The 57671-nt window shown below is 38.7% G+C and carries 58 protein-coding genes and 4 pseudogenes (1 of these 62 running past the window's edge); 39 read left to right on the plus strand and 23 right to left on the minus strand.

Going from position 1 to position 57671, the window contains the following annotated elements; all coding sequences use genetic code 11:
- The first annotated feature begins 50 nt into the window (after window positions 1–50).
- The 14 genes and pseudogenes from BIV60_RS14900 (at window position 51) to BIV60_RS30470 (ending at window position 17045) form a co-directional block, all read left to right on the plus strand.
- Window positions 51–416 carry a RidA family protein gene (locus tag BIV60_RS14900; RefSeq protein WP_071356516.1) on the plus strand — a complete coding sequence of 122 codons (366 nt, stop codon included), beginning with the start codon at window positions 51–53 and terminating at the stop codon, window positions 414–416.
- A 170-nt stretch (window positions 417–586) separates the two neighbouring features.
- Window positions 587–1567, plus strand: coding sequence for a 1-aminocyclopropane-1-carboxylate deaminase/D-cysteine desulfhydrase (locus tag BIV60_RS14905; protein WP_083402265.1), 981 nt, complete (start codon window positions 587–589; stop codon window positions 1565–1567).
- A gap of 133 nt (window positions 1568–1700) precedes the next feature.
- On the plus strand, window positions 1701–2876 hold the full coding sequence (locus tag BIV60_RS14910; protein WP_071356518.1) for a MalY/PatB family protein: 1176 nt from the start codon (window positions 1701–1703) through the stop codon (window positions 2874–2876).
- Window positions 2877–2904: 28 nt separating this feature from the next.
- Window positions 2905–4377, plus strand: coding sequence for a Na+/H+ antiporter NhaC (gene nhaC / locus BIV60_RS14915; protein WP_071356519.1), 1473 nt, complete (start codon window positions 2905–2907; stop codon window positions 4375–4377).
- 237 nt (window positions 4378–4614) lie between these two features.
- Entirely contained in the window at window positions 4615–5580 is a 966-nt protein-coding gene (gene trxB, locus BIV60_RS14920; RefSeq protein ID WP_071356520.1) for a thioredoxin-disulfide reductase, read from the plus strand.
- A 14-nt stretch (window positions 5581–5594) separates the two neighbouring features.
- Window positions 5595–5936 carry a thioredoxin family protein gene (locus tag BIV60_RS14925; RefSeq protein WP_071356521.1) on the plus strand — a complete coding sequence of 114 codons (342 nt, stop codon included), beginning with the start codon at window positions 5595–5597 and terminating at the stop codon, window positions 5934–5936.
- Window positions 5937–6397: 461 nt separating this feature from the next.
- Window positions 6398–7597 carry an FAD/NAD(P)-binding oxidoreductase gene (locus tag BIV60_RS14930; protein ID WP_071356522.1) on the plus strand — a complete coding sequence of 400 codons (1200 nt, stop codon included), beginning with the start codon at window positions 6398–6400 and terminating at the stop codon, window positions 7595–7597.
- A 25-nt stretch (window positions 7598–7622) separates the two neighbouring features.
- On the plus strand, window positions 7623–8195 hold the full coding sequence (locus BIV60_RS14935; protein ID WP_071356523.1) for a hypothetical protein: 573 nt from the start codon (window positions 7623–7625) through the stop codon (window positions 8193–8195).
- Window positions 8196–8381: 186 nt separating this feature from the next.
- Window positions 8382–9185: pseudogene (locus tag BIV60_RS14940) on the plus strand (sulfite exporter TauE/SafE family protein).
- A 455-nt stretch (window positions 9186–9640) separates the two neighbouring features.
- On the plus strand, window positions 9641–11122 hold the full coding sequence (locus BIV60_RS14945; protein WP_071356524.1) for an amino acid permease: 1482 nt from the start codon (window positions 9641–9643) through the stop codon (window positions 11120–11122).
- A 267-nt stretch (window positions 11123–11389) separates the two neighbouring features.
- Window positions 11390–12577, plus strand: a complete 1188-nt coding sequence (locus tag BIV60_RS14950; protein WP_071356525.1) for a MalY/PatB family protein — start codon at window positions 11390–11392, stop codon at window positions 12575–12577.
- 28 nt (window positions 12578–12605) lie between these two features.
- Window positions 12606–13187, plus strand: coding sequence for a cysteine dioxygenase family protein (locus BIV60_RS14955; protein ID WP_071356526.1), 582 nt, complete (start codon window positions 12606–12608; stop codon window positions 13185–13187).
- Between the two features lie 129 nt (window positions 13188–13316).
- Window positions 13317–16766, plus strand: coding sequence for a pyruvate carboxylase (gene pyc / locus BIV60_RS14960; RefSeq protein ID WP_071356527.1), 3450 nt, complete (start codon window positions 13317–13319; stop codon window positions 16764–16766).
- Between the two features lie 150 nt (window positions 16767–16916).
- Entirely contained in the window at window positions 16917–17045 is a 129-nt protein-coding gene (locus tag BIV60_RS30470; RefSeq protein ID WP_256218424.1) for a hypothetical protein, read from the plus strand.
- 2 nt (window positions 17046–17047) lie between these two features.
- On the opposite strand, the gene BIV60_RS30985 is transcribed toward BIV60_RS30470, so the two are convergent.
- Both BIV60_RS30985 and BIV60_RS14970 read right to left on the minus strand, forming a co-directional pair.
- The gene (locus BIV60_RS30985; RefSeq protein ID WP_371261541.1) at window positions 17048–17248 is read right to left on the minus strand and encodes a YvrJ family protein; all 201 of its coding nucleotides are present in this window, start codon (window positions 17246–17248) and stop codon (window positions 17048–17050) included.
- A 68-nt stretch (window positions 17249–17316) separates the two neighbouring features.
- A complete protein-coding gene (locus BIV60_RS14970; RefSeq protein WP_071356528.1) occupies window positions 17317–17535 on the minus strand; it encodes a DUF2922 domain-containing protein in 219 nt (72 codons plus the stop codon).
- 265 nt (window positions 17536–17800) lie between these two features.
- Here BIV60_RS14970 and BIV60_RS14975 point away from each other — a divergent pair, with 265 nt between their 5' ends.
- Together BIV60_RS14975 and BIV60_RS14980 are read left to right on the plus strand one after the other, a co-directional pair.
- Entirely contained in the window at window positions 17801–18550 is a 750-nt protein-coding gene (locus tag BIV60_RS14975) for a hypothetical protein (RefSeq protein ID WP_256218425.1), read from the plus strand.
- A gap of 222 nt (window positions 18551–18772) precedes the next feature.
- Complete coding sequence (locus BIV60_RS14980) at window positions 18773–19399, plus strand: metal-dependent hydrolase (RefSeq protein WP_071356530.1); 627 nt, start codon at window positions 18773–18775, stop codon at window positions 19397–19399.
- Window positions 19400–19629: 230 nt separating this feature from the next.
- Here the strand turns inward: BIV60_RS14980 and BIV60_RS14985 are convergent, their stop codons facing one another.
- Window positions 19630–20235, minus strand: coding sequence for an EAL domain-containing protein (locus tag BIV60_RS14985; RefSeq protein ID WP_083402266.1), 606 nt, complete (start codon window positions 20233–20235; stop codon window positions 19630–19632).
- A gap of 1044 nt (window positions 20236–21279) precedes the next feature.
- On the opposite strand from BIV60_RS14985, the gene BIV60_RS30475 reads away from it, so the two are divergent.
- Window positions 21280–21489, plus strand: coding sequence for a hypothetical protein (locus BIV60_RS30475; RefSeq protein WP_256218426.1), 210 nt, complete (start codon window positions 21280–21282; stop codon window positions 21487–21489).
- Window positions 21476–21835 (plus strand): annotated as a pseudogene (locus BIV60_RS28510) (translocation protein TolB); the annotation flags it as partial. The gene BIV60_RS30475 and the pseudogene BIV60_RS28510, both read left to right, overlap by 14 nt.
- 265 nt (window positions 21836–22100) lie before the next feature.
- Here the strand turns inward: BIV60_RS28510 and BIV60_RS15000 are convergent.
- Window positions 22101–22292: an aspartyl-phosphate phosphatase Spo0E family protein gene (locus tag BIV60_RS15000; protein WP_071356533.1), complete on the minus strand. Its 192-nt coding sequence runs from the start codon at window positions 22290–22292 to the stop codon at window positions 22101–22103.
- 248 nt (window positions 22293–22540) lie between these two features.
- On the opposite strand from BIV60_RS15000, the pseudogene BIV60_RS30990 reads away from it, so the two are divergent.
- From BIV60_RS30990 to BIV60_RS15010, 3 genes and pseudogenes are all read left to right on the plus strand, one after another.
- Window positions 22541–23071: pseudogene (locus tag BIV60_RS30990) on the plus strand (protoglobin domain-containing protein); the annotation flags it as partial.
- 180 nt (window positions 23072–23251) lie between these two features.
- The gene (locus tag BIV60_RS30995; protein ID WP_256218432.1) at window positions 23252–23833 is read left to right on the plus strand and encodes a methyl-accepting chemotaxis protein; all 582 of its coding nucleotides are present in this window, start codon (window positions 23252–23254) and stop codon (window positions 23831–23833) included.
- 431 nt (window positions 23834–24264) lie between these two features.
- A complete protein-coding gene (locus BIV60_RS15010) occupies window positions 24265–25221 on the plus strand; it encodes an LCP family protein (RefSeq protein ID WP_071356535.1) in 957 nt (318 codons plus the stop codon).
- Between the two features lie 49 nt (window positions 25222–25270).
- On the opposite strand, the gene BIV60_RS29740 is transcribed toward BIV60_RS15010, so the two are convergent.
- The 3 genes from BIV60_RS29740 to BIV60_RS15020 all read right to left on the minus strand — a co-directional run bounded on the left by BIV60_RS29740 (window position 25271) and on the right by BIV60_RS15020 (window position 26688).
- Window positions 25271–25414, minus strand: coding sequence for a hypothetical protein (locus tag BIV60_RS29740; protein WP_177177313.1), 144 nt, complete (start codon window positions 25412–25414; stop codon window positions 25271–25273).
- Between the two features lie 117 nt (window positions 25415–25531).
- On the minus strand, window positions 25532–26158 hold the full coding sequence (locus BIV60_RS15015; protein ID WP_071356536.1) for an FMN-dependent NADH-azoreductase: 627 nt from the start codon (window positions 26156–26158) through the stop codon (window positions 25532–25534).
- Window positions 26159–26250: 92 nt separating this feature from the next.
- On the minus strand, window positions 26251–26688 hold the full coding sequence (locus BIV60_RS15020) for a MarR family winged helix-turn-helix transcriptional regulator (protein WP_071356537.1): 438 nt from the start codon (window positions 26686–26688) through the stop codon (window positions 26251–26253).
- 473 nt (window positions 26689–27161) lie between these two features.
- Between BIV60_RS15020 and BIV60_RS15025 the strand changes: the two genes are divergently transcribed.
- Window positions 27162–27551: a hypothetical protein gene (locus BIV60_RS15025; protein ID WP_071356538.1), complete on the plus strand. Its 390-nt coding sequence runs from the start codon at window positions 27162–27164 to the stop codon at window positions 27549–27551.
- A gap of 31 nt (window positions 27552–27582) precedes the next feature.
- Here the strand turns inward: BIV60_RS15025 and BIV60_RS15030 are convergent, their stop codons facing one another.
- Entirely contained in the window at window positions 27583–27957 is a 375-nt protein-coding gene (locus tag BIV60_RS15030) for a CotD family spore coat protein (RefSeq protein ID WP_371261543.1), read from the minus strand.
- Between the two features lie 279 nt (window positions 27958–28236).
- Between BIV60_RS15030 and BIV60_RS29745 the strand changes: the two genes are divergently transcribed.
- Entirely contained in the window at window positions 28237–28380 is a 144-nt protein-coding gene (locus tag BIV60_RS29745; RefSeq protein ID WP_177177314.1) for a hypothetical protein, read from the plus strand.
- Between the two features lie 281 nt (window positions 28381–28661).
- Here the strand turns inward: BIV60_RS29745 and BIV60_RS29750 are convergent, their stop codons facing one another.
- The gene (locus tag BIV60_RS29750; protein WP_177177315.1) at window positions 28662–28838 is read right to left on the minus strand and encodes a hypothetical protein; all 177 of its coding nucleotides are present in this window, start codon (window positions 28836–28838) and stop codon (window positions 28662–28664) included.
- 574 nt (window positions 28839–29412) lie between these two features.
- Between BIV60_RS29750 and BIV60_RS15035 the strand changes: the two genes are divergently transcribed.
- The gene (locus BIV60_RS15035; RefSeq protein WP_071356539.1) at window positions 29413–30189 is read left to right on the plus strand and encodes a putative protein N(5)-glutamine methyltransferase; all 777 of its coding nucleotides are present in this window, start codon (window positions 29413–29415) and stop codon (window positions 30187–30189) included.
- Between the two features lie 224 nt (window positions 30190–30413).
- Here the strand turns inward: BIV60_RS15035 and BIV60_RS15040 are convergent, their stop codons facing one another.
- Window positions 30414–30860 carry a GNAT family N-acetyltransferase gene (locus BIV60_RS15040; RefSeq protein ID WP_083402272.1) on the minus strand — a complete coding sequence of 149 codons (447 nt, stop codon included), beginning with the start codon at window positions 30858–30860 and terminating at the stop codon, window positions 30414–30416.
- A 157-nt stretch (window positions 30861–31017) separates the two neighbouring features.
- On the opposite strand from BIV60_RS15040, the pseudogene BIV60_RS15045 reads away from it, so the two are divergent.
- Together BIV60_RS15045 and BIV60_RS15050 are read left to right on the plus strand one after the other, a co-directional pair.
- Window positions 31018–31803 (plus strand): annotated as a pseudogene (locus BIV60_RS15045) (GNAT family N-acetyltransferase).
- Between the two features lie 14 nt (window positions 31804–31817).
- Window positions 31818–32696 (plus strand): alpha/beta fold hydrolase, encoded by an 879-nt coding sequence (locus tag BIV60_RS15050; RefSeq protein WP_071356541.1) that lies wholly within the window; start codon window positions 31818–31820, stop codon window positions 32694–32696.
- Window positions 32697–32783: 87 nt separating this feature from the next.
- Here BIV60_RS15050 and BIV60_RS15055 read toward each other — a convergent pair whose 3' ends face one another.
- The 4 genes from BIV60_RS15055 to BIV60_RS15070 form a co-directional block, all read right to left on the minus strand.
- On the minus strand, window positions 32784–33029 hold the full coding sequence (locus BIV60_RS15055) for a DUF2164 domain-containing protein (protein ID WP_071356542.1): 246 nt from the start codon (window positions 33027–33029) through the stop codon (window positions 32784–32786).
- A 137-nt stretch (window positions 33030–33166) separates the two neighbouring features.
- Window positions 33167–33967, minus strand: coding sequence for a carbon-nitrogen hydrolase family protein (locus BIV60_RS15060; protein WP_071356543.1), 801 nt, complete (start codon window positions 33965–33967; stop codon window positions 33167–33169).
- A gap of 111 nt (window positions 33968–34078) precedes the next feature.
- The gene (locus tag BIV60_RS15065) at window positions 34079–34768 is read right to left on the minus strand and encodes a response regulator (protein WP_071356544.1); all 690 of its coding nucleotides are present in this window, start codon (window positions 34766–34768) and stop codon (window positions 34079–34081) included.
- Between the two features lies 1 nt (window position 34769).
- Window positions 34770–36359, minus strand: coding sequence for an ATP-binding protein (locus BIV60_RS15070; protein ID WP_177177316.1), 1590 nt, complete (start codon window positions 36357–36359; stop codon window positions 34770–34772).
- A 243-nt stretch (window positions 36360–36602) separates the two neighbouring features.
- Here BIV60_RS15070 and BIV60_RS15075 point away from each other — a divergent pair, with 243 nt between their 5' ends.
- From BIV60_RS15075 to BIV60_RS15110, 8 genes are all read left to right on the plus strand, one after another.
- Window positions 36603–37463: an ABC transporter ATP-binding protein gene (locus BIV60_RS15075; RefSeq protein ID WP_218145944.1), complete on the plus strand. Its 861-nt coding sequence runs from the start codon at window positions 36603–36605 to the stop codon at window positions 37461–37463.
- Window positions 37426–38283 carry an ABC transporter permease gene (locus BIV60_RS15080; RefSeq protein ID WP_071356546.1) on the plus strand — a complete coding sequence of 286 codons (858 nt, stop codon included), beginning with the start codon at window positions 37426–37428 and terminating at the stop codon, window positions 38281–38283. Before BIV60_RS15075 ends, BIV60_RS15080 begins: the two co-directional genes overlap by 38 nt.
- 175 nt (window positions 38284–38458) lie before the next feature.
- A complete protein-coding gene (locus BIV60_RS15085) occupies window positions 38459–39517 on the plus strand; it encodes an ABC transporter substrate-binding protein (RefSeq protein WP_071356547.1) in 1059 nt (352 codons plus the stop codon).
- Window positions 39518–39654: 137 nt separating this feature from the next.
- On the plus strand, window positions 39655–40230 hold the full coding sequence (locus BIV60_RS15090; RefSeq protein ID WP_071356599.1) for a YdcF family protein: 576 nt from the start codon (window positions 39655–39657) through the stop codon (window positions 40228–40230).
- Window positions 40231–40423: 193 nt separating this feature from the next.
- A complete protein-coding gene (gene rpmG, locus BIV60_RS15095) occupies window positions 40424–40573 on the plus strand; it encodes a 50S ribosomal protein L33 (RefSeq protein ID WP_071356548.1) in 150 nt (49 codons plus the stop codon).
- A 107-nt stretch (window positions 40574–40680) separates the two neighbouring features.
- The gene (locus BIV60_RS15100) at window positions 40681–41880 is read left to right on the plus strand and encodes a GTP-binding protein (protein ID WP_071356549.1); all 1200 of its coding nucleotides are present in this window, start codon (window positions 40681–40683) and stop codon (window positions 41878–41880) included.
- Between the two features lie 288 nt (window positions 41881–42168).
- Entirely contained in the window at window positions 42169–42423 is a 255-nt protein-coding gene (locus BIV60_RS15105) for a hypothetical protein (protein ID WP_071356550.1), read from the plus strand.
- 338 nt (window positions 42424–42761) lie between these two features.
- Window positions 42762–43451, plus strand: a complete 690-nt coding sequence (locus tag BIV60_RS15110) for a YukJ family protein (protein ID WP_071356551.1) — start codon at window positions 42762–42764, stop codon at window positions 43449–43451.
- A 186-nt stretch (window positions 43452–43637) separates the two neighbouring features.
- Here BIV60_RS15110 and BIV60_RS15115 read toward each other — a convergent pair whose 3' ends face one another.
- The 7 genes from BIV60_RS15115 to BIV60_RS15145 all read right to left on the minus strand — a co-directional run bounded on the left by BIV60_RS15115 (window position 43638) and on the right by BIV60_RS15145 (window position 52290).
- Window positions 43638–44741, minus strand: a complete 1104-nt coding sequence (locus BIV60_RS15115; RefSeq protein ID WP_071356552.1) for a Ger(x)C family spore germination protein — start codon at window positions 44739–44741, stop codon at window positions 43638–43640.
- A complete protein-coding gene (locus tag BIV60_RS15120) occupies window positions 44738–45838 on the minus strand; it encodes a GerAB/ArcD/ProY family transporter (RefSeq protein ID WP_071356553.1) in 1101 nt (366 codons plus the stop codon). Before BIV60_RS15120 ends, BIV60_RS15115 begins: the two co-directional genes overlap by 4 nt.
- Before the next feature lie 4 nt (window positions 45839–45842).
- The gene (locus BIV60_RS15125; protein ID WP_071356554.1) at window positions 45843–47372 is read right to left on the minus strand and encodes a spore germination protein; all 1530 of its coding nucleotides are present in this window, start codon (window positions 47370–47372) and stop codon (window positions 45843–45845) included.
- Between the two features lie 260 nt (window positions 47373–47632).
- Complete coding sequence (locus BIV60_RS15130; RefSeq protein ID WP_071356555.1) at window positions 47633–48622, minus strand: DUF3231 family protein; 990 nt, start codon at window positions 48620–48622, stop codon at window positions 47633–47635.
- A gap of 196 nt (window positions 48623–48818) precedes the next feature.
- On the minus strand, window positions 48819–49718 hold the full coding sequence (locus BIV60_RS15135) for a VanW family protein (RefSeq protein WP_071356556.1): 900 nt from the start codon (window positions 49716–49718) through the stop codon (window positions 48819–48821).
- A 270-nt stretch (window positions 49719–49988) separates the two neighbouring features.
- Window positions 49989–51584: a sensor histidine kinase gene (locus BIV60_RS15140; RefSeq protein WP_071356557.1), complete on the minus strand. Its 1596-nt coding sequence runs from the start codon at window positions 51582–51584 to the stop codon at window positions 49989–49991.
- On the minus strand, window positions 51574–52290 hold the full coding sequence (locus tag BIV60_RS15145; protein WP_071356558.1) for a response regulator transcription factor: 717 nt from the start codon (window positions 52288–52290) through the stop codon (window positions 51574–51576). Before BIV60_RS15145 ends, BIV60_RS15140 begins: the two co-directional genes overlap by 11 nt.
- A 315-nt stretch (window positions 52291–52605) precedes the next feature.
- On the opposite strand from BIV60_RS15145, the gene BIV60_RS15150 reads away from it, so the two are divergent.
- From BIV60_RS15150 to uptA, 5 genes are all read left to right on the plus strand, one after another.
- Window positions 52606–53268, plus strand: a complete 663-nt coding sequence (locus BIV60_RS15150; protein ID WP_071356559.1) for a phosphatase PAP2 family protein — start codon at window positions 52606–52608, stop codon at window positions 53266–53268.
- Window positions 53269–53342: 74 nt separating this feature from the next.
- Window positions 53343–54518 (plus strand): MGDG synthase family glycosyltransferase, encoded by a 1176-nt coding sequence (locus tag BIV60_RS15155; protein ID WP_071356560.1) that lies wholly within the window; start codon window positions 53343–53345, stop codon window positions 54516–54518.
- Between the two features lie 21 nt (window positions 54519–54539).
- Window positions 54540–55205, plus strand: coding sequence for a TVP38/TMEM64 family protein (locus BIV60_RS15160; RefSeq protein WP_071356561.1), 666 nt, complete (start codon window positions 54540–54542; stop codon window positions 55203–55205).
- Window positions 55206–55224: 19 nt separating this feature from the next.
- Entirely contained in the window at window positions 55225–55914 is a 690-nt protein-coding gene (locus BIV60_RS15165; protein WP_071356562.1) for a polysaccharide deacetylase family protein, read from the plus strand.
- 26 nt (window positions 55915–55940) lie between these two features.
- Window positions 55941–56537, plus strand: coding sequence for an undecaprenyl phosphate transporter UptA (gene uptA / locus BIV60_RS15170; RefSeq protein WP_071356563.1), 597 nt, complete (start codon window positions 55941–55943; stop codon window positions 56535–56537).
- A 294-nt stretch (window positions 56538–56831) separates the two neighbouring features.
- Here uptA and BIV60_RS15180 read toward each other — a convergent pair whose 3' ends face one another.
- Together BIV60_RS15180 and BIV60_RS15185 are read right to left on the minus strand one after the other, a co-directional pair.
- Window positions 56832–57149, minus strand: coding sequence for a hypothetical protein (locus tag BIV60_RS15180; RefSeq protein ID WP_071356565.1), 318 nt, complete (start codon window positions 57147–57149; stop codon window positions 56832–56834).
- Window positions 57150–57370: 221 nt separating this feature from the next.
- On the minus strand, window positions 57371–57671 hold the 3' end of the coding sequence (locus BIV60_RS15185) for a DsbA family protein (RefSeq protein ID WP_071356566.1). 626 nt of this gene lie beyond the right edge of the window; only the last 301 of its 927 coding nucleotides appear in the window; its start codon lies beyond the right edge, outside the window; the stop codon is at window positions 57371–57373.

Below are 57671 nucleotides of genomic sequence, written 5' to 3' on the forward strand. Positions count from 1 at the left end.
TAATATAATATTATCATAATAATAAAAAATTATTAAGGGATGTGTTTATAATGGAAAAATATCCAAAGGCAATTGGACCTTATTCTGTATACCGTAAAACAGGTAATTTGATTTATACGTCTGGGCAGCTTCCAATTGACCCGGAAAGAAACGAATTTCCCAGCGATAAAATTGAAGATCAAACAAGACAATCTCTATTAAATGTAAAAGCAATACTCGAAGAAAATGGCGCGTCGATGGATGATATCTTAAAAACAACTGTTTTTCTAAATGATATGAATGATTTCAATGCCATGAATGAAGTATATAAAGAATTTTTTAGTTTTCCCTACCCTGCAAGAACAGCTGTTGCGGTTGAAAAACTGCCTAAAAACGCCTTAGTTGAAATAGAAGTTGTTGCGGTAATAGATAAATAAAAATGAAGCTGAACACAAAATTAATTCACGGTGATCCGTTGACTGATCTGCATACCGGAAGCTCATCCGTACCTATTTATCAAGCCTCTACCTTTCATTAATGCTTTGGATCATTTACAAGCAACGACTGTTTTACGGAAAAAAATATTATAAGGATTGGAAATTGCTTTATGGAGAAAATGATGATCGCCAATGTACCCACAAAGGTTGAAAGAGTGGATTTTTTCAATAAACACTTGAACAAATCAGTTTTTATCAAGCGTGATGACCAGACTGGAATGGGAACATCAGGAAACAAAATTAGAAAGCTGGAATATTTATTAGCGGATGCAAAAAACAGAAATTGTGATTATTTAATTACTAGCGGCGGGAACCAATCCAACCATGCGAGAGCGACTGCAGTTCTGGCGGCTAAATATCAGATGAAGTCCTTGTTGATTTTAAAAGAAAGTGAAATAAATAGGACGGAAGGAAATCTATTTCTTAATAAATTAGTAGGTGCAACAATTAAGCTGGCAAGTGAGGAAGAGTATCAAGATTTAACACCAATGATTGCAAAATTGAAGAAAGATTTGACTGATTCCGGACACAACCCTTATGTCATTCCGATGGGAGGCTCAAACGGCATTGGTGCTTTAGGGTATGTAGAAGCCTTCTATGAAATACTTCGTCAAGAACAGGAATTAGGATTAGTGTTCGACACGATTGTGGTTACGAACGGGTCAGGCGGTACCTATGCCGGTTTGTTATATGGAAATAAAGAAAGCAATCAAAATAAAACCATTATTGGCATTAGTGTATTAAATCAGAGGGAACAAGCGGTTCATGATCTATTACACATTTTAGAAGATATGAATCAATATAGAAACAATCATTTCAGTTTTTCGGATGAGGAAATCAACATTATTGATAGCTATATAGGTTTAGGTTACGGCAAGAGCCAATTGGATGAACTGAGATTCATAGAGAAATTTGCACAAGAAGAAGGGATTATCCTTGATCCGGTATATACCGGGAAGTCGATGTATGGTTTATACCACGAACTTAAGAATGAAAATCTTCAGGGAAGCCAAAACATATTGTTTATTCATACCGGTGGGATTTTCGGCTGGACGGATGAGAAGATTAATATGTTGTATGGAGCTGTTTAAAATTGTCCGTTGATTGGACATATCTCTGGATGTGTCCGGCGGACTTTTTAAAAAGTTTAATTGGATAATGTTATAGGTTTACGCGGAAATGTAAACGCATTCGCAGCAATTTTTAGAAAAATGAGGGATAAGCATGATTCACAACTTTGATGAAACGATTAATCGAATTGGCTCTGATTCCGATAAATGGGACAATGAAGGGAAAGGCGGCACATTGATTCCGCTGGGTATTGCTGATACCGATTACAAGGCACCACGTGAAGTATTAGATGTTGTAAGGGAAAAGGTGGATTTTGGCGTATTTGGTTATGGATATTTTCCGCGTAATCGATTTACTGATGCTATTAAAGGCTGGTATGGCCGCCATCATAAAATTGATATTAGGGAAGACGAAATTAGTTATGCGCCCGGATTAATGACAGGGGCGTTATGGATGTTTTTAGATGCTTATACCAATCCGGGAGACAAAGTAGTGATACAGCCTCCAGTCTACGCCACCTTTAAAAAGGTAATTGAGAATTTTAATAGAAAAGCAATTGACAATCGATTAATTTACCACAAAAGAGGTGGTTATCAGATTGATTTTGAAGATTTAGAAGACAAACTAAAGATGCCCGATGTAAAAATACTCCTTGTATGTAATCCTGCCAATCCAATTGGGCGGGTATGGACAAAAGAGGAAATGAAGAAAATGTATGATTTATGCCGCGAGAATAACGTGATGATTATAAGTGATGAAATTCATAGCGACATGATTCATAAAGGGTTGCCTTTTCACTCCTTTTTAGAGATTTGTGAGGAAGAGGATCAACATGTTGTGGTGATGAACTCTCCAAGTAAAACCTTTAATCTAGCCTCCTTTTTTAGTGCTTATGTGATTGTAAAGAATAAAAATATGAAGAAAGCATTTGATGATATTTACGCAAAATATCACTTTGATTATAACTATTTAGGGGTTGAGGCTTTAATCACTGCTTATAATGAATGCGATTATTATGTGGATGAATTGAATGCTTATTTACAAAGCAATATTGATTTTTCGATTAACTATATCCATCAACATTTACCAAAGTTAAAAGTTCAGTATCCTGATTGTTCCTATTTGTTATGGCTTGACTGTGAAGGGCTGGGCCTCACCGGTACGGAATTGGCTGAATTTTTTACGAATGCAGGGGTTAGGGTCAATGATGGGAGTTCGTATGGAAAAGATAATGGTAATTTTGTAAGAGTAAACATTGCTTGTACAAGATCTTTACTAGAGCGCGCATTGAAACAGATTAAGCTAAACTATGATAAATATGGTTTTTAAAAACTAATTGAATTGTGAGGTTGTGTGTATGGGGAATAAACCTGAAAATCAAGGAAATGCAACTGCCGAATGGGAAATAAAGTCTTATAAATTTCCGGTATCATTTAAATATGCAGCAGTTTCTGTCTTAATCTTTTTCGGCCTGCTGCTTACAGGAACACTTGGTTTTGGTGCATCTCTGGAATTAATGTTCTTGTTGTTATGGATTGTTGTGAGCCTGCTTGTCATGAAACTGGGATACAAATATAATGAGGTTCAAAATATGGCTTGGGAGATGGGGAAGCAATCTTTTGAGCCGAATACGATTATTTTAGTAGTTGGTGTCATGATTGCCACCTGGATGGCTTCCGGTACAATCCCTTATGTTATGTATTGGGGCTTAGAATTAATTTCACCGCAATACTTTTTAATCACCGCATTGATCCTTACATCTGCAACCTCTCTTGCAACTGGAACTTCATGGGGGACGTTGGGTACAGCGGGCTTGGCCTTAATGACAGTTGGTAATGCACTTGGAGTTCCCCAAGCAATGACAGCAGGTGCTATTATTTGTGGTTCCTTCTTCGGAGATAAATTGTCACCATTGTCTGATAGTACAATTTTAGCAGCTACCGTTGCTGGATCTAAAGTAATGTCACACGTTAAACACATGTTATGGTCAACTGTCCCAGCGTATATTCTAACAGCAATTATATTTATCATTTTAGGTTTAAAGTATGGAAAAGACGGAGCGAAGATACAGGAGATTCAACAAATTACTGGTGTAATATCAAAGCATTTCCATTTATCCTGGATTTCATTGATTCCTCTCCTTGTTGTACTAGTTATGCTCGTAAGGGGCATTCCAGCTATTGTTTCGCTGTTAATGGGAGTATTTAGCGGTATGGCTGTCGCTGTTTTTATTCAGGGATATAATTTAACAAAAATGTTTGATATCATGACCAATGGATTTGTGTTTCAAAGCGGCAGTAAGTTAGTTGACCCCATACTAAGCAGAGGCGGGCTCTACAGTTTAATGAGTTCATTCCTTGTTGTCCTTTTAGCCATGTGTGTAACGGGAATGTTGGAACAGTCTGGGATTCTGAGCGCTTTAGTTGAGCCATTGGTCAAACGAACCCACGGTTCTACATTTAGAATAACACTAGCTACAATGGTAATCGCATTAATCACAAATATGATTGGCTCATCGATGTTATTAACTGCAATTGTAGCGGGTTCACTTATGAAAAATGTCTTTAAAAATAATAATTTGGCACCGGAAAATCTTTCGCGTAATATCGAGGATGTTGGGACGATGGGCGCACCGGTTATTCCGTGGAATTCCAACGCAATCTATTGTTCGCAGATGTTGGGGGTATCGCCATATGCCTATTTCCCATATGTCTTTCTAGCCTTCTTTGTCCCATTATTTGATTTAATTTATGGTGCCACTGGATTTGCAATAAAGAAGTTAAAGCAGGAGAAGCTTGAGGATGTTGAAACAACATCTAAAGCGATCTAAGTAAATGAGGTTTTATATAGGCGATTCCTGATAACATTTATAGGAATCGCCTTTTCATATTGGTAAGTTGTCCTGGTACATGTTTTCTTAGTTTTAAAAAATTTTTCTCAAACGTGATAGGAAATAGGAATGATTAACCTATAAGAGGCTGAAAAAATAGTGATTTTTCAAGGAATTAAAGATTGGCACGAATATTGCAAGTTAATATTCATGACTAAGAGATAAGGGGGGAAAGAGATGTATAAAGCTGTTATTCTAGGGACTGGACCTGCTGGGTTAACCGCTGCAATTTATTTAGCACGTGCTAACATAAGTCCTTTGGTCATTGAAGGGCCTGAACCAGGGGGGCAATTGACATTGACAACAGATGTCGAGAATTTTCCTGGTTTTCCTGAAGGGATTATGGGACGAGAGTTGATGCAGAACATGCGAAAGCAAGCTGAGTTTTTTGGAGCAAAGTTTAAAAGAGGTTGGGTTAAAAAAGTCGACTTTTCCAATAACCCTTTTACCTTAACGGTGGAAGGAATAGGGGAGCTTAAAACGCAATCATTAATCATTTCAACGGGAGCTTCTGCGAAACTTTTGGAAATTCCGGGGGAAAGAGAAAATATTGGCCGTGGGGTAAGCACCTGTGCAACATGCGATGGATTTTTCTTTAGAGGTAAGAAAATTATCGTTGTCGGCGGCGGAGATTCTGCTATGGAAGAGGCAAACTTTTTAACGAAGTTTGCTTCGGAGGTTCGGGTTGTCCACCGCAGAAAGGAACTTCGCGCTTCCCAAATTATGCAAGACCGTGCCAGAAGGAATCCAAAAATTACATGGAGCTTAAATTCCATTCCTGAAGAAGTGATCGCAGGGGATCGACATGTTACTGGCTTGAAAGTAAAAAACAGCGAAACAGGAAAAGAGGAAGTTCTGGAAACGGATGGTATTTTCGTTACCATCGGCCATAAACCGAACACAGCATTTTTAGACAATCAAATCAAAACGGATGATATGGGATATATCGTGGTGAATCCTGGTACCACCGAAACGAATATTCCAGGTGTATTTGCCTGCGGAGATGTTCAAGATCATAAATACCGCCAAGCCATTACGGCTGCGGGTAGTGGTTGTATGGCTGCTCTGGATTGCGAAAAATATCTTGATGCAAATGAATTATATAGTGAAAACAATCAATCTATCATTGAGAAACAAATATAGGGAGGATTTTAATAATGAAAGAGATTAAAACAAAACAAGAGTTTGAAGAGGCGATTTTATCAACAAAACCAGTTATGGCCAAATTTTATGCCGAATATTGCCCTGACTGTCAGCATACCGATTTATTTATGCCTATCTTGGAAGAAGCATATAAAGAAAAAGTAGACATGATTGCAGTAAATCGTGAACATTTTCCAGAGGTATTAGAGAAGCTGGATGTGTACGGAATCCCAAGCTTTATTGCTTTTCAAGAAGGGAAGGAACTGAACCGCTTTGTAAGTAAACTTGGAAAAAGTCAGGAAGAGGTTGAACAGTTTCTTAATCAAATTGTAGAGGCAAGTGGAAAACTGGGATAGAAAATCCTTACCTGGAGCCAACTTTTTTTATAGAACCTATACAGCTTTTGAGTTCGAAAGTTCTGCTTTTGATGAACCTACTTTCATAGGTAAGGACCGGTACCCCTAAGCTGCGGAAGATTGGAAAACTCAATATTCGGCACTTTCCAGTAAAAAGTTAGAACAAAAAAATCTTATCAATTTACCCTAGGATTGCAAATTCAATTGCAATCCTTTTTTTAATAATTAGGAAAAAATTTTTCAAAACTAGGAATCGAAAAACAGTACGGAACAGCAGTTTTACACTATATTCATAGCGGAAATGATAAATTTCCATCTTATTTGGAGGTGAGAAGGTTGAATGAACAATGATTTTATTTTGGCATAATACTTGCATTAATAAAATTGAAAAGGGAGGTGGAGGAAATTAAAAAAACGGAGCTTGAATCTGCGTAAATGCAGGTAACTGGAGGAGGGGTTATATGACTGATTTGACAGACTACAAAGTGATTATTGTTGGCGGCGGAAGTGCCGGTATTACAGTGGCAGCACGTCTATTAAAAGAATCGCGGGTTCTTTATGGGAAAATTGCCATTATTGACCCTGCTGAAAAACATTATTTCCAGCCACTATGGACACTGGTTGGTGGTGGGGTTGTCGATAAAAAAGTAACTGAGAGAGAACAGTCCACTTTAATTCCAGATGGCATTGCATGGATTAAAGAGCCGGTTGAAGCGTTTTTTCCAGATGAACAGTCAGTTGTAACAGCTTCGGGCAGCAAACTGAGTTATGACTTTTTAGTGGTGGCAGCAGGTATTCAAATCGACTGGCACAAGGTGAAAGGTTTAAAAGAGAGCATTGGCAAGAATGGCGTTTGCAGTAATTACTCTTTCGATTATGTCGAAAGTACTTGGGAAAATATCCGCAATTTCAACGGCGGGAATGCCATCTTTACAAATCCGAATACACCGGTTAAATGTGGTGGTGCACCACAAAAAATCATGTATCTTGCGGATGATTACTTTCGAAAATCAGGGGTTCGCTCGAATTCCGCTATCCACTTTTTCTCGGGAGCGGGGAGTATCTTTGGAGTCCAAAAATACGCGGATACATTGAACAAAGTAATTGAAAGAAAAGGAATTGAAACGCATTACCTGCACAATTTAGTGGAAATAAATGCACCGCAAAAAAAGGCCGTTTTTAAAAACCTTTCGACGGATGAATTAGGAATGGTCCCCTATGATATGATTCATGTCGTCCCGCCGATGAGTTCGCCTGATTTCATTAAGAACAGTCCATTAGCCGAAGATACTGGCTGGCTGGATGTGGATCCATATACATTGTCCCATAAAAAATATGGAAATGTCTTTGGAATAGGTGACTGTACCAATTTACCAACATCAAAAACGGGTGCCGCTATCCGCAAACAAGCTCCGGTTCTTGTTCAGAACTTGTTATGTTTAATGAATCAAAAAACAGGTATGCAAAAGTACAACGGCTATACTTCGTGTCCGCTCGTAACCGGATATGGAAGCTTAGTTTTAGCAGAGTTTGATTATGAATCTAAGCCGGAGGAGAGCTTTCCTTTTGATCAAGCAAAGGAAAGATACAGTATGTATCTATTAAAGAAGCAGATACTCCCCATTGTATATTGGAACGGAATGCTAAAGGGCCTGCTATAAAAAAATATGTTAGTGAGAGATGATTATGCAGAAAACCACTATTGATCACTTATCTGAACTCCAACCATTACTTTCATTATTGAGTCAGAAGGAAATACAAAACAGTTTAATCCAAACACTGGAAAAACTACCCGAACTTGTTGACCAGTATTCTGCCCTAGAACGAAACATCACTTTTATAAAATCCGTTCTGAATGATAGAGAATCGATGGAATATTTATTGGGAGGAATAGATGATGAAATCGGGAAATACATTCCCACCAAAGATTCATTGGAAGCATTGATGGCACTGGTCCATAACCTTCCGAGATATACTAGGTACTTGTCAATGTTAGAACCAATTATGGAATTCCTATTATCGACATCCCGTGATCATGAGTCCGGTGATTATTTATCACAAGAAATCGCTGGTCCAATCCAGCAAAAGGTTGAAAATGGTTGGGATTTGATTCTACGGGCAAAAAAAGAAGCGGACAAAGACCATTCACCCGTGACCATATTTACCGTATTCAAATTAATGAAAGAGCCTGCTGTTCAGCGGAGTATTCATTTTGTTAAAGCACTTTTGACCATTACTTCTGAACCTAAATCAAAATAATCTCCTTTTTAAGGAGTGTTCATTCTCAATTAATCTTTTGTGACCTGCGGGTTTGACTAATGGGTAAAAGAGAATAATAAAGCATTCAATTCCACGGTGCTTACGGCTAAAGGGAAAAAGATGACAAGCCTACACCCCTATTGCGATCGTAACCAGTGCATCGCGGAATGAAAAAGGAGTTAGGAAATGACGATTCTTCAATGGATTCTCACAGTTGCTTCAGGTGGTATTATTGGCTTTACTTTAGGGCTTATTGGCGGCGGCGGTTCCATTTTAGCGGTTCCTCTTTTGCTTTATGTGGTCGGGGTGAAAGACCCGCATATTGTGATTGGGAGTACAGCCCTTGCCGTTTCCATTAATGCCTTCTTGAATCTTATCCCTCATTCACGCGCAGGCCATGTCCACTTAAGACCGGCCATCGTATTTGCTATACCAGGTGTGGTTGGGGCCTTCTCTGGTTCTTATCTTGGTAAGCTTTTACCGAGCAAGCAATTGCTGTTTCTCTTTGCCTTACTTATGATTTTTATGGCCATTAAAATGATCCTGCCTAAAAAGACTGTAAAACAGGCAGCAAATATTGAAACAGAAGGTATGAGGTAAATGGATAAATTCAATGGAAAAAAGTTAACCCTATTCGGTGTTATGACAGGATTGGCATCAGGATTTTTTGGCATTGGCGGCGGGTTTTTGGTTGTTCCCTCCTTACTGGCTGCCACAAACATGGCAATCGTTGAAGCAATAGGTACATCTTTGTTTTCTGTGGGAATTTTTGGGATTACAACGGCGTTAAATTACAGCCTTTCTGGATTGGTTAATTGGTTCGTTGTACTGGCACTTGTATGCGGCGGATTTATAGGGGGAATCTTTGGTACGATCGTTGCAAAGCGTTTAAGCAAACAACGACAAGCCCTTAACTATATATTCTCTGCTGTTGTCATAACCGTAGCCATCTATATGATCATTAAAAATGCCGACGCCCTGAATTTATGAATCTGTAATTGATAGAGAAAATAGCTAGGAATAGGTTTCACAATCATACTTTTCTAGTTTATTTTGAAGATGTGATGATCGAAATAGAGGCAATCGCGAAGAAATAATTTTTGTGGTGATCAACGATTCCCTAACATAGGTAATCTTGGGCCAATTTTTTAGCCTCGCGATCTGCCTAAGTCACCTATGAAACTTTACGATCATACATAGTTCCTTCTTTATGGCTCCTTGGTAGGACTAAATGAAAGCGTTATCGTATCATTCTCTTTGCATCTTATGCTCCAGTGTCGCCTTGTATGTGATGACGATCCCTGGATTAAACAAACTCCTTTTCATACGGATGACCGTTGCAATGATTATTTGCCTATTGATTTTGTATACGGCTAAATGGCTTTATAATTTTTGCAATATTTTATTATTTTTGAAAGTAATTTTATAAAATCGGAGGTACTTATATGGGTAAACCGGCACTTAAATTGAATTTTATCCCTACCAAGGAAAAATCAAATGGACAGCAGTTACACCGCAGTTTACAGTCCAGACATTTAACGATGATGGCGATCGGCGGTGCAATCGGAACAGGGTTGTTTGTATCAAGTGGATCAGCGATCAGTAAAGCAGGACCCGGTGGAGCGCTCGCAGCCTACATACTAGTGGGAATCATGGTGTATTTTGTCATGAATAGTTTAGGTGAACTGGCATCATTTTTACCTGTGCCGGGATCATTTGAAACCTATGCAACAAGGTACGTAGATCCTGCCTTCGGATTTGCTTTAGGATGGAATTATTGGTACACCAATGCCATTACGATTCCGGCCGATCTCTCAGCAGCTGTTCTAATTATGAAGTATTGGTTTCCAGACTCATCTGCCCTATTATGGAGTACGATCTTCTTAGTAATATTACTGGCTCTAAATCTACTATCTGTTAAGGGATATGGGGAAAGTGAATATTGGTTTGCAGGTATTAAGGTTGTTTCGATTATTTTGTTTTTAATCATCGGAACAGCTATGATTTTCGGGATTATGGGAGGGCATACTGAGGGTTTCAGTAACTTTACAAAAGGAGATGCCCCATTTCACGGCGGATTTCTAGCATTCTTTAGTGTGATCCTTATTGCCGGTTTTGCCTTCCAGGGGACCGAGGTGATTGCAACAGCTGCCGGTGAAACGAATAATCCATCTAAAAATGTTCCTAAAGCCATTCGAACCATTTTCTGGCGGATCCTTATTTTCTACGTATTAACCATATTCATTATTGGTTTGATCATTCCTTATACGGATCCCAATCTGCTTAAAACGGGTATTAGCAATGTTGCGATTAGTCCATTCACCCTTGTTTTTAAACGAGCCGGCTTAGCGTTTGCCGCTTCGGCCATGAATGCCGTTCTTCTTACTTCTATTTTATCTGCAGCAAATACCGCCATGTATGCATCTTCACGTATGCTTTGGGCATTGGCGAAAGAAGGAAAAGCTCCCCGCATGTTTGCGAAGGTTAATTCCCGTGGGATTCCAATGGCTGCATTAATGGTATCTGTCATCTTTGGGTTTATTTCGTTTTTGTCATCTATGTTTGGAAGCGGTTCCGTTTTTATGTGGCTAGTGGCGACTTCCGCTATGACCGGATTTATTAAATGGTTCGGGATCGCTGTCAGTCATTACCGCTTTCGCAGGGCCTATATTGCTCAAGGAAAAGATCCTAGTCAACTTCCGTTTAAAGCTAAATTTTTTCCATTAGGTCCAATGATCACCTTCTTGTTCATTATTGTGTTAGTCCTTGGCCAAAATTTATTTACTGAAGGCAAGATTGATTGGGGAGAGACCATTGCTAATTATATCGGCATTGTTCTCTTTGTAGTTCTTTGGATTGGTTATAAAATGATTAAAAAAACAAAGGTTATCCCTCTTACGGAATGTGATTTTAAGAATCGCGAGTAAGATGATTCCTGCATAGTTCAATTATGTAATTATCCTTCCTTTACTTTTATGTACAAGGAAGGATTTTTTTTTCGAATGTGAGATAGATTTTATCAGATTTGCTAAGATTCCAGCAAAAGCAATGGGCTCTTCCCATGAATGAAAATGATTAAACAGTGTTGTATCAACAAAAACAACACCATCACTGGTTCATTAAGTGGAATTTTTAGTTTGGCACGATTTTTGCAATATAGTTTGGTGTAAAAGTTAACGAATAGGGGGAGCGAAATGAAATACAACTTCGATCAGGAAATTAACCGGATGAAAACAGCCTGCGAAAAGTGGGATGACCTTGAGACGCGCTTTGGTGTGAATGATGTCCTCCCCATGTGGGTGGCTGATATGGACTTTAAGGCACCACCTGCCGTGATTGAAACCTTAAAGGAAAGGGTAGAGCATGGGATCTATGGGTACACCTATCGCCCGGACTCATATTTTGAAGCGATTGTGGATTGGGTGTCTCGAAGGCATCAATGGTCCATTCAAAAGGAATGGATCACCCATAGCCCTGGCGTTATTCCGGCCTTGGCCTTTCTTCTGCGGTCATTAACCCAGCCTGGTGATAAGATCATCGTTCAATCACCGGTTTACCACCACTTCTTCCGCGTGATTGAATCGCAGGGACGTACGGTTGTAAACAACCCTCTTTCCTATGAGGATGGACGATACACGATGGATTTTGCAGATTTAGAGGCTCAGATTGATTCGTCCGTTAAAATGTTAATCCTTTGCAGCCCGCATAATCCGGTGGGAAGGGTCTGGACACGTGAAGAGCTTACACTTCTTGGGGAAATCTGTCTTAAACATAATATTTTGATAGTTTCGGACGAAATTCATTTTGATCTCGTCTACAACGAGTATAAACACGTACCAATCGCTTCGATCTCAGAAGCGCTGGCCAAGCAGACCATTACGTGCTTTTCACCAAGTAAGACTTTCAATATTTGGGGAGTTCAAACCTCTGTTGTCATTATTCCAAATTGTGATTTGAGAGAACGCTATAATCGTGAAATCAACAGTATGGCGATTGGATGGGCAACACCGTTTGGTATAGCAGCTTTGGAGAGTGCCTATCGATTCGGGGAAGAATGGCTGGATCAGCTAATTGATTATTTAAAAGGAAATGTTGATTTTGTTGAATCGTATTTACAAAACAATATCCCTCAAATCAAACTTGTCAAACCGGAGGGGACGTACCTGCTTTGGCTGGATTTCCGGGAACTTGGATTCTGTATGGAAGAATTAGATCAGTTTATGCTGCAAAAAGCAAGATTGGCCTTGAATGAAGGTCACATTTTTGGCCAAGGTGGAGAAGGCTTTATGAGAATGAATATCGCATGTCCCCGCACTACGTTGGAAAAAGCTCTACTCCAGTTAGAACGAGCAGTCAAGCAACTTTCCCCAATAGGAAAGTAAAACATCAGAATATTGAGGAGGAATTAGGATGGATTACGCAAATGCATATGATTTCAAACATTTTGTTCATGATATGACCGTTATGGTGGAACAGAGTCAGAATGATAAAGAATGTGTTGTGGAAGCGGAAAGGTTGGTTGGTAAATTAATTCAATCCCAATCATGGCTTCCTGCTGAGAAGAGAAGGCCAAGTGATGAGGGGTACTCACGGCATCCGTTGTATTGTGATCCAGAGGACCGTTTCGAAGTGATCGCGCTCGTCTGGAAGCCCGGCCAGAAGACCACTCTTCATGATCACGATGATACATGGGGAGCAGAAGGAGTTATCGCGGGTCAGGTCAAGGTGACAAATTATATACGATTAGAGGAATTATCAGGGGGAAAAATTGTTAAGTTACAGCCTGCTGATTCCATTGTTGTAAACGAGCAGAATACAGGAAAGCTATTGCCTCCGGCAGACTGTCATATCCTTGAGGGGGTAGGCGAAACACCTGCTATCACGATTCATGTTTATGGAAAGCAATTGAGGAAATTTCGGGTATTCACCCCTTTAGATGAAGAAGGGCTATATCTGGCAGAGGAAAAACATGTTGAATACTTCCCTGTTTAGAATCGATTTAATAGAGAATGTTTGGTCCGACCGGTTTATACCTTAAAGGATCATGATTAAGCTGAAATATATTAAGATAAAAAACTATGTTTCCTTTCCGTTTTTTATCCTTGAAAGGAGAAGCTATAAATGCATCATGTGACTCGAAAAATTAAGAAGGTGTTAGTGGCAAACCGGGGGGAAATTGCGATTCGCATTTTTCGTGCGTGCACAGAACTAAATATACGTACCGTAGCCATTTATTCAAATGAAGATGCAGGATCTTTTCATCGCTATAAAGCGGATGAAGCTTATTTAATCGGAAAAGGGAAAAAGCCTATTGAAGCCTATTTAGATATTGAAGGAATCATTGAACTGGCCAAAACGCTTGATGTAGATGCCATTCACCCAGGGTATGGGTTTTTGTCGGAAAATATTCAATTTGCCAAACGTTGTGAAGAAGAAGGAATGATCTTTATTGGTCCACAATCAAGGCATCTTGATATGTTTGGTGATAAGGTGAAAGCTCGTTATCAAGCAGTTCAAGCAAATATTCCCGTGATCCCCGGGAGCGATGGCCCGATTTCAAGTCTGGAAGGGGCGGAAAAGTTTGGTCGAGAACATGGTTATCCCCTTATGATTAAAGCCGCATTGGGCGGGGGCGGCCGCGGCATGCGGATCGTTCGAAGTGCAGATGAATTAAAAGAATCCTTTGAACGTGCTAAGTCTGAAGCGAAAGCTGCGTTTGGCAATGATGAGGTCTATATTGAAAAATGTATTGAAAACCCCAAGCACATTGAAGTACAAATTTTGGGTGATCAGGACGGCAACATCATACATTTATATGAGCGTGATTGTTCAATCCAGCGCCGACATCAGAAGGTAGTGGAAATCGCACCGAGTGTCACTTTACCCGAAACATTGCGCAATCAAATCTGCGATGCAGCTATTCAATTAATGAAAAACGTTGGCTACCAAAATGCCGGAACCGTAGAGTTCCTTGTGTCAGGCGATACGTTTTATTTCATTGAAGTCAATCCACGGGTTCAGGTGGAGCATACGATCACCGAAATGATTACAGGGATTGATATTGTTCAGGCACAAATTCTCATTGCGGATGGATACTCCCTGCATAGTAATGTGATTGGTATTCCTCCTCAGGAGGACATTCAAATCAATGGTTTTGCGATTCAATCACGCGTAACGACAGAAGACCCAATCAACCAGTTTATGCCGGACACTGGGAAAATTATGGCGTTCCGATCAGGTGGCGGGTTTGGTGTTCGTCTTGATGCTGGAAATGGGTTTCAAGGGGCTGTCATTACGCCTTATTATGATTCATTGCTCGTAAAAGTAACGACATGGGCAGGTACGTTTGAGAAAGCGGCTTCTAAAATGCTGCGTAACCTTCGGGAATTTCGTATTCGCGGGATTAAAACGAACCTTCCATTTTTGGAAAATCTGGTAAAGAACGAAAAGTTTTTAAAAGGCGACTTTGACACGTCTTTTATTGAAACAACACCAGAATTATTCTTATTTCCAAAAAGCAAGGACCGCGGTACAAAATTGCTGACCTATATCGGGAATGTTACAGTAAATGGGTTTCCTGGCATCGGTAAAAAGAAGAAGCCTGTATTTACAAAACCCACCTTACCTAAAACCACATACTCAGAGCCCGTTCCATCTGGTACGAAACAAATTTTAGATGCCGAAGGTGCTGAGGGTGTCGTCAAATGGATTAGGGAACAAAAAGAAGTCTTGTTAACCGATACGACCTTTCGTGATGCTCATCAGTCCCTGCTGGCAACCCGCATACGGACCAATGATTTAGTAAGGATTGCAGAGCCAACGGCACGCTTAAACCCTCACCTTTTTTCGGTAGAAATGTGGGGTGGTGCCACATTTGATGTATCATATCGATTTTTAAATGAAGATCCTTGGGATCGATTATTCCAATTACGCCAAAAAATGCCCAATCTATTATTCCAAATGCTTCTTCGTTCTTCCAATGCGGTTGGTTATAAAAACTATCCAGACAATGTCATTAAAAAATTCGTGGAAGAATCAGCAGATGCCGGAATTGATGTGTTCCGAATTTTTGATAGTTTAAATTGGGTGAAAGGCATGTCATTAGCGATTGAATCAGTAAGAGAAAGCGGTAAAATTGCCGAAGCAGCCATGTGTTATACAGGAGACATTTTAGATCCGACGAGAAGAAAGTATGATCTGGATTATTATAAAAATCTTGCGAAAGAGCTGGAAGAATCGGGTGCTCATATTATAGGGATTAAAGATATGGCCGGATTATTAAAGCCGCAAGCCGCTTATGAGCTAATCTCGTCCTTAAAGGAAACAATAGACATACCTATTCACCTGCACAGCCATGATACAAGCGGCAACGGAATTTATATGTATGCGAAGGCCATTGAGGCAGGTGTGGATATTATCGATACAGCCGTCAGTTCGATGGCGGGGTTAACCTCGCAGCCAAGCGCTAATTCGTTATTTTATGCGTTAGAAGGCCATGAACGGAAACCGAACATCGATATTCAGAGCTTAGAACATCTTTCTTCCTATTGGGAAGATGTTCGTAAGTATTATCAACCCTTTGAAAGTGGAATGAACTCCCCTCATACAGAGGTATATGTTCACGAAATGCCGGGAGGCCAATACAGCAACTTGCAGCAACAGGCAAAATCAGTTGGATTAGGGGATCGCTGGGATGAGGTAAAAGAAATGTATTCAAGAGTGAATCATTTATTTGGCGATATCGTCAAAGTAACACCTTCTTCCAAAGTCGTGGGTGATATGGCCCTATTTATGGTACAAAACAATTTAACGGAGCAAGATATTTACGAACGCGGAGAAACAATCGATTTCCCGGATTCGGTAATTGAACTATTTGAGGGATCTTTAGGTCAGCCTTATGAAGGTTTTCCAAAAGATCTTCAACGCATTGTTCTAAAAGGAAGAGAGCCGATTACCGTTCGTCCTGGAGAACTATTCGAAGATGTTGACTTTGAACAGATTGAAAAAACGCTATTTCAAACGCTTAACCGTCCCGTTACCAGTCAAGAAGTGATTGCGTATGCCTTATATTCAAAAGTATTTATGGATTATCAGAAAAACGTTGAACAATATGGGAATGTTTCCGTATTAGACACACCTACTTTCTTATACGGAATGCGGTTAGGCGAAGAAATGGATATTGAAATTGAAAAAGGGAAAACGTTGATTGTCAAACTTGTCTCTATTAGTCAGGCCGGGCAAGATGGCACACGTGCGGTGTATTTTGAATTAAATGGTCAATCCCGTGAAGTCATTATTAAAGATGAAAGTATTAAGACAACCATTCTTTCAAGGCGTAGAGCTGATTCAACCAATGTAAACCATTTGGGAGCTACCATGCCTGGTACCATTATCAAAGTGTTGGTTCAAAAGGGAGAAAAGGTATCAAAAGGTGATCATCTCATCATTACGGAAGCAATGAAGATGGAGACAACTATTCAAGCTCCTTTCGACGGAATCGTAAGAGAGATTTATGTGAAAAGTGGGGAAGCCATCCAACAGGGTGATTTACTTATTGAACTTACCACATGAAACCAGAAACCATAGGGACGGTTCTTCTAGCTTTCTAAGCAAGAAAAAGCTAGGAGGACCGTCCCTGTGGCTTTACTTTTTAATGAAAGTTATTTAAAATAGTTAGTATACTAATATTTAGCAAACCGAAAAATGGTGGAGGGGAAATAAATGTGGATTCGACTAATTCCTATTATATTTTTTAGTTTATCAGCATTATCATTATTGACATTTCAATCAGTAGAAATCGTACATGCTTTTTTTGATTTAATTTCTAATGGCCCTAATAAATTAGATTAATATTAAATATTATATGACCCCTTCTCTAGTGAGAAGGGGTTTAATATTTGAAGGCGAAAACGGCAAATCCTGTGCGCCAGCCATATCTTTGAATTAGGAATACTAAAAGAGGGGCAGTGGCTTGCCTCAATCCGATAAAGCAAATAGAGTGTCACCACGATCGGAAAACCGACTTCACTAATGATTGGAATAATCTGCTCCATTTTCGGATCCCTCCTTCCATTATTATTAAAGGAGACCGGCTTCACAAAGAATCCGGTCTCCTCCTTTCTTAAACAAGCTCATAATCTATAACATTGCGTTCTACTACTCTCGCACCCTTTGCCGAAACAAGGTCGCCGTTTCCGGTATAGAAAGCACCGGAGTTCACAATCTGATCCATAGATTGCTTTACAACTGCTTCATCCATCGGTTCCTTCGGATTATCAATGGTAATACGGGCGATTTTACCAGCAGCTGTTACAAATTGTAATTCCAATGTTTTAGCCATTTCAATCACCTCCTTACACCTTTTATATATAGAAAAATGGGGGTGAGAGGACAGGAGCTTGAAAAAAAAAATTTTCTAATGCCATGGTCAAACACTATGAGCCACCAGTGCCATGAGAACGTCACTGTGGAACCTCGGTGGAACTGTGGAACTCGCCCACACTTCATACATATCTGCTGCATTAAATGGTATTGGTACCAGGAAGAATTCCAAAAACCGTATCAATTTGAAGTGTTAAAGAAAAATAAAAAAGGGGTAAAGAATAGTGGGGAGTAGAGATAAAAGTAAAGTTAAACAAGACAATTGTATTCCCGGTAGTAAAGAGAAAAGTAAAGTTAAACAAGACAATTGTATTCCCGGTAGTAATGAGAAAAATAAAGCTAAACACCAAGAAGGCGTTGAGTATGCCTATCCGAGCAGTAAAGAGAAATTTAAGGCTAAACAGCAAGAAATTATTGAGCATGCCTATCGTATTCCCATATTTTTAAGTACGACAACACATTTAAATGACAAACAAAACATGTTTCTAAACCGGCTGATTTTAGAGATTGAGAATGCTTTGCTTTTTCCACGTACATTACCTTTAAGCGAAAGTTATCCCGAAATCATTTTAACGGATATTCGCCGGGTGGTTTCATCAAGTTATGGAATGTTGGCAATGAACTTTCGCCGTTTTTTCGTTGAGGTCCTTGAAACCAATGAAGGACCATCTCCATCGACTGCTCCGTCATGGCAAGGGTCCGTTTATTCACAAGTAGAACCTTCCATGGCTTTTCAGTTTGGCCTGCCTTTATTATTAGTAAGGGAAGATAACACGGACGCAAATAATGGAATTTGGTCAGGCGGAATTGTCCCGCTCAACACATTTATCGTTTGGGATTCTGAAAATCAAACGGTTGATGAATTCTTTAGTACAATCGAATGGAGAGAAGCCTTTGCCAATTGGAGTGCAGAGGTACGAAATGCTTATTATATTCAGACAGAACCTAAGTTCAAGTACAGATGTGATCGGTGAACGGGTATATTATCATATGTTTTATTAAAAAAATGGACGAAGCAAAGAGTGGAATAGTTGAAAGAACATACGGTTGTGTTTTAATTGAAAAAGAAACCTAAGCCTGGCTTTAAAATTAGAGTCAGGCGCTTATTCAAAAATTAAAGCTAAACAGAACAAGTGTTTTGTTGTAAAATGAATACAGCGGAAGTATTTATTATTTTTATAGAGGTGGATTTTCGATTGAACGGAACAGCACATGCAGCAATTGGAGCAGCAACAGGATTTATTGTCGCAAATACTCTACATACCTCGCCTTCTACTACTCTATTTTTAGTAGGATTAGGTGGAGTTTCAGGATTGGTCCCCGACCTTGACATTGACGGGAAGCTTCGTGAAAAAATCACCTTGTCCCATCAGGTGATTCAGCTGGTTGCACAGTTGATTGGTATTTTGATGGTCATTTATAGTTTTTTTGAGGGTACTGGGAGAGAAAAATGGTTTGGTATTGGGATAGGCTTGATTATGTTGGTTGTATCGACGAAGATCAAGCAAAAGCATATGTTAACCATTACTGGGATAGGTGTGCTATTGGGAGGATTCTCTTTACAGGAAATGTGGTTGATTCTACTGGGGATCTATATTTTGATTGCGTCTTTTGTTTCACACCGTAGTTATACTCATTCTCTATTGGGAGTCATTTTCTTCGGGATAATCGCTTCCAAGTTAGAAGCGTCCCTTGGGGTTGACGGTGTTTTTTATACTTGCCTGATTGGATACATTAGTCATCTGATTGCAGATTTGAAAGTATTACCATGTAACAAACGGGGCATTAAGTTGTTTTTGCCAATTTCGTCGAAAGAAATATAGGTCTATACGTTAACTAATGAGCGCGGGGAGAAAAGTGTCTTATTTCTTTCCGCGCTCTTATTTATACAAATTAGAATCATCTATTTTCGATTTAATCTCCGCACGTCGACTCAAAAGGGTAAGTGGCAAATAAAAACTCTGAAGTGAGGAATAAAAATCCAAATGTAGCGAATATCCCAAAAAAAGTGGCAAATTGTTCAAAGGCATTCATTTGTGTCATAAAAATTTTATTAACCAGATATATTCTCCAATGCCTTATTTTGCAGTTTTTTATAGGCTTCTTCACTTGGAAGCGGATGACAAAAATAATAGCCTTGTCCCGTAGAGCAATTAAGTTTTGAAAGAAAATTGAATTGTTCTTGATTTTCAATACCTTCAGCAACAACACTAACTTTTAAATGGGAAGCCATATCAATAATGGTTTTAACAATAATCCCATTGCCATTTTGTATTTCTCTAATAAAGGATCGGTCTATTTTTAGGCTATCAATTGGTAAATGTCTTAAATATGAAAGGGATGAATAGCCTGTCCCAAAGTCATCAATGAATAACCAGACACCTAGAGATTTTAGGCCTCTTAAAATTGGTAATGTATATTCGGGGTCTTGCATTAAACTTTCCGTAATCTCTAGGTCCAAATAATAAGGTTGTAATTTTGTTTTATTTAAAATCTCAGTCACCATATCGATCAAATCTTTTTTTAATAAGTAAGGTGATATATTAACTGCTATTTTAATTGGAGATAGTCCACTTTCTTGCCAATATTTATTTTGTCTGCAAGCTGTTTCAAGGACCCATTTCGTTATGGGAGTAATTAATCCCGTTTTTTCTGCCAGGGCGAGGACAAAATTTACAAAATTTCAATAAAAATGTCTCTCCAAAGAGGCTGGAGGGACAAAATCTACAAGATTTCAAGAAAATTGTCTCTCCAAAGAGGCTGGAGGGACAAAATCTACAAGATTTCAAGAAAATTGTCTCTCCAAAGAGGCTGAAGGGAAAAAATTTACAAGATTTCAAGAAAACTGTCTCTCCAAAGAGGCTGGAGGGAAAAAATCTTTGGGATTACAAAAAAATTGTCCTTCCAGGGGTGCTGGAGGGACAATCTAAAGGGTTTTTTTCTTTTTTGTTGTTTCGCGAATGATAAGATCTGTAGGGATTAACTTTTTTTGACGTTTCAAATTTGGATTTTCAATAGCTGAAGTGAGTAGTTTTTCCGCCTCAACACTAATTTCCGTTACTTTTTGTCGTATACAGGAAGGCGATGGTGCTGCATTTTCCGGTTTCCTCAATGGGAAGCTGCTTTCAGGTGACTCGATTTTTGTCGAACCTCTTATGTGAATCGTATTGAATATTTTTCCTATCTTATAAATAAATGAACCATAATTTTAATCCAACCAAAAAATGCAATCCACAGTGGAACACTAAGAGACGTACCCCAAAATAAACCAGTCAAGAAATTTCCTTGCCTCATCATTTAAATCCACTCCCTTTAAAGTTGTAGATTACCTTTTTTGATTTTATTAAAACTATAATTGATAACGCTTACAAGGACAATAGGTTTATTTCCCTTCGCCAAACTCGCAAAATGGCTTTCGACCTATGTGCGTTTACCTTACTATATCAAATAGTAGAAAGGAAAAAACAAGAAGCATGTCAGGGAAGCTTTAAATGTTTTCGACAAATTCGAAAGCAACACTATATAACCGTGAGGCGCTAATTAGTTCAGTTGTTTTTTATAACAAGAGAGATGATTATAAAAGAGAAAATTATTGGAAAAGGACGTTGTACCATAAAATATAAGTAAATGATTCCAATTCCCATATTATCCCTGTAAATTCCTAATAAAGATTTGGTAAATCTATTAGTAGGAGGGATTGAACGTGAGAATTCGGATTTTATTACTACTAACTCTCATCTATTTTCATTTTTCGACGATAGCAAGTGCAGAAACATCACTAACAGCTGCATTTATCCGAGATCATCAGTTGTGGCTCAAAAAGGATGGTCAAGAAATACAACTCACAAAGGACCGATATGTGTATTCACCGAAATGGTCATATGACGGCCGTTTTATTGGAATACACACCTAAAGGATTTGTAGACCTTGATCTGGAATGGTTCTCTAAAGATTTGGTAATTGTTGCTCGTGCGAAAGAGAACAAGGAGTGGAAAGAAGGACCTGTACCAACTATGTTCACATCACTTTACGCTATAAACATAAAAACAGGAGACCAAAAACAAATCTCGTTTCCAAGGAAGAATGAACTTGACGAAGATCCTCAAGTTGTTAGATCTTACCTTACTTGGTTTCGAAAGATGGCAGAGCAAAATAAAGGTGATGTATGGGTTAAAAATGCTTTAAATGGCCAAGAGCATATATGGCTTAAAAATGTAGATTACGCTCCAATGTTTTTTACACCGAAGCAAAGTCCTTAAGAATAAATTGAATAAAGCTTATTCCGTAATCGAATTGAGTAAAAGCTAATATAAGATAACTAGATTGAAGAGGTTTCTTGGTAACTAAATAGAGGCTCCCAATTCAACAAAATAAATAGCAATTGAAAAGACCACCTTTAATGATGGTCTTTTTTCGCTATTTTTTTTTTTCGGAATAAAATTGGAAAGTTAAAGAATAATTCATCCAAGCTCCGTTATATTGTTAAACTAAAAGCCAGGAAACTCCTGACTAAATCTTAATACTTCAAGAAGCATCGCTTATTTTATTTTTTTTAGAAAAATACTTCATATGTAGGTTTAATAAGGTATCCAACTCTTGGCTGCATCTTAATGTTTCATAGCTATTAATACCAGTACTTTTAGCGATATTCGCCATTTTAACTTTCAATATGTCTATTTGGCTTAAGAGTAATATTTCTAAATAATCATTAATCATAATAGGTCAATACTCCTAGTAAAAAGTAATTATAAAAAAAGTGGACAAAAGCTATTATAAGGAAAATTTATGATATTAAAAATAGATTCGACAAAAGTTGTCAAAAAAAGACATGTCTTTTTTTGCATAATAAATGCAACTCGAAAGATTCGAAAAATCTTCAAACTATATTGGAGATAACTGTCTGTTTTTTATGATTAAATAGTATAATATACCCATATAAACAACGTATAAATAGGGGGAACTTTATGTTTTTTTTAAAGTCAAAGCAAGAAACGGCTAAGCACAGCTTAGTAAGCGGATATGGGGAGATAAACATCATTAAAGGCAATGAAGTGGAAAAACAATTAAAAATGATTGGTCTAACCAAAACAGATTTACAGATGATCAATACTTTACAGCCATTTGTCAAAGAAAATATCGATCACATTGTTGATCAATTTTATAAAAATCTTGAAATTGAACCTTCATTGTTAAGAATTATTAATGGTAACAGTTCAATTGACAGACTAAAAAAGACGCTAAAGCAGCATATTGTCGAAATGTTTGAGGGGATAGTGGATGAAACTTATCTTGAAAAAAGGATCAAAATCGCACATATTCATGTTAGAATCGGTCTGCAGACAAAATGGTATATGTGTGCCTTTCAAGATCTCCTTCTATCCCTTATGAATATTATTGAAGAAAATATCTTTACAAAAGATGAATGCCTACTGGCGATAAAGGCTGTCACGAAAATACTAAACCTGGAACAACAATTAGTTTTAGAGGCATATGATGCTGAAACAGAAAGGTTAAAAGAATCAGTAGAGCTGCAAAAAAAATCAGTTCGAGAAAATGTTGCGAATGCCACACAAAATCTGGCGGCAATTTCTGAACAAACCAATACTTCCTTTCATCAATTGATTTCACAATCTAACGAAATTGTTACTCTTGCCAATGCTGGAACTGAATTATCTTTGCTCGCCAAGGAACGTGCCGGAAATGGAAAAGAACAAATACGTAAACAGACTTTAACCATGTCAAATATACATAAATCTATAGAGGATATATCAAAGGATGCCAGAGTATTGTTGGAACTATTGAGCCAAATGCAAGAGATTGTTGATATTGTAACAGGCATCTCTGACCAAACTAATTTGCTTTCTTTAAACGCGGCTATCGAAGCAGCAAGAGCGGGGGAATATGGCAGAGGGTTTTCCGTAGTAGCGGGGGAAGTTCGGAAATTGTCAGAGCAAACGAAGGACTCTGTATCTAATGTATCTTCATTGATTCTAAACACGAATTTGCAAGTAGAAAAACTTACAAAGTCACTTGAAACCATTAATGTAGAAGTGAAAAATGGCAACAATAATATGAAAACTACTGAAAACTATTTTGAACAAATTTTAAAAACGATGGAAGACACCAAGGATCAAAACAACAAGATTCATAATGATCTCATTTCAATTGTAAATGTAGTCAATGAATTGGGCGGCGCTTTTGAAGAGATTGCTCTTTCAGCAGAGAAACTTTCTTTCATAACACAAGAAATGGACTAAAATTAGCTTAGGTATTTTTATTGATTGGATGTCTAAAAAACTATAAGTTATAATGTTAATTTAATCGTAATCTAATTGTTTTTAAATGAATTGTAATAGTTTAATAATGTTGTTTCTTTATGATTATGTATAGAATCATAACAGCTAAGGAGTAGTCAATTATGAAAAAGATTTTTGCTATCCTTTGTTCTATCCGTAAATATCATAAATACAACTATTATACAGATGAATGTAAAACATGTGGTAAGAAAAGAAGAATGAACTAAGATCCCGGTTGTGTTAGCACAACCGGGTTTTTTAATAAATCCATCACTTTTCGTTTAATGGGATTTTTTGTAGTTAATGACAAGAATCGAAAATGCTAGTAGAATATTCATAGTGGTATTTTTTTGCGAAAATAGTAAAAATACTCAAAATAAGGCGGAGGAAATATGGAAAGAAAAAGGAAAAAGAAGAGAAGCAAATGGAAGGTAGTGGGTTATTCCCTTTTAGGTATCATCATTGTTGCCATTGCAGCAGTTGGATATGAATATTATCAACTTCAGCCAACGAATCACTTTAAAAACATTCCCGTTGTAAATGCAGGCAAGACCGAACAACAAACCAATTCGGAAAATCCTAGTTTTAATATTTTATTTATGGGTTCTGATGCAAGACCGGGTGAAAAGATTGGGCATTCTGATACAATGATGCTTGCGCATGTGGATTTGGGAAAAAATCAAATTAATGCGATCAGCATTCCACGTGATACACGTGTCCATTTAGATGGTTATGGATATACAAAATTAACAAGTGTCCAGTATATTTTGCAGGCTACCAAAGGTCCTAAGCAAGGGATGGAAGGGGCAGTAAAAGCGATTACTGATCTCACTGGCGTGCCGATTAATTACTATGTTGAAACCAATTTTACAGGTCTTCAGTCCATGATTGATACAATGGGCGGTATTAACATGTACGTGCCAACCGATGTGAAAGTTGGTAATGAAGTGATCAACGCCGGTTCTCATTTCTTGGACGGTAAAACGGTGTTAGCTCTCTCCCGCGAGCGCCATTCCCTTGCGAATGGGGATTATGGACGTCAGCAGCTACAATTGGAGGCGTTAAAAGGGATTTCAAAAGAAGCCTTAAAGCCAAGCAACGTTTCTAAATTACCTACACTTGTACAATCCGTTTCAAAATATATGATTGGTACGAATATGTCAACATCAGATATGGTAAGCTTAGGACTTGCGATGAAAGACTTTGACCCTAATAAGCAATTGAAATACAAACAGGTATATGGGGTAGGGCAAACTATGTACGATGATGTTCTTAAGGCAAACAATTCACAAATTGTGATTGATCAGCAAAAAATGAAAAGTTTGATAGCTGAATATTTTCAGAGCTAAGATCAGTAATTCAATTTGATGAGAGAAGTAAAAAATAGATTTTTTACATTCAAGATGCAGTTGTATTGTGAACCAAAAATGCCAGCCACTTTTTAGTGGTTGGCATTTTTGGTTCAGCAATCAAACGATATTTCTTTTCACTTTCAAGCAGAGCTTTTTCTGTATTCTTTCGATCATTTCTGTTCCAGATCAACTAAGAGTCCTTATTGATGCTTGATAGGCATTGGTCAAGGGGCCGTTTTGCTTTATATCAACACTTTTTGGCCAGATATCAACATTTCTTCAAATATATCAACAATTTCCTTTTCCCTTAGAATTTCGCCGAAGCCTTTGCCACCTTTTCTAACCCGTCTGCAATGATTTCTTCTGCGCGGTCAGAGTATTGATTATGTCCTTCAATGACAATGGTTTCTGGATTGGTGATTCCCCATAGTCCAAGGTTCGTTTGGACATATCTAACGGCCATTTCAAATGCTGCCATTGCTTCCGAAGAATAATCTCCACCACGTGCACTAAGTAAAACAACTTTTTTATCACCTGCTAAGCCAATTGGTCCTTCCGGAGTGTACTTGAATGTTTTTCCAGCTTGAGCAAGGTAAGAAATGTAATTAACTAGAGGTGCTGGAACCATGCTATTCCATAATGGGAAGGCGAAGACGATTTTGTCTGCTGCAAAGAATTGGTCTAAATAGTGATCCACTAAATCAGCTGCTTTTGTCTCTTCCGTAGTTAATTCTAGTCCCTGTTTACTTTTGAATACGCCCATGATCGCAGTATTTCCGTAATTAGGAAGCTCAGCTTTGAAAAGGTCCAATTCCATAGTTTCATCTGTTGGGTTGGCTTCTTTGTATGTGTTCAAGAATGCTTCGTACATTTTTGAGCTGACTGCTTGATCAGTAGGACGATTGTTGGCTTTGATAAATAATACTTTTGACATGTGTAGTTCCTCCGTTTGTTTTATTTTAAAAGTTGTTGTAACAACCTTTTAGTTTTAAGATGTTGTTATAGCAACTATATGGGGTGAATGTCCTATTCCGAACAATTTTGGACATTCTCATTGATTTTAGACAGGATTCTTTCCAGGGTTTCGAGATCTTCCTTTGAAATACCTTTACAAATAATCTCATTTAATTCTTCTGTGATGGGGATAATCTGTTTGCCGAGTTCTTTACCACAGGCTGTGAGGTGCAGTTCTAACGAACGGCGGTCACATTGATTGCAAACTCTTTTAATAAACCCCTTAGCCTCGAGATTTGAAGCCATCCTCGCAATATTGGTTTTATCTTTATTAAGGATTTCTCCCAACTGGTTTTGCGTCAGACCATCTTTTTCCCAAAGAAGCATCATAATTAAATTTTGCTCCGGAGCAAGATTGTAGTGCTCGAGTTTTGATTTAATTAAGCTTGTAAGGTTCAAATCCGTTTTATGAATTTTGATCCCTATATAGTCCCGTAAAAATAAGTTCAAATAAATCCCTCGCGATTTAGTTGCTATACATACCAATTTACTTATGTAATGTTAAATGAAAATGGGCTTGGTGTCAAATTCAAGAATTGGCAATTGCCTTTTTGAAACATTATTTGGCCCAGATCATGAATAGGCAAAGCTGGTGGTGATCTACGTGGATTTGAATTGAAAAACTTTTTAAATGGAATAAAGAGGTTAATTTATGATGAGTGTCCTGTTTTTGATGAGTACGATGACGGTAATGGGGGATCCCGAACCCCAGACAATCTTTTTAGATTATGTTCCATTAACCTGATCTATTCAAGAATCGACGTTTTAGTTCTTTTTTAATATTTCAACAAATTTTCACCCGTTATCAAAAAAAACCTTGATGTTTTTCAAAGGTTTTTTTTTAGTTGTAGATTGTCCACACATTGCCTTAAAACCAATCATAATCTATCTAAAAGCAATAGAAAGGAAGAAGAGGGTCATTGATGGAGAATGATAAAGAACTAAAACGGGAACCAAGCGGGGAAATCGATCGGTTTACGGGATTCATGTTTGGCAGTCATCGCCAAAGGAAATTTAACAATAATGACGAACATCCTTCACAAGAATTTCCGGAACAAACTGAGGAAACATCCTTCCATCGCACAACGAATCGAATGGATGATTGGCTATTTGGCTTTCGGGAAAAAGGACCTCCAACACTCCCGCAAAACAATCTAAATCAGGTAGAAAGTCTTCTTAACCAGATTGATTTGATGCAGGTGATGGAAACATATGATATGTTTGTTGCCACAACTAAACAATTAAAACCTTTGTTTAATGATATCTCCCCATATTTTCATCGTTTGGTGAAAAAAATTAAATCCACTAAATAAATATAAAATCCCCCCAAAACGGGGGGAGAAACTAGAATCCAAATGGTCCTGGCGGGCAGCAAGGATTAACGGGTGCGCCGCACATCGTATGTGTTTCACAGCATTCATTTACACATGATTCAGTGTGTGGAAAATAGTGTTGATGATTTACCATCAGCTTGTTGACGGTAGTGGTATGCGATGGATGCACGTGCTCTACTACTTTATTAAATAGATTTGTTTTTACATATTGCTGTGTTGGTGAGAAAAGTGGTGGATCATATTGAGCCGGGAATGCTTGCGGTGGACAGTATTGTGGTGGACACGGTTGCGGAGGACAGAATGGTGCCTGCATCGGTGCAACCGGAGCAACTTGATTTGGCATTACATTAGGTGGAAACCCGCCAAATCCAACATTTCTTTTCATAGTCATTTAACCTCCAGGCGAATTTGTCATGTTTTATCGGTAGTCAATGTCACTGCTTGGCGTTTCGGACTAGTTAGGAAACCTATTTGGGAGGGATATCAACAAAAATTTCAGTTTTATCGACAATGAAGGAGATATCAACAAATATCCCATCGGGTTCCCAGATCATCCTTTCAATACTTCTTTTGATATAGCAGCATAATTTTTTATCAGATTGTCCAATCCCTTCCGATATATCGGCATAGTATGAAATAATACTAAATCTAGGAAGGGACCATTATGAAGTTTTTAAATAGTTTTTTTAAAATAGGGATTGGTTCGAATCTAATTGTATTCGTTGCTATGACACTCCTCCCCGTTTTCATTGTTACAGACCAATTAGATGTTTTTGAAAAAATCATTTCCAATATTGCGGAAAAATAAAGCTGTCTATTATAATGTAACGGGTTCTGATGAAGGGGAGAAAATCACAATTCGTGTCCTAAATCGCTATTGAAATATTGTAGTTTTAACAATAAAATTCGCACATAAATTTGCAACTGAATTCGCTCTAAATAGTTCCATTTTGAGGTGCATATATATATTAAACTCTGCATCAATATTGACATAAAAAATTGACAAATTAATAAACAAAAAAAGTGCTAAATTTTCTAATTTAGCACTTTTTTCTTGTGTTCTAGAAGAATATTTAAAGTAATGTCAAATTACAATGGACCAAAACCACTTCCATTTCCTTTTTCAGGATTTTCCTCTAGCTTCTCAGCTATACGACCTGCCTCTGGCGAAGATGCACCAGATTTTTTATCAAAATAAATAGCTAATCCAGCCAATATAATGACAGGCGTAAATATATATATCCAAATAAATATTGTCACCTCCATAAGGGGGAAAACACAAATAATATTCAATACTCAAATTAATTTTAACATAAATATCCAGAAAAACAATTTATAGGTAAATAATTAAAAGTGTTTCACGACATTTAATCGAACAATCAATTTTAGCACTTAAATTGACAGCCAATTTGCACCCCATTTAACACTAAAATGAGTATTAGCACATAAATTTATGTTTTTCGTCCAAATGGAGTGCGAATTCGTATGCTGTTTCTAATGATAAAATGAAACTATCATTGGTATATCAATAAAAAGGAGGTACGAAATCATTTGTGATTTCTACCTCCAAATATATTACGTTTTACTTTTTTCTTTTTTCTCCTTCTAAACTGAACCCGTTTATTATAATGGGCAACTTTTTTACTTTTTGCTGGAAACTTTCAACTCTGACCATTTGCAGTAAGAAGAATTTATTGTTGAGGTTAACTGAATATATATCTATCTTCAGCAATCAGGCCATTTTGTTGAAGAAGGATATCTCTCATTTTTATCGAATACAGTATTATAAATAAGCTTATCAAAAGTGGTGAGATAAATAGGAAAAAAATTTAATTTCTTTTTGGACAATGAAACGGAGAAATATATAATTAACAGGCTTCGGAGTGCGGGTTGTGTTTTTGCAGAAGATGAGACCCGGTTACTTATCTCAGAGGCACGAACTCCAGAGGACCTCAAGAAAATGGTGGAAATGCGAGCCGATGGTTTACCTCTTGAATATGTTGTTGGATACGCAGAGTTCTGTGGTTTGCGGATAGAAGTGGACCGAGGCGTTTTCGTGCCTCGCAAACGTACCGAGTTTCTTGTTCACCAGGCAGAAGCCCTGTCATGTTCTGGTGATATCGTCGTTGATCTATGTTGCGGGTCAGGTGCTGTGGGTGTAGCACTGGCGGCAGCTTTAGGACGATTTGAATTGTATTCTGTTGACATTGACCCTGTCGCAGTAGCATGCGCTGGCCGCAACGTAACGGATTTCGGTGGCTATGTTTTTGAAGGTGATTTGTATAATGCTCTGCCCCACTCACTTAAAGGCCATGTGAACATCCTAGTTGCGAACGTACCATACGTTCCTACCGAGGCAATCAAGCTGCTCCCACAGGAGGCTCGCCTACATGAACCGAAGGTGGCGCTTGACGGAGGAGAGGATGGACTTGACATTCAGCGAAGAATAGCAAAAGAAGCATTTCACTGGCTAGCACCGGGAGGCCATTTTTTGATAGAGACGAGCGAAATGCAGGCTCCTCAGACCTTTGAAATCTTTTTAGGTGCTGGGCTTACGACAAAAGTGGCTAGAGACGAGGAACTGGACGCTACTGTTGTTATCGGATCAAAATCGTAAATAAGTACTTAGCATTCATCACAAATGAAATGAATTTCTTAGCACTCTACTAAAATCCTTATTCAATTAAAGGGCGCATATCTGGATATGCGCCCTTTTTTGCATGAAATGGTCATTTTGTGGAATAGAAGGAGGAGTTGTTAGGAAGTAAATCGAACTCTTAGTTATTCAACAATAATGACTAGAAACAGGAAAGTGCTTTTTATAATAGAATATGCTCTTCATTAAAAGTTTAATTCTAACCATTCATCTGTTTCTTTAAAACCAAACTTTTTATAAACAGGTCTACCTAATTTTGAAGCCCCAAGCCAAATTTTTGTAATCCCAGCATTTTTAGTTTCATCAACTAATTTAGTCAATAAATTAGTTGCGATTCCTTGTCCGCGGTAATTTTCTTTTGTATACATATTAGTGATATAAGCCTTTTTTCCACTCTTATTGGTATAAGTAGGTGGAAATTCATAAAAAATTACTGCACCACCAGCAATAATTTCTTCATTATCTTCAACCAGCCATTGAATTAAAGAACCATCGCTTAGTTTATTTATAAAGAAATCATTAAGTTCCGTATCGATGTCTATATTTGGTTCAATTCCCTCATCAACTAGTTGTTTTTTCCTTAAATCAATCAGTTTATAAAGGTCATCTAAATTCGCCTTTCGATATTTCAACATCTCACCACTCCTGTGTACAATTTAACTCATTTTTCCATATTTCTAGAATATCCTCTGAATCATATCTTTTGCAATTTTTTGAATCTGCAAGATTTTAAACACAGCAATGAAGTGCAATGGGATATAATTAAATAAAAATTTTTGGAGGAGAAGTATGATCAGAAGACTCGGTAAAAATGATCATGAGGTTTGTCTCAATTTGTTAAAAACCAGACCGGCAGAAAACTTATTTATCATTGGTGACATTGAGGCATACGGTTATGAACAAGACTTTCAAAAGCTTTGGGGGGAGTTTGACGAAAGCTATGAATTAATTGCTGTCTTATTAAAGTACGAGGAAAACTATATCCCATTTGCGATAACCCCATTTAATGCTAAGGGATTTGCTGAGATCATGTCTCAAGATTCTACTTTTAAGATGATGTCTGGGCTAAAGGAAATCACGGAGCAAATTGAACCTTTCTTAACACAACCTAAAAGAAAAAGACAAACTTATTATGCAAAATGTACTCAATTAAATACTATGAATATTGATTTTTCAAATGTTCAACAAGCAACTCCTCAGGATGCAGAAGAACTTGTTGAATTGTTAACCTCGGTGCCGGAGTTTAGCGATTCAACCACCACAGTAGAAAGAAAACTTCGTGAACTGAAGGATGGAAGTTCACGGTCATTTTTTTAAAAGACCGATGGAAAAATAGTCTCCACTGCCTCAACAGCTGCAGAAAATTCAATGTCCGCTATGGTTGTGGGTGTGGCAACGTTAGAAAACTATAAGAGAAAGGGATATGCAACCAAGTGTATGCTCAGGCTTTGTAGTCAACTTTTACAGGAAGGGAAAGAACTATGTTTGTTCTCCGATAATCCCGAAGCGGGGGCTATTTATAAGCGAATTGGTTTTGAAGATATTGGATTTTGGATGATGTATACCTATTGGTAAAGATGAGGTGTTCTATGGGGAAGGGGACCATTTATAAAAGTGCCGAAGGAAAAAGAAGGATCTTTCAACACTATGAAAATTATCTTCAATCATTAAAGTTTGAGGTTGAAAGAATCTATATCAATACAAGCTTCGGAAAAACTCATATGCTAGTAGCAGGACCTGCCGAGGGAAAACCATTGTTTTTATTTCAAGGTGGTAACTGTATCAATCCAATGACATTATCGTGGTTTTCCCCATTGACCGACCAATATCGAATCTATGCCCCTGATACAATTGGACATCCCGGATACAGTGATGAAACTAGGATTTCTGCGAAGGATGAAAGTTTTTCGATATGGGTTGAAGAATTAATGGATTACCTCGGGATTAAGAGTTGCGGATTTATTGGGGCGTCCTACGGTGCTGGGATTGTATTAAGACTCGCTTCCTTTAAGCCGGAAAAGATTGATTGTTCTGTCCTAGTGTCACCAGCGGGAATCCAGTTAGGTTCTAAAATGAATATGATTAAGAATATTTTACTTCCATTAATTTTATTTAAAGCCACTTCTTTTGAACAATTTCTTATTCAAATCACTGGGGCCATGTCCAATAAAAGTATGAAAAAAATCGATAAACAAATCATCGCTGACATCTTTCAATATATCAAACTCGAACAAGATATGCCGAAATTGACAGAAAAAGAAGAGTTACGAAATTATCATTCTCCAACTCTAGTCATTGCAGGGAAAAAAGATATTTTTTTTCCTGAAAGCAGCGTAGGTAAAGCAGCTAAAGAAATCATCCCAAAATTAATCGAATGCAAATCTTTTGATATGGGACATTTTCCTTCAGAAGAACATTTATTAAAAATTAATAACGAGATTTTTGCGTTTCTAAGTTCGCACTATTAATGAGGGAGGAAGGAAATCGTTGGTGTAGTTGTATTTTTAATGATCAACCTTACAGAGAGTGGAAAGTAATTTTTCCACTCTGTATCATCATTTTTTGATCGGACGTTCCAGTGTTAAGATTTCATCTTCAAGAGAAGAAAACTGCTGTTCCACTACATGTTTAACATCTAAGACGGCGGCGTTATAAAAGTGAGGAGCAAGCTTCTCCTTAACGAAATCTAATACTCTTTCAGCTGCAAATTCAGTGATTTCTTCATCTCTTTCTTGAGAAAAGAAATATTGAATCTCGGAAATCATTAATTCCTTTTGCTCCTTTTTTAATTTCAAAAACATTTGAGCACACTCCTTTAAAAAGTCATTACCGTAACTATACAATTGATAGATAGGAATTTACAGGCTGTATTTTTTAAAAAATATATGTACACGATATGTAAAAAGGGAAGCGAATTGCTTCCCTTTTTCATTCCTTTTTAAACCATTGTATAAAATTCAGGTCTGCGGTCCGCCACACTTGGCAACTTTTCCCGAACTCGTTTAATCCGGTCAGGGTCAATTTCTGAAATGATTAACGATTCTTCCTCACCGGCACTTGCCAAAACAACTCCCATCGGGTCAACCATCATACTTTGGCCGGAGAAAATATTTTCTACTTGGTCGGCAGCAAAGATGTAAACTGTATTTTCTATTGCTCTGGCACGAAGTAGGGTTTTCCAATGATCTTCCTTCATCGGTCCTGCAACCCAGCCGGCAGGGATAAAAAAGAAGTCGGCCCCTTTAAGGGCAAGCTGTCTGCTTATTTCGGGGAATCTTATTTCGTAGCATACCATCATTCCGACTTTCCCAAACTCTGTTTCAATCACATCCTGTGCCTCTGAACCAGGTATAATAGCATTCGATTCTTTATAGTTGAAAGCATCATATAAATGTGTTTTGTGATAGGCTTGTAATAATTCCCCAGAGCGGTTAAGGAACACCGTGGTATTGTAGCACCTTGCAGTTTCACCTGGTTTTGATTCGTAAATCCCGCAGATCACATACACTTGGTTTTCCACAGCTGCCTCCGCTAACCCCGTGACAAATGGGCCATCCAAAGGTTCTGCAACATCTGAAGGCCGTACCCCAGATTTAGCAGGGGTGAATGCCATATACATTTCAGGAAGCACTACAAAATCTGCCCCCAGATCTGCTGCTTTTTTAATATACTCTTTTGCTTTTTGTAAGTTAGCGGTTTTATCCATACTTGACTTTAATTGAGCGACGGCAACTTTCATTTTAAATAACCCTCCATAATCTTTTAAATTAATTGATTAGTAGTTTCAGTGTTAATCATTACTCCATTATTTTTTGGATCTAGCTATCCGATTTATGGCAGAAATCCACTCCTAATCCACTAACCGGTATAATCTCAATGGCCGACCCACGGTTCCGTATTGCTGTTCTTCCATCAATTCGTGTTCTTCTACCAAATGGGAAAGATAGGTTCTGGTGGTGGAAAGACTGACACCGGCTATTTTGGCAATTTGGTCGGCGCTCAAGGGACTGGCTGAGTTGGAGAAGCAATTTTTTATTTTTTCCAATGTCCGTAAATCAATTCCTTTTTGATAGAGTGGCAGTGAGGTAGATTCCGAAATTCGAAGCTTCTTTAAATCATCTACGGCTCCTTGATCCAAAAGGGTAGAACTGGATAGACGTGATTTAAATTTCAAATACTTATTTAAGGATGTTTTCAGCTGGTTCAAGTCAAAGGGCTTGATTAAATAATCGATAATTCCAAATCGGAAACCATCTTCGACAACTGCAAGCTCTTTTGCGGCCGTTATCAAAATCACGTCACAACGTTTATTTTGCAAACGAATGGCCCGAAGCAGCTCAATACCGGAACGATCGGGAAGATAGACATCCAATAGCACTAAATCCGGTTCCACCCATTCAAGCATCTTGATTGCTTCTTCGTAGTTATGTGCAGTACCCGCCAACTGATAACCTTTCTGGGCAGCTATAAATTTACCATGCATCCTCGCAATCATGAAATCATCATCCACGACCATTACCCGCAATTCTTGATCAGCCATTCTAATCCCTCCTCGGTAAGCTAACTTGTAATATTGCTCCTTCTGATGAAGAATTCATCACGACACTTCCATTTAATCGCGAAACCAAACGGGAGACTAATGCTAAGCCAAATCCCCGGCCTTCTCCCTTCGTTGTACCGCCATCTGCAAAAATTTGATCACCCAGTTCCGGGTCAATCCCTGGTCCATTGTCACTGACTTGTAAAATCAGATGGTCCGGTTCTTCTTTGATATAGACCGAAATCAGGGCTGTTTCTTTTTCCTTTGCCAGCGTGGTTAAGGCTTCCACAGCATTTTCAATCGCATTTCCTAGAATTGTTAAGATCGTTTCCCGATGGGGGCAAATCTCCGATACTTCGGAATTTTCACTGATGGTAAGCCCAATTCCCAGTTCTTTCGCCCGGTGCATTTTTCCAATTAGAACACCGACAATGGCGGGGTCGCGCACCCTTGCAAGAAAGAAGTTAAGGACATTTTGCTGTTCATGATGAACATCTTCGATAAGGTCCGTTACCAAATCAAATTCTTTCATATGAATAAGCCCTGAAATCAGATGAAGCTTGTTCATAAATTCATGGCGCTGGCTTCTTAGTGTATCGACGTATTGCCCGATATCGGCCAAGCGCTGGTCCAACTGATCGAGCTGCAGTTTATCACGAAAGCTTGCAACGGCCCCGATCACTTTCCCATCCATTTTCACGGGAACTCTGTTCACCACCACTAATGAATTCCCGATAATCATCGACTGGTCATAGTGGGAAGTTCCATCCTTAATGACTTCATGCAATCTAGAGCCCGGTAGGATGGATGTGATCGGTTTCCCAATGAAATCTCGTGTATGTTGTTCTAGCATACTTTTAGCTTCCTTATTGAAGGTCATGATTTTTCCGTTTGTGTCGATGGCCACGATTCCTTCACGAATCGATTCGAGAATGGCCGCTTGCTGTTGGGTGAGAAAAGCAATTTCGTAGGGTTCTAAATTAAGAATTTCTTTTTTAATATGACCTGAGAGAATCCATGCTCCAATAAGACCAACAACCAATGCGACTAAACCGATTCCGGTGATTTCGAGAATGAGGGAGGTCAGTTTTTTCCATATATTCTCCATTAAAAAACCAACAGAAACCACGCCAATTTGATGATGCTTTTCATCATAAACAGGATATTTCCCGCGGATAGAAAGTCCGAGAGTCCCCTTTGCCATCGTAATACTCCCATGACCGGAGAGAACCTGTTTATCATCGTCACCCATCATATGCTTGCCAATCTGGGACGTGTCGGGATGGCTGTAGCGAATTAAGTCCATATTGGAAACCACAATAAATTGTGCCCCCGATTTCTCCCGGATATTTTCGGCAATCGGCTGAATGATGGAAGATGGATTCGGACTTTTAAAGGCTTGAACCACTTCCGGCAGGCCCGCTACCGTTTTGGCTTCAGACAAAGCATTACTTCCTATCTCACCATACTCCCGGTGAACCATAATCAAGGAAAGGGTCACGATAAAAAGGACAAGGACAAAGAGGAGATTCAATAAGATTAGGAGATTCATTTTCGTTCGTAACTTCACTTGTCTTTTTTTACCCTTCAAGCTCATCCACATCCTAGTTCGTTTCAACAGAGTTAATTTTCAGAAAAATAAAACTATATTTATTTTAAAGTAAAAACGGAATGCCAGTCTATATCAAACTAGTATTTTTTTGCTTGGGAACATCATTTAAATTGTGTTTATTGTGTTTATTAAGAATATTGGGTAAATATTTTCGTAAAGTTTTGAATTTTCTATAATCAAATTTGTAAACGCTACCAAAAAATAAGGAAATGGGGGAATCAAGTGGGTGCAGTGGAGAAAAAGGTGTATCGGGCTATGACAGATTCAACTCCAACCATGATGGAGTTAAACGGTGTGACAAAAGAGTTTGTTAAGCCATCTGGAGAAGTCCATACCGTATTACGCAATATTGATTTGAAGATTCCAAAAGGAGAGTTTGTTTCCATTGTGGGGCCAACCGGCTGTGGGAAATCGACTACCTTAAGCTTGATTGCCGGGTTTGAACCGCCATCTTCTGGTGAGGTTCTTATTTCTGGTGAAAAATTAGAGGGAATCAACCAACGGGCCGCATGTGTTTTTCAAACTGAAAATGCCTTTCCATGGAAAACGGTTATTGACAATGTTTCACTTGGGCTGCGAATGCGGGGGATGCCCAAAGCGGATGCCTATGAGGAGGCTAGGAAATGGATTGCCCGCGTCGGACTCAAAGGGTTTGAGGGCCATTATCCTTCCCAGCTTTCCGGAGGGATGCGTAAGCGGGTTGCTCTAGCACAATGCCTTATTGTTCAACCCGAGATTCTTCTAATGGATGAATCCTTTTCGGCGCTTGATGTCCACACAAGACATTTAATGGAAGATGAATTGCTAAGGATTTGGGAAGAAACATCTGCTTCCGTCTTTTTTATCACTCATGATTTAGAGGAAGCCATTGCCTTAAGTGACCGGGTGATTGTTCTTACGGCAGGTCCTGGGGCAACGATTAAAGGTGATTATCGGATTGATTTGCCGAGACCGCGAAATGTAGCTGAAATCAGTTTTGATCCCGCTTTTATGAGAATCCATAAACAGATTTGGGAAGATTTGAAGGATGAGGTGATGATTAGTTATGAGAACGCAAACAAACTCCATTCCAAATCCAGTTAATGAGGAAGTGGTTTCACGTAAAGCTGAAATGCGGAGAAAGGCATTAAAACTTCGGGCGCGAAACCTTAGCTTGCAACTGGCGCTATTTATCCTTCTTATGGGTACTTGGCAATATCTATCCAGTCGGAATATCATTGATCCTTTCTTTTTCTCGAGTCCGTTTGATATTGCACAGCATATATGGGGATGGGCGGTGAATGGAACAACGGCGGGTCCGCTTTATAAGCAATTCATCATTACCTTCGAAGAAACGATTCTTTCTTTCATATTAGGTGGGATTGCCGGTATTATTTTTGGTTATGCATTGGGAATGAACGAACTGCTATCCGTGATTTTGGGGCCTTATATTAAGATGATTAATGCGATTCCACGGGTTGTCCTTGTACCAATCTTTATCTTATGGTTTGGTCTTGGGATGTCCTCAAAGGTTGCATCGGGATTAGTGCTTACGTTTTTCATCGTATTCTTCAATGCTTTTCAAGGGGTTAGAGAAGTCGATCGTAATTTGGTGAACAATGCCCGATTATTAGGCGCAAGCAAACGCCAATTAGCAAGACACGTCATTATCCCATCAGCCCTAACATGGATTCTATCAAGTTTACATTCTAGCTTTGGTTTTGCCTTAATTGGGGCTGTCGTAGGAGAGTTTATTGGTGCTACAGAGGGTCTCGGATACTTAATTGCCCAAGCACAAGGGGCATTTGATACCACTGGAGTATTTGCAGGAATGGTCATTCTATCCATCACCGCATTGATTGCGGATTGGGGAGTTTCAAAACTGGAAAAGCGGTTTATCGCATGGCGGCATATCCGTCAATAAATAGGAAAGACGAAATGATTCTGACGAAATGATTCTTCTTAAAGATTGCGGCTTTTCTTGATTCGCTGATAAAGAGGCTGAATTCGCTGATAAAACTCTTTAATTCGCTGATAAAGGTGCTAGATTCGTAGATAAAAACAGTTCTATTTTTTAAAAAAATAAGGGGGAATTACGTATGGGTAAGACGATGAAAAAATTAAGCATAGGGGTTTCAGGAATGGCCATTGCAGCAATGCTTCTTTCCGGCTGTTCTCCCAAATCTTCAACAACAGCATCAAGCACACCTAAAAACACCAACAGTACAACGGGAACACCAAAAGTTTCGATTATGGTGGGCGGTTTAGAGAAAATTATTTACCTGCCTTATATGCTTGCTGAAAAACTGGGGTATTACAAGGATGCGGGAGTTACGGTTACACTTGTCGAGGAAAGTGCAGGCCAGGATGCAGAATTAGCCCTATTGGCAGGCCAGGTGGATGGTGCAGGCGGGTTTTATGATCATACTCTCGATTTACAGACAAAGGGGAAAAAGGTGGAAGCTGTTGTCACGATGGCCGACGTTCCTGGTGAACAGCTAATGGTAGCTAATCGCTTAAAGGATAAGGTCAAAACATTAGCGGATTTGAAAGGACTTACCATTGGTGTCACGGGGCTTGGTTCATCAACCAACATGCTTGCAAGCTTCAATGTTGTCAAAGGTGGAAATAAAGAGAGCGATTACAAGCCGCTGCCTGTAGGAGCCGGTCAAACGTTAATCGCAGCGATGCAAAATAATCGAATTGATGCTGCTGTTACAAGTGAACCGACTGCTTCCCTTCTTAAAAATAAAAATTTAGCCTACACATTTGTGGATATGAACACAAAAGAAGGCACAGAAAAAGCATTAGGGGGAAGATATGCTGCAACCAGTTTATATATGACGAATGATTATGTGAAGGCGCATCCGGATGTTGTTCAAAAATTAGCCAATGCCTATGTTCGGACCTTGAAATGGATTAGCACCCATACACCTGAGGAAATAGCTGACAAATTGCCTGAAGAGTATTATGCCGGAGATAAGGCCTTGTATATCCAAGCTCTGAAGGGCCAGCTTCCAATGTTTACGGTGGACGGAAAAATGCCGGATGGGGTGCCGGAAAATGTTCAAAAAATTCTTTCTGCCTTTAAACCTGCTGTAAAAAATGTTGATCTCAGCCAAACGTATACGAATGATTTTGTGAATAAAGCGCAATAAGTCATGTAAGCCGGGAAGCCGATATATGGTTTCCTGGTTTTTTAATGTAGAAAAATGTCTGGAAATATAACGGGGAAGTGTTGATGCGGCACTTCTTCTTTCTATATACTAAATTTGGAGAAAGGTTGGTTGCGGTTTTGAAAAGAAAGGGAATCATTTTAATTATTGTTTTGATGGTAGTCGCTGTTTGTTTCATAAATGCGGGAAGGTTTCTGGTTTATGATGATGTGATTCATAAATCGGATGCGATTATCGTGTTGAGCGGGGACCGTGGCGAAAGGGTTGAACGAGCGGCAGAACTTTATCATAAGGGGTACGCAAAGTATTTTGTGATTTCGGGCGGGATTGTTTATCATGATGTAACGATGGCTCAATTGATGAAGGAACATGCCATTCAACTGGGGATTCCAGAGAAGGCGATTATCATGGAGGATCGTGCGGATAGTACATATGAAAATGCGTATTTTACGAAAAAGGTCATTAAGTCTTATCCGATTCACTCGGCCATCGTTATTTCTTCTAATTATCATATGAAAAGAGTCAAAATGATTTTTGATCGAGAATTTAAGGATACGGGTCTGAAACTTTTTTACACAGGTGCAAAAGACCAGTATTTCAGTAAAACTCGGTGGTGGAGTAATAATAAAAGTATTATGATTACCATTACGGAATACATAAAGATGATGGGATATGCTTTGGGGAAAAATTATTAGGTTCGTTATTTGAGGTGTTTTCAAAAACTAAGGGAAAGGTGTTAGCGCACTTTTTCCTTAGTTTTTTGGATTTTGGGATATCAACGTTGTCTTGGAACTTAGTAAATGGAAATATTGGGCTTGACATAGTGAAAAAAAATAATATAAAATACAAATCGTAACCATTTCGATTTAAACGAAAGGAGGAAAAGATATGCGTGTAAAAATAACTCTGCAATGTACAGAAAGAGGTGATCGAAATTACATCACAACGAAAAACAAAAGAAATCACCCAGATAGGCTGGAATTACGGAAATATTCTCCGAGATTAAAACGATACACCATACATAGAGAAACGAAATAGGGATTTTCGGAATTAAGGAACATAAGCAATGTTAGGATTATTATTATATCAGTCTAAACTTTAAATCGTAATGATTTTGATTATCGAAAAATGGAGGAATCATTTGCATGAAAGATACCAGAATTCCCGTAACCGTATTAAGCGGCTATTTAGGAGCAGGGAAGACCACCTTATTAAATCATATTCTTCAAAACCGCGCTGGGCTAAGAATTGCTGTGATCGTCAATGACATGAGCGAAATTAATGTGGATGCCGAATTGGTGAAACAAGGAGGCGGACTAAATCGGACGGAAGAAAAACTGGTGGAATTATCAAATGGATGCATTTGCTGTACATTAAGAGAAGATCTTTTAAAAGAAGTGGAGCATCTGGTCAAGAAAGGAAATATCGACTACATTGTGATTGAATCCACCGGTATTAGTGAACCGGTACCCGTTGCGCAAACATTTTCTTACATTGATGAAGAATTGGGGATTGACCTTACAAAATATTGCCGGCTGGATACCATGGTTACGGTGGTCGATGCCAACCGGTTTTGGCATGATTTTGCCTCAGGGGACTTACTTTTAGAAAGAAGCCAAGCTGCAGGTGAGGAGGACGAGCGCTCCGTTGCAGACCTATTGATCGACCAAATTGAATTTTGTGATGTATTGCTCCTGAATAAATGTGATTTATTAGAAGATGAGCAATTAAAACAGCTGGAGGTATTTTTAAGAAAACTTCAGCCTGGAGCAAAATTACTTCGCTCGGTTAAGGGAAATATACCGATTTCGGCGATTTTGAACACGGGATTATTTGATTTCGAAACGGCCAGTGAATCTGCCGGATGGTTAAAAGAGTTGGAGGCACCCGAGCATACGCCGGAAACGGAAGAGTATGGGATTAGCTCCTTCGTTTATCGAAGTTCGGTCCCCTTTCATTCGGAAAGATTTAATCGATGGGTGGAAGAAATGCCTGCAGAAATCGTTAGGGCCAAGGGAATCGCATGGTGTGCAACCCGAAACGATCTTGCTTTATTGTTCTCGCAAGCAGGACCATCGGTACAATTAGAGCCTGTTTCTTATTGGGTGGCGTCTTTACCTGCTGAACAACAGGCTCAGTATTTGGAGGAAAGTCCTGAATTAAAAGATGAGTGGGATGAGACGTTTGGTGATCGGAAAAATGAACTCGTGCTAATCGGAATTGACATGGATAAAAACCTTGTGAAAGCCTCTTTAGATCGCTGTTTGTTAACCGAAGAGGAGATGACACAAGATTGGAATCAAATGAATGATCCATTTGTATGGACGATTACTGCAGCGGGTTAAAGGGTCTCAGACTTAGGTTCATCTCAAATAAGAGGCTGATTCAAAAGAGTTGTTTTTCAACGATCTTTTGGATCGCCTCTTCTTAGTAGGAGTTGCAGGCTTGTGCCGAATCGTACTTACTTAAAGTAACTGCCCTCGACCTCCGGGTGGCATATTTTACTGTCCGCTTCTGCGGGTACTTAAAAGGAATGACTAGACACGTATACAGGCATAAAAGGTTATAAAAAGACAACCAAACCAAAAAAGGTTATGATAAAATCATTAAAAAATGTAATAAGGAAGATGAAAATGACCTTGACAATCGAAGTGCGTTACATCACAGCAAATAACAGAATTTCACAAAAACGTTCTTTTGTGTTAAGAGGTAAAAAACCAGAACAGGTAGCCTTCGAGTTCTGGCAGCAATTAAGAACCGAAATGCCTTATCACGCTGATTTGGAAAAGGTGATTGCAAACGGTGATCAAGATCTAACAGAAGTGGTGAAGGAATTAGAATCTCAAGAATTGAGAAAGATTGATGAAAATTGGTTTTTGCCTTTTTAATAGAGGCTATTTTCGCATAGATTGATGTTTTTCGTATAAGTTCATCACCCCGTATAAAAAAATGCTTCGTGGCATCTTTTCGTAAGAACATTTTGCGAAAATTGCCTAGAAACTTAAGTATTTGACCCTTATTAGGGTCCAAAAGCAACAAAGTTTACGAAAAGAGCCTTAATAGATGACGATTTAATCTAAAAGTATTAGCACCATTTATTAAAAGTAGGAAAAATAAATTAGAAAAATAAATTAGAAAAATAAGGAAAATGGAATGTGGTGCTTTAAAAGAGTCATAACGTAAAATAGAATAAAGCAACTAAATTCACTTGAGGAGAGGAATGCCCATGACCTTAAGAAACTATACTGTTTTAAAAGGAAAAGTTGTGGACACAGCCATCGGCCGCTCTGGAAAACCTCATTTTGAAATTCATATTCGAGATGATCAAGAGACGAATTATCGAATCGCGGTGAACATTCAGTCAGGAACGCGTCCGTCAGAGGTTCTTTACTATGTTAGCGAGAATTTCAACTCAGAACAAATTACAAAATTGCCAGCACTACCATCTGGATTCACTCCCATAACGAACGACAATCGGGACATTGCCCTGGACTATATTCGTGAAGGATTATTCGATCCAAAGGAAATGGTTGCCCTTCCGCCATTTAAACCGGGTCTTAATAATGATCTAAAAGAAAAAGTAGAGTACTACATCAATGAGGCCAGGGAGAAAAATGCAACACTATATGCGTATGGTGAGGGGTGGGGACCAGAAGAGCATGAGCCGGACAAGTATTTTGGCTTTTTGCCTGGTAACGGTATCCATGATATCCATATGAATCAGGGGAATGTTGGCAAATGGAAAAATGATGATGGAATCTGGCAAGACGGTGGAATCCTCCTTCACTTTGAAGAAGAGAATCGGTGGGCAGGGATTTTCTTAGCCTTCCAATCTCAATCTTGGTGTACAGATGATAACGGACATGCTGTTAAACCGGTAAGAGAGTGTAATCATTTGAATTCTATACTTAATTAGGATTAATACAAATATATATTTGATAGTACCGTTAATTTGGACAAGACATACCGTTAATCGCAAAAGACAGTCCGAAAGCGGGGGTGATTCGGACCGGACAGCAAGGAAATGCAAAAAGCCTGTCCGAAAGGAAAGCAGCGTCAATTCGGACAGGTCAATCAGGCAATCAAAACATCCTTGGCATTGTTACTTAATTGTCCCCATCCCGGAAATCGTTACATTTACCTTCACGTTCACATCAGCCTTCGAAAAGGCCTTGTTCCATTGATTTTGGACTTTTTTCCACTCTGGATACGTATAAGCTCTTGCATATAGCCCATATCCAAAAGGGTCTATTTTAGCGGTTTGCGTTTTCTTTATTAGGCGCTCGAAATCTGCTTTCAGTTTTGTTTGAATGCTCTTTTCCAGTTTGGCTGCGTCCTTCCTTACATTGAAGGGAAAAAGCATTTCCGTAATGACAATTCGCATTTTTATGTTGGTGTCAAAAATATAATGGCCGTCATACCTGACCTTTGTTTTTACCTTGATGCTCTGAGTGCCAAAGCTTAACCAATGTTTTTCTTGGCCATTTGGTTTCAACGGGACTGTAATGGTAAATGGAAAATCACCCCTTTTTTTGTTCTGCAAGATGCGTAATAATTTGTTTTCATGCGGCTTGATGGTCAGCTTGTATAGCCCTTTTTCATCTAACAGAGCCGTTCCAGTCAACATGATTTTGTTATTTTTTTTCATCTCGCTAATACTTGCTGTCATCCCTTTTTCAATTATTTGCTCATGAAATTCTTGAAGGGATGTTTTTACCGTTATATTTCTTCTGTAGGCAGTATCAATTAAATTGGCTAAATACAAAGAGAGACGGGGCTTGTCTTTGGGCCTAAAAAAGATGACGTCCGAAACAGGCCCATCTACGGCGACCATTCGTGTAGTTACCGTATTTTTGGGGTCCCGATAGAAGGGATCAAGGTACTTCGTCCAGTCTTTTTGTTTTAGAAGGCGTTTCCCGAGTAAAAATACTTGGGTTTTAGTTCCGGATGTCAATGCCATCACCGTGGTATCGAATAGTTCCCTGGAATTTCTTATCGTATAAGCTTTCACAGCGATTTTCTCCTCTTTCATCGGCGCTTCTTTGTTAAAGACCGGACTTGCCATGTACACCATTAAATGATTATCCTCATCCAAATCCAAACCAAGGATAAGTGAAAGCGTGACATCCTCCACATTGATTTGGTCCGCGCATCCTGTTATCAGAAAAAACGAAAAAAACAGGCAATATAATATTTTTCTTTTCAATGGCCTACCCTCCGACGGTACTTTTCATATATCCAGCTATAAACCCATAAAAAGGGAGGAGCTGCATATGCCAATTGCAGCCCTCCCTTAACAAGTATGTTTTGCCATCTTTCCGATTCAATCCAAGTAGGGTGGAGCCAAAAAACTAAACCTATAATTATTATTAATAAAATGATTACATGAGGACTATGATCCTGTTTTCCCAGCAATTGACTTGAACAAAATGTTACAAAGTATACGATAGGCATCCAGGCTGTGGAAACCACAATCAGATAATGAGCCAATAAAATCATGTCAAAACGCTCCAAAAAGCGAAATTCAATTAATTTAAGTAAATTAAGGACGGGTTGATTAAATTCTAATATCCCATCGGGGCTAAAATAGGCAAAACAAACAATCGTCACAAATAAATAAAACAACATCGTCAAGGTGTTGGCAATGGTGATTCCGAGCACCGCATGCTGCTTTTTTTGTAAAAAAGGGTATAAGAAGAACGCAACTTCAAATCCCAAAAAGGAAAAAGCAGTAGTGGGCACGGCTGAAAATACTGGTTTCCACCCCTCTTTCAGTAAAGGAAGAAAGTGCAGCCAATTTCCATCCCTTAGCGGAATCAAGAAAAAAAGCGGAATCCACATCACCATATAAAAAGATAGTTCGGAGTATCTGCCTAAAATGCGAATCCCGTTGCGGACAACCAAAAAAGTGGGAATCGAGAACAACAGTAAAATGATGTAATCAGGGGTTCTAGGCAGAAACCATGCCTTGATATAAAGGCAGCCATTCACAAGAATGATACCAGCATAAAAAGCAAAGTACACCATGTAAACCAGGATTACTGCTTTCCCAATTATTTTTCCGAATAATCGTATTAAAATTTCGTAAAGAGTATCATTTGGGTATCTTTCCCCTATTTTTACAATAACAATGCTGGCCGCCACGGAAAAAATCCATCCGATTAGGATAGCGATCCACCCGTCTGTTCCCGCTTTTTCTGCAAGTACACGTGGAAGTGACAGAACACCTGTTGCCACCTGCGTTCCATTAATTAAGAAAATATACTGCATAAGAGTGATTTCATTATAGGCATATTTTTTCATTGTCTCACCTTTTCGTGCGATTTCTCCCTTGGCGAATCAATCGATCAGCCCCAGTGCCGTTTGGGCGCTTTTTCATTACCCATAGAGGCAAACGCAAAAAGGCATCCTTCATATCGGCAATTCGGAAAGGAGCTAAAGGACTTCCATAAGGAGTGCCTAACGATTCAAGACTAATTAAGTGGGCAACTAAGGTCATCCCTCCGATCACAATCCCAATCACACCAAAAAAGGATGCTGCTAGCATTAAAGGAAATCTTAATAGTCTAATGGAAGAACTCATGTCATAATTGGGAATGTTATAAGAAGCGATGGCTGTAATGGCAACGACTATGATCATAATGTTGCTTACAATTCCCGCCTGTACCGCCGCTTGTCCAATGATAATGCCGCCCACAATGCCAATTGTCTGACCGATTGGAGAGGGAAGCCTGAGTGCGGCTTCCCTCATTAACTCTAAGGTTACTTCCATCAGAAGCGCTTCCATCACAGGTGAGAGGGGAACTTGTATCCTGGATTCTGCAATCGATAACAAGAGCTTCATAGGGATGACTTCATAATTGAAGGAGATGAACGCAACATAAGTCGCGGGCAAAAATAAAGCAATTGCCAAGGCGATAAAACGCAATAGCCGGATAAATGTAGCAACTAACCAACGTGTCCCATAATCATCGATTCCCTGAAAAAAAGACATAAAATTTGTCGGAGCAATTAATACACTCGGAGAACGATCCAAAATTATGGCAAATCTCCCCTGAAGAATATGGGATGCAACTGAATCAGGTCTTTCGGTCAAAATATATTGCGGAAAGGGTGAAAATGGATTATCTTCAATGTATTCGATCAGTTCGCCTGTATTAATGATCGCGTCCACTTTTATCTTTTGAATCCGTGTTTCCAGTTCACTAAGCACTTCTTCCGAAGCCACATCTCTCAAATATAAAATGGAAACTTTTGATTTCCCTCGAATACCGACTGTCATCTCTTTCAAAATTAATTCCTGATGGGGAATATACCTGCGAATTAATGCGATATTTTGACTCCCTGTTTCTACAAATCCTTGATGAGCACCTTTTAGAGATATTTCGTTTTGAGGATCGTTAATGTCTCTTTGCGGCCATCCTTTTGTACTTAATTGATAACCTGAAGTTTGGCCGCTTAACAATAAAATGCTATCTCCTCCTAAAATAGCATTTTCGATTTGACTCCATGTATGGACGATATCAACTTCTCCCAATGTGATGGGCAGTTCCAAATTATGGTCGAACGAACTTTGTATTAAAGGCCTCAGAACATGGTTTTGGATGGCATCTTTATCCGTTAATCCTTTCAGGTACACCAAAGCGGCATCTGTCTTATTCCCAGCAATTTTAAATCGCCGAATGACTAAATCTGGTGCTTGGGAAAAAAACATTTGAAGTTTCTCAGTATTTTGGGATAAATCGGAATAAAGGACATCATCATCCACCGTTTTTTTCTGAAGGTTAGAGTATCGAGATGAGCGCTGACCTTTTAAATGCCTCCGAAAATCAAACATCAACTCCGTCCCTTTCCGCATTTGCTTTAAGATTTTGTTTTTAGTATGTATTTTCAAAGGAAAAATATTCTAATGCAGAACTAAAGAAGGAAATAGAGGTCTTTATCCAATCTCCTTTTATTGCTTATCCTGAAGAGGTGGAGTTTGTTACAAAGAAAAAATTCATGGGTTTTATGAAGACCGAATCACCCAATTACCAAAAGAGTTTCGGTCTTCACACCTTGTATGGAGATCGATTTTCACCGTGTCCTTAAAGAGAATTACTTCGGTAATTCTCTGCGGTCAACTGAATGCGGTGGTTCCTCAAACCATCCATTGGCAATCATGATATTTGCACAGTCTTCAGCTAACTTTACATCTCTTGCGATGGCAGACGAATTTTTAAGCCCTAAATCACGCCGCATCGAACCTGCCAATGCGGTACCATAATAAGCCATGGCAGCTTGAATTAAGAAAGCACAATGGAACATCATTAATTTATCCGAAAAAGGTGCAATTTGGGAATCCGTAATATGAGTATCCCAGGAAGTGGTAGAATTGATAAAGTCATCATGTAGGATCGAACTGAAAATCGAAATATGTTCTTCTGCCAATTCGACCACTTGTTTAAAAAAAGTTCGAATTTCTTTTGATTGAGCGGTTTGACTAAAACCAAGTACTAAGTCCTTTGTAAGGGTACTTTTTTGTAAATTGAAAAAAAGACTGCTAATTTCAATCACGTTCAATGGACGATGGTTACCGAACCAACCAGCTAGAAAGCTTTGTTTTTCGGCAAATTCAATTTTTTCCGGAAGCACAATTTTGGGGGTGCGTTCCAAAAGTCCTTTAGATTCCAGCTTCTCTAATGTAGTATCATACAACTCAGCTGCTCTTTTATATGCTTCTGTATAAAATTGACGAACGTCAGAGCTATGGGACGTGGTTAACCCGAGAGAATAGCCAGTTAGTCCATGTATCGTCATTTGATGAAGATAAAAAAGCCAAAAATCGTCTGAAAATAATCGTGGTGCATTTAAATGGACATCTTCATCCGTAAATCCATGTGGAATAGGAAAATTTTCATTATTGAAGAAAACGGTAATTTTTTGAACAAGATCGTTTGATAGCTGCAAAGCTGTATCGAATATTTGATGGATTTCAGGATCCGTAATGGTTTGTAAAGCATATTTGTTCACGCAGGTTCCCATCGTATTATTCATATAAGGAGTCCAAAGATTGGATAAATTAAGTGAAACTATGTTTTTCTCCATTACCTATCCTCCAAAATTTTAATTTAAAGATCATACTTATTTGGATGTATAAGAGATTAGTTGTTAATCGACTTAGCGGGTATCATTTAGATGTTATGCTTCTCTTTTGTAACCGATTTTATGTGGATTTGCCCTCAAAAAATGTCCTTTTTCATTCGGCCCATACAACAAATAGATATATCCCAAGTAAGTAGCCTTACTTGGGCAGGCGATTTTGTTCATTCGGAAGGTATGGGACTTTTTTGGGAATATAGGTTATAACATCCGAAGAATAGACCTCGATCATTAGTTTGTTATTTACCGTTTTGGATTGAATGAGGATCGGTTGATTGTAATTATTTTTAAAAACCAAATCGGGTCCGTCCCAACTCACCGTCGCATCTCGTCCTGGTGGAACGTAGGAAACTTCTTTGGTGTGAGATTGACGTTGAAGAATATTTAGTCCCGCATTATCCACTGCATTAAAAAGGGTAGTCGATACCTGACAAATGCCACCGCCAATATCCTCTGATAATTCCCCTTTAATGATTACGGGTGCCGACATATATCCTTTTCCTGCTGTTCTTTTTCCAACCACTTTATTAAAGGAAAATGTTTCACCTGGGAATAAAACATAGTTGTTGACTGCTTCGGCAGCAAGATAAATATTTTTGTTGCGTTCTTTATTATGGTTGTTGAAGGATGTTACATAGCTCCCGATTTTTTCACTGCGGATATTTCCAAGTAATTCACTGTCGACTCTGGGGTACACTTCCTTTAAGGGAACCTCTAATTGAGACGAACCATTGTTAAAATAATAAGAATAAACTTGTTCTGTAAAGGTTTTACGGTCTAACATGGAACCGGGTTTTTCGGGAATGATATTCCCGTGACGATCTAACATTGCATTTTTTGGCTCTTTTGAAACACTTTTATCGATTATATTTATCCATTTTTCAAATTTTTCTATGTTCATGGGTAACCCGGGTATGTTCATGGAAAGGTCGGAACGATTAACAGAGGACAAAGGCTGCCCATTGTTTGTAATGAATAGGCTTCCGGGCGCATTTACTTGCTGAGATAATATGATTAGTCCAAGCAACCAACTTAGGTTCATGTGATGGACACCTCCTTAATCTTATTATGAATTGAAAATGTCCTTTCAATGTATTATTTAGACTCTTTTCGTAAACTTTGTTGCTTTTGGACCTTAATAAGGGCCATTTACTAAGTCTCTAGGCAATTTTCGCAAATGTTCTTACGAAAAGATGCCACGCAGCAATTTGTTATACGGGTTGATGAACTTATACGAAAAACAACAATCTATGCGAAAATAGCCATTATTAAAATTAACCAATAAAAAAGGATCGTCCATCTGACGATCCAGCTACAATCTTCCATTGATCGGCAAACTGATCAACAGTTGAATGACTTGATTTTTATAATCCACTTGAATGGTTCCATGATGGAGCCCAATAATGCTTTTGGTTATTGCTAATCCTAATCCTGCTCCAGACTTACTAGAGGAACGGGAAGTATCGACGCGATAAAAACGATCAAATAACCTGTTGACCTCTTCTTCAGATAGGGATTCACATGGATTGGATATCGAAATTTGTACAGAATGTTTATTTTTAATCATCCTTACATGAATGTCTCCTGGAGGTGTGCTATATTTGATGGCATTGGTCAGTATATTTTCCAATGCCCGCACCATTTGATTCGGATCAACCTCCATCAAAATGGGCTCTTTTGGAAGATTGCTCATAAACTTCACATGGTGATCTTTCGCGATCGGATCCAGTTCATCCATTAGCTGCCGCAGCATTTGATTCAGGCTGACTTTTTCCTTTTTGAGCTGTACCCCCTCATAATTTAACCGGGTAAAATCAAATAAATCCTCCACTAATTTTTTTAATTGCTCCGATTTTCCATAGGCAATATCAACATATTCATTTAATTGCGTTGGATTCTGGTATTGATGATCTTTCACCAGTCGCAAATAGCCCATCACCGAAGTTAAAGGGGTGCGTAAATCATGGGAGACATTGGTGATCAGCTCATCCTTTAATTTTTCGGTTTGTCTTTGCCTTTCAATCATTTCGTTTAATTCCGAAGCCATATAATTGATATTGGTTGCAAGCGACCCTAATTCATCTTGACTTTTCTCGCGAATCCGATAGTCTAATTTTCCTTTTGCGATTTCCATCAAACCCAGTGCAATCTCCTCAATTTCTTTCATTTTCCGTTGGGTAATCAAATAAAAACAGATAATAAACGTAATCAGTCCAAGCAGATACGGTGTCACTCCGGCTTCTGCTACATAAAAGGCCTTCGCTTTCGGGACACCCGTTACAATTAAATAGTTTTTTCCGCCATTAAGGGAGATTGGATAGAATCTTGTAATCTTCGGGTGCTCCTCATGCTCTTTTCCGACGAAAGCTTCTTGGGCATTTTTCATTGCATCCTGAAGATTTACTTGGGTATCGTTTACTCCACCCGTTTTATAAAGGACCTTCCCATCCAAATCGGCAATCACAGTATTAAGGTTATTTTTTTGCTTGGGTGTATTAATTAGGTATTGAATTAATTCCTTTTTGGTTAAATGATAGGCTGAATTCCCGCTATTTGGAATGGATAACCATTCCTCATTCCCCTTTGTGGCTGGGAGGGGCCGGTTGAGATACGTCTTTTTAAAAACAGGATCTTCAACCCCCAATTCATTCACAAGCCCGTTCATATCTTGATTCATCTGCTTAAATTGCCGGACCATATTTCGCGCGCTTTCATCGATGCTGACAATTCCTTCGGTAAAATCAAGCCTCCGATCTTGATTCACAAAAAAGGGGCTTGAGGCAAAACCGACAAGCAGAGATATCAAAATACAAATGGCGAAGGCTAAGATCACCTGGATTCGGATGCTTGTCTTCACGGGATAAATCAGTTTACCCCAATAGCTGCCGTTTGAAAGTTTATTGTTCAATTTTATAGCCCACCCCCCAAACCGTTTTGATATACCGAGGTGTTCGCGGGTTATTTTCGAGTTTCTCGCGCAAATTCCGAATATGAACCATTACCGTGTTTTCTGACTCATAAAATGGTTCATTCCATACCCGTTCATAGATTTTTTCGGTACTAAACACAACACCAGGGTTCCGGGCTAAAAGTTCTAAAATCGCAAATTCCCTTGGGGTCAGCTTGACTTCCCTGCCTCCCACTGCGACCTCGTGTGTCGTAACATTGATCGTTAACTCATCAATCGAAATCACATCCATCTGCCCGGCTGTTTGGATGGGACGGTTTCCGTCCGGCTGATTTAAACGGAGATACCGGCGAAGCTGCGACTTAATTCTCGCCACTAGCTCCAAAGGTTGAAACGGTTTTGTGACATAATCATCGGCTCCGGTGGTTAGTCCCATGATTTTATCCATATCCTGCGATTTCGCCGATAACATTATTATAGGAACATTTCGGCTTTCCCTGATTTTCATGCAGGCCTGAATCCCATCCAACCGCGGCATCATGATGTCTAAAACCACTAAATGAACCGTTTCCTTTTCCAGATATTCTAATCCTTCGAGCCCATCTGCTGCTTTTAGTACGTTATATCCCTCATTGGTAAGATAAATCCCAATTAGATCACGGATTTCCTTTTCATCATCAATAATGAGAATGGTTTCTTGTGCCATGCAAACCTCTCCTTTCTAATGCTATAAGAATCTATAAATTGCTTTGAGAATTGTCTAGCTCCTGCGCCTAGCCCCTCTATGAAGTCAAAGAACGACTTCACCGAAGGACCTAAAGCCTTGTCGGGGCTGATCAAGGCGCTTCCGCTTTTCTTATGCTTAAATTTTACTCCATTCCCCTTAAGAAAAAACAATAGAATTTCTGAAGAATTTCTGAAGTTCTCCGTTAACTTTTAAGAAAATCTTCAGAAAGAACGGCATTTTTCCTTAAGAAGTTTTTTGTACGATACATACATGCAGATGAGGAGGTATTCGGAAATGAATCAAAAATGGAAAACAGCTGGTGTACTTTGTTTTCTGCTCAGTATACCAGCCATGATGTTGGTTTATCCATATTTGAATACACCCACTCGCGGTGTTCATTCACTTGTTACGAGTTTAGATAAAGCCATTCCCGTTGTGAAATGGTTCGTGATTCCCTACGTTGCCTGGGTTGGTTATATAACCATAACGTTGATTTACTTTTGTTTTAAAGATCGTGCTCTTGCATTCAAAACCATTCTTGTTTTTGACCTTGGATTACTGGTTTGTTTTCTTATTTATTATTTTTATCAAACGGTGGGTCCCGTTCGACCGGAGATCATCGGTCATGATGTTTTATCACGAATGCTGCAGTATGTGTATCAAATTGATCAACCGTACAATAGCTTTCCAAGCATCCATGTCATGAGCAGTTATTTAATGATACGGGCGATTCGGAACCGTTCTTGGAAAAGCAAGTGGGTTCAATGGATGATTGGATGTGTCTCTCTCTCGATTATCCTTGCCACCTTGTTCATCAAACAACATTTGATTATCGATGTTGCAGCTGCCATTTTCTTGGTTGAAGTTTTATTTAAAATGGTAGACCTTGGCTTCAATTGGTTATTCGTACCAAAACGGAATGTAAAACCTATTGCAAAGAAATCTTTTTCAGTATAGCCATTATGACTTAAGATGACCCGCTGGCGGGTCATTTGAAACAGATCGATAACATTTTAGAGGAGTGAAGCTCTATGAAGGCAATCAATAAAGAAAAAATATTAATTCTTACCGGAAATTATGGAGATGGCCATATTCAAGTCGCGCAGGCCCTAAATGAAGCGATCCAAATTCGATTTCCTTCTTTAGAACCTGTTGTATTTGATTTTATGGAATGGGTTCACCCTTATTCCAATCAGATAAGTCGTTACCTTTACCTTCAAGGTGTGAAAAAATTCCCTAAAGCTTATGGGTATATTTATCAAAAAACACGGAAGATGAACACTTTTTCTAAGCTGATGAAGACGATTTTCTCTACGGGGCTTGGAAGAATGGTTAAATTAATAGAAGAAGTGCAGCCGGCGGTTGTCGTCAGTACATTTCCTCTAGCCGCTGCTGTAATGTCCAAGTTGAAATCTTACGGTTTAACCGATGTTCCGACCGTCACAACGATTACGGATCATACCGATCATAGCTGCTGGATATATCCATATACCGATCAATATATCGTCGGTTCGAAGGCAGTCCGCGATTCCATGATTCAATTAGGCGTTGAAGAGGATCGAATTGCAGATATCGGGATTCCGATTCGCCAGCAATTTTCTCAGTCCTTTCAGCGAGATGAAATTCTTAAGAAACATGGTTTAAATCCGAATTTACCTACCGTTTTAGTGATGGGAGGCGGCTGTGGTTTAATTGGGGATGGAAGTTCTACAATTCAGGAGTTGGATGCATTACCACAGCAAATTCAATTGATCATTGTTTGTGGACATAATGAAAAACTTCGGTTGGAATTAAAGGAAAAGCTAAAGGATTCCAAACATCAAATCCATCTTACTGGTTATATTGATTATGTTCACGAGTTAATGGCGATCTCCGATTTAATGATTACCAAACCGGGCGGTGTTACGACTTTTGAAGCGATTGCCATGGAATTGCCAATGCTTCTTTATAAACCGATTCCTGGTCAAGAACAGGATAACGCGAAATTTTTAGTTCATTCAGGAGTGGCGATTCAAGCTGAAACGGATTGTGAATTAACGGATCATTTAGCCAAATTATTGAACAATGCGGAACTGCTTCAACAAATGGGGGAGAATTCAAAACAATTTCATCCGAAAGAATCAGCGTTTGCCTCCGTTGAGATCATTATGGATACTAAAGAGTCCTATAACCGTTTACAAGACCTCATGTTTTCGTTTGGATCATAGGACGATGGGAAGGTGGAATAAGTGGAAAATACTATGACTGAACCGTTCAAATTAAAGAAACCAACAGCCCGTACACTTTCCATTGGGAGTTTGATTTTCTTCTCATTGCTTACGGGGATTTATTTGTATTTTGTTCATACAGGAGCGGCAAAAGGATGGCTTGAATCCATTCGCCATCTAGGCGTTTATGGGATTTTATTAGGGATTATGATTCAAACGGTTGTCAATATCATCCCGGCTCCGGGTGAATTTGTTTCAATTTTTCTGATTCAACTCTATGGTCCCGTTGCCGGTGGATTCTATTCATTCATTGGCGGTGTCTTGGGAGCGCTCCTTGCGTATCAATTGTCCAATTGGATTGCGCGTCCTATCATTGAACCAATGGCAAAACCTTATTTGGAAAAAATCGATCGTTGGCTGCAAAAACGAGGAGATTTTGGCCTTTTGTTCATCCGTTTTGTTCCATTGGTTCCCTACCATTTCATCAACTATGCGGCAGGTATCTTGCGCGTAAACAAAAAGGCATTTATTTGGACAACTGCCTTAGGCATCTTGCCTTATACCATCTCGGTAAGCAGCATATTTGCTGGGTTAAGTTTTGGGAAATTCCTTCCATTTATCATTGGAGGCGGAATCTTTATCGTGTCATCTGTTTTAAGCATCGTCCTTCGTAAAAAAATGGAGTAGAGAGGGGAGGATGAAGGATATGGTGATGATTATTTTTCTAGTGTTATTGGTATTGGCGCTCTATTGGCTGGTTCCATTTATGTTAACTGCCGGTTTGGGGATCGGGGTTTTAAAACGGAAGGATTCTTCTGAAAAAATTGCTTTTACGTTTGATGACGGCCCCAATCGTATTTTCACTCCGCAGCTATTGGACCTGTTAAAAAAATACGATATTAAAGCGACATTTTTTGTCCTAGGTTCGAAAGCGGAAAAATACCCTGAGTTAATTGCAAGAATGCATGAAGAGGGACATTTAATCGGCATCCATAATTACGTCCACAAATCGAACTGGGTGATGAGTCCTTGGAAAATTCGACAGGATCTAGAGAAAAGTGCTACTATTATTGAAAAAATAACCGGGGAACGTCCCATTTTTTATCGTCCACCATGGGGGTTAATGAACGTATTTGATTTTTTCCTCATGAAAAAATATAAGATTATTCATTGGTCAGTAATGGCGGACGATTGGAAAAGTAAAGGCGGCAGTGAAAAGGTTAAAAACATTCTGTTACAGAAAATAAAACAGGGTGATGTCATCCTTCTGCATGATTGCGGAGAAACGATTGGAGCGGATGCAGATGCTCCCATCCACACCATTCATGCTTTAAAAGCCGTCTTGAAAGAACTTTCAAGACGAGGGATGTCTTGTGTAAGAGTTGATGAATTATAAATTAGTTAAGGTAGGTTTTACGAATTATGTCCCATTTCATTCAAACCATTTTTGATATGCTTTCAAATCTAGGTTATTTAGGTATTGCTTTAGGGTTAATGGTCGAAATCATCCCAAGTGAAATTGTCTTGGCCTATGGCGGCTATTTGATTTCGATTGGGAAGATCTCCTTTATCGGAGCGGTTGTAGCAGGTACGATTGGGGGAGTCATTGCTCAATGGTTTTTATATTGGATCGGAAAATATGGGGGAAGGCCTTTTCTGGACAAGTTTGGAAAATATATCTTCATCCGTCCTTCTCATATCGATGTTGCCCAAAAATGGTTCAGTAAGTATGGCTCAGGAGTGATTTTCACGGCTCGTTTTATTCCCGTAGTTCGGCATGCGATTTCCATTCCGGCGGGTATAGCAAGAATGTCCTTTGCTAAATTCAGCCTTTACACCGTCCTTGCGATTATTCCATGGTCTGTTCTATTCCTTTATCTTGGAATGAATTTAGGGTCAAAATGGCAACAAATCAATACCGCTGCGAAACCATTCGTCACCCCAGCAATTTTTATCGCCATTATTGTGGCTTGCATTTATCTTCTCTTGAAATGGAGAAACAAAAAAATGAAGGCGTAAAGATTCCGCTGCCAATTTTGGCAGCTTTTATTTTGTTTTATTTTTATCTTTTAAAGATTTTAAGCATGAAATAGACATCCATATTGCTAAAATGATCGACAGGATTCCGGAGAATTTAAAACTAAACCGATATTCATGGTTGATAAAAATTTCGTACCCACCGTATATGAATCCTACACAAATGAATAATAGGTCGAATAAAGAAATCTTCATTCATTTAACTCCTTTGCCATTCATCTAGCTAAAAAATAGTGCATCTTTATTTTATAGGTAGGAGCGGCCCAAGATGCAGAATTATTTCTTCTCCACTTTTACGATGCCCTTACCCAAATTATCCTTTTCAAAATAACAAACGACCACATCATTAACGTTTATATTATCACCGGAAACAATGCTTTTATCTGCAAAACGAATCCCTGTCCCATTCTCATTTTTACCATAGTAGTGATTACCTTTAATTTTACTAATTGTGTATTCTTTCGTAATGTACTCTGAGGAAGCCGTGTCATTGGAAACGGTTTTGTTTACAGGATTAGCTGTATGATTTTTAATTACGATTAACGTGAATAAAACAGAAGAGAGTACAACAAGAATAATGGCTCTTTTGAACATACTGCGATACCTCCATCTATGTATTTTAAGAGATTCAAGAGGAAAGTAAATACATCTATTTTCCTTTAGTCTTTGTACCTATGTCAGGATTCAATGACATTATTCGTATTATACTCTCAGAGTAATAGGGCTGCCAATTTTGAAGGCCTTTTCTTTTGAAGAGGGGTAGTTTCGACAAAATTAGGGTGATGCACAGGCACCACCCTAATTTTGTCGAATTGTTAATCAATTGTCATATAATATGATTCTCCCAGAATTTCCTTCTCTTGATAACAGCTTGTTGAAAGTTCTTTTTCGATAAAAGCGTTCATGTCGGCTTTTTCAACATCGTACATCACTTCAATTTCTTTCGAAAATAAAAGTTTTTCTTTTTCAAGCAGGCTTAAAAGTGATGGCTGTTGTTTTGAAAGAAGTTCCTGTTGATTTAGAACTTGCTTTAGCCCGGAAACATAGTTTTCTAAAGGGCGTGAACCAACAATTTTTACACCGATATTTTCTTCATTAACCATGATAATTGTTGGG

This window comes from Bacillus sp. MUM 116, assembly GCF_001866655.1.
In the GTDB taxonomy this organism is placed as follows: domain Bacteria; phylum Bacillota; class Bacilli; order Bacillales; family Cytobacillaceae; genus Neobacillus.

What these genes read in the sequence shown, in the direction of transcription:
- trxB (WP_071356520.1), top strand. Translation starts at nt 4,615, where the DNA reads ATGTATAAAGCTGTTATTCTAGGGACTGGACCTGCTGGGTTAACCGCT.
- BIV60_RS15165 (WP_071356562.1), top strand. Translation starts at nt 55,225, where the DNA reads ATGGTGATGATTATTTTTCTAGTGTTATTGGTATTGGCGCTCTATTGG.
- BIV60_RS15120 (WP_071356553.1), bottom strand. Translation starts at nt 45,838, where the DNA reads ATGAAAAAATATGCCTATAATGAAATCACTCTTATGCAGTATATTTTC.
- BIV60_RS15105 (WP_071356550.1), top strand. Translation starts at nt 42,169, where the DNA reads ATGACCTTGACAATCGAAGTGCGTTACATCACAGCAAATAACAGAATT.
- BIV60_RS15155 (WP_071356560.1), top strand. Translation starts at nt 53,343, where the DNA reads ATGAAGGCAATCAATAAAGAAAAAATATTAATTCTTACCGGAAATTAT.
- BIV60_RS14950 (WP_071356525.1), top strand. Translation starts at nt 11,390, where the DNA reads ATGAAATACAACTTCGATCAGGAAATTAACCGGATGAAAACAGCCTGC.
- BIV60_RS15110 (WP_071356551.1), top strand. Translation starts at nt 42,762, where the DNA reads ATGACCTTAAGAAACTATACTGTTTTAAAAGGAAAAGTTGTGGACACA.
- BIV60_RS15025 (WP_071356538.1), top strand. Translation starts at nt 27,162, where the DNA reads ATGGAGAATGATAAAGAACTAAAACGGGAACCAAGCGGGGAAATCGAT.
- BIV60_RS29745 (WP_177177314.1), top strand. Translation starts at nt 28,237, where the DNA reads ATGAAGTTTTTAAATAGTTTTTTTAAAATAGGGATTGGTTCGAATCTA.
- BIV60_RS15150 (WP_071356559.1), top strand. Translation starts at nt 52,606, where the DNA reads ATGAATCAAAAATGGAAAACAGCTGGTGTACTTTGTTTTCTGCTCAGT.
- BIV60_RS30470 (WP_256218424.1), top strand. Translation starts at nt 16,917, where the DNA reads ATGTGGATTCGACTAATTCCTATTATATTTTTTAGTTTATCAGCATTA.
- BIV60_RS15055 (WP_071356542.1), bottom strand. Translation starts at nt 33,029, where the DNA reads ATGTTTTTGAAATTAAAAAAGGAGCAAAAGGAATTAATGATTTCCGAG.
- BIV60_RS15180 (WP_071356565.1), bottom strand. Translation starts at nt 57,149, where the DNA reads ATGTTCAAAAGAGCCATTATTCTTGTTGTACTCTCTTCTGTTTTATTC.
- pyc (WP_071356527.1), top strand. Translation starts at nt 13,317, where the DNA reads ATGCATCATGTGACTCGAAAAATTAAGAAGGTGTTAGTGGCAAACCGG.
- BIV60_RS14925 (WP_071356521.1), top strand. Translation starts at nt 5,595, where the DNA reads ATGAAAGAGATTAAAACAAAACAAGAGTTTGAAGAGGCGATTTTATCA.
- BIV60_RS15100 (WP_071356549.1), top strand. Translation starts at nt 40,681, where the DNA reads ATGAAAGATACCAGAATTCCCGTAACCGTATTAAGCGGCTATTTAGGA.
- BIV60_RS15015 (WP_071356536.1), bottom strand. Translation starts at nt 26,158, where the DNA reads ATGTCAAAAGTATTATTTATCAAAGCCAACAATCGTCCTACTGATCAA.
- BIV60_RS14935 (WP_071356523.1), top strand. Translation starts at nt 7,623, where the DNA reads ATGCAGAAAACCACTATTGATCACTTATCTGAACTCCAACCATTACTT.
- BIV60_RS15030 (WP_371261543.1), bottom strand. Translation starts at nt 27,957, where the DNA reads ATGAAAAGAAATGTTGGATTTGGCGGGTTTCCACCTAATGTAATGCCA.
- BIV60_RS14910 (WP_071356518.1), top strand. Translation starts at nt 1,701, where the DNA reads ATGATTCACAACTTTGATGAAACGATTAATCGAATTGGCTCTGATTCC.
- BIV60_RS15060 (WP_071356543.1), bottom strand. Translation starts at nt 33,967, where the DNA reads ATGAAAGTTGCCGTCGCTCAATTAAAGTCAAGTATGGATAAAACCGCT.
- BIV60_RS14970 (WP_071356528.1), bottom strand. Translation starts at nt 17,535, where the DNA reads ATGGCTAAAACATTGGAATTACAATTTGTAACAGCTGCTGGTAAAATC.
- BIV60_RS15130 (WP_071356555.1), bottom strand. Translation starts at nt 48,622, where the DNA reads ATGGAGAAAAACATAGTTTCACTTAATTTATCCAATCTTTGGACTCCT.
- BIV60_RS14905 (WP_083402265.1), top strand. Translation starts at nt 587, where the DNA reads ATGGAGAAAATGATGATCGCCAATGTACCCACAAAGGTTGAAAGAGTG.
- BIV60_RS15065 (WP_071356544.1), bottom strand. Translation starts at nt 34,768, where the DNA reads ATGGCTGATCAAGAATTGCGGGTAATGGTCGTGGATGATGATTTCATG.
- BIV60_RS14955 (WP_071356526.1), top strand. Translation starts at nt 12,606, where the DNA reads ATGGATTACGCAAATGCATATGATTTCAAACATTTTGTTCATGATATG.
- BIV60_RS15145 (WP_071356558.1), bottom strand. Translation starts at nt 52,290, where the DNA reads ATGGCACAAGAAACCATTCTCATTATTGATGATGAAAAGGAAATCCGT.
- BIV60_RS14945 (WP_071356524.1), top strand. Translation starts at nt 9,641, where the DNA reads ATGGGTAAACCGGCACTTAAATTGAATTTTATCCCTACCAAGGAAAAA.
- uptA (WP_071356563.1), top strand. Translation starts at nt 55,941, where the DNA reads ATGTCCCATTTCATTCAAACCATTTTTGATATGCTTTCAAATCTAGGT.
- BIV60_RS15000 (WP_071356533.1), bottom strand. Translation starts at nt 22,292, where the DNA reads ATGATTAATGATTATTTAGAAATATTACTCTTAAGCCAAATAGACATA.
- BIV60_RS15085 (WP_071356547.1), top strand. Translation starts at nt 38,459, where the DNA reads ATGGGTAAGACGATGAAAAAATTAAGCATAGGGGTTTCAGGAATGGCC.
- BIV60_RS30985 (WP_371261541.1), bottom strand. Translation starts at nt 17,248, where the DNA reads ATGGAGCAGATTATTCCAATCATTAGTGAAGTCGGTTTTCCGATCGTG.
- BIV60_RS15125 (WP_071356554.1), bottom strand. Translation starts at nt 47,372, where the DNA reads ATGTTTGATTTTCGGAGGCATTTAAAAGGTCAGCGCTCATCTCGATAC.
- BIV60_RS14930 (WP_071356522.1), top strand. Translation starts at nt 6,398, where the DNA reads ATGACTGATTTGACAGACTACAAAGTGATTATTGTTGGCGGCGGAAGT.
- BIV60_RS15010 (WP_071356535.1), top strand. Translation starts at nt 24,265, where the DNA reads ATGGAAAGAAAAAGGAAAAAGAAGAGAAGCAAATGGAAGGTAGTGGGT.
- BIV60_RS14900 (WP_071356516.1), top strand. Translation starts at nt 51, where the DNA reads ATGGAAAAATATCCAAAGGCAATTGGACCTTATTCTGTATACCGTAAA.
- nhaC (WP_071356519.1), top strand. Translation starts at nt 2,905, where the DNA reads ATGGGGAATAAACCTGAAAATCAAGGAAATGCAACTGCCGAATGGGAA.
- BIV60_RS15135 (WP_071356556.1), bottom strand. Translation starts at nt 49,718, where the DNA reads ATGAACCTAAGTTGGTTGCTTGGACTAATCATATTATCTCAGCAAGTA.
- BIV60_RS29750 (WP_177177315.1), bottom strand. Translation starts at nt 28,838, where the DNA reads ATGGAGGTGACAATATTTATTTGGATATATATATTTACGCCTGTCATT.
- rpmG (WP_071356548.1), top strand. Translation starts at nt 40,424, where the DNA reads ATGCGTGTAAAAATAACTCTGCAATGTACAGAAAGAGGTGATCGAAAT.
- BIV60_RS15050 (WP_071356541.1), top strand. Translation starts at nt 31,818, where the DNA reads ATGGGGAAGGGGACCATTTATAAAAGTGCCGAAGGAAAAAGAAGGATC.
- BIV60_RS15080 (WP_071356546.1), top strand. Translation starts at nt 37,426, where the DNA reads ATGAGAACGCAAACAAACTCCATTCCAAATCCAGTTAATGAGGAAGTG.